The sequence below is a fragment of the Geodermatophilus sp. SYSU D01176 genome, assembly GCF_054050015.1.
The window spans coordinates 1-44,851 of the sequence record NZ_JBJGYN010000042.1 but is presented as its reverse complement, the minus strand read 5'-3'; the positions used below and the strand labels follow the sequence as shown (position 1 = coordinate 44,851).

41 protein-coding genes and 1 pseudogene are annotated in these 44,851 nt (G+C 74.5%); 27 read left to right on the top strand and 15 right to left on the bottom strand.

The features are described 5' to 3' along the window. Positions 1-42: 42 nt before the first annotated feature. The 4 genes from glpK (ACI78Z_RS19260) to ACI78Z_RS19245 all read right to left on the bottom strand — a co-directional run bounded on the left by glpK (ACI78Z_RS19260) (position 43) and on the right by ACI78Z_RS19245 (position 4,740). Positions 43-1,560 carry a glycerol kinase GlpK gene (glpK, locus tag ACI78Z_RS19260; RefSeq protein ID WP_457038153.1) on the bottom strand — a complete coding sequence of 506 codons (1,518 nt, stop codon included), beginning with the start codon at positions 1,558-1,560 and terminating at the stop codon, positions 43-45. A 51-nt stretch (positions 1,561-1,611) separates the two neighbouring features. Continuing rightward, positions 1,612-2,334 carry an MIP/aquaporin family protein gene (locus tag ACI78Z_RS19255; protein ID WP_457038152.1) on the bottom strand — a complete coding sequence of 241 codons (723 nt, stop codon included), beginning with the start codon at positions 2,332-2,334 and terminating at the stop codon, positions 1,612-1,614. A gap of 148 nt (positions 2,335-2,482) precedes the next feature. After that, positions 2,483-3,991 (bottom strand): glycerol kinase GlpK, encoded by a 1,509-nt coding sequence (gene glpK, locus ACI78Z_RS19250; protein ID WP_457038151.1) that lies wholly within the window; start codon positions 3,989-3,991, stop codon positions 2,483-2,485. Continuing rightward, complete coding sequence (locus tag ACI78Z_RS19245) at positions 3,988-4,740, bottom strand: IclR family transcriptional regulator (protein ID WP_457038150.1); 753 nt, start codon at positions 4,738-4,740, stop codon at positions 3,988-3,990. Before ACI78Z_RS19245 ends, glpK (ACI78Z_RS19250) begins: the two co-directional genes overlap by 4 nt. A 112-nt stretch (positions 4,741-4,852) precedes the next feature. Here ACI78Z_RS19245 and ACI78Z_RS19240 point away from each other — a divergent pair, with 112 nt between their 5' ends. Both ACI78Z_RS19240 and ACI78Z_RS19235 read left to right on the top strand, forming a co-directional pair. Next, on the top strand, positions 4,853-6,580 hold the full coding sequence (locus ACI78Z_RS19240; RefSeq protein WP_457038149.1) for a glycerol-3-phosphate dehydrogenase/oxidase: 1,728 nt from the start codon (positions 4,853-4,855) through the stop codon (positions 6,578-6,580). Between the two features lie 134 nt (positions 6,581-6,714). Continuing rightward, entirely contained in the window at positions 6,715-7,830 is a 1,116-nt protein-coding gene (locus tag ACI78Z_RS19235) for a M20 family metallopeptidase (RefSeq protein WP_457038148.1), read from the top strand. A gap of 43 nt (positions 7,831-7,873) precedes the next feature. Here ACI78Z_RS19235 and ACI78Z_RS19230 read toward each other — a convergent pair whose 3' ends face one another. Beyond that, positions 7,874-8,764, bottom strand: a complete 891-nt coding sequence (locus ACI78Z_RS19230) for a diguanylate cyclase domain-containing protein (protein ID WP_457038147.1) — start codon at positions 8,762-8,764, stop codon at positions 7,874-7,876. Positions 8,765-8,898: 134 nt separating this feature from the next. Between ACI78Z_RS19230 and ACI78Z_RS19225 the strand changes: the two genes are divergently transcribed. Further along, positions 8,899-9,834, top strand: a complete 936-nt coding sequence (locus ACI78Z_RS19225; protein ID WP_457038146.1) for a hydroxymethylglutaryl-CoA lyase — start codon at positions 8,899-8,901, stop codon at positions 9,832-9,834. A gap of 28 nt (positions 9,835-9,862) precedes the next feature. Further along, on the top strand, positions 9,863-10,378 hold the full coding sequence (locus ACI78Z_RS19220) for a flavin reductase family protein (protein WP_457038145.1): 516 nt from the start codon (positions 9,863-9,865) through the stop codon (positions 10,376-10,378). A 10-nt stretch (positions 10,379-10,388) separates the two neighbouring features. Here ACI78Z_RS19220 and ACI78Z_RS19215 read toward each other — a convergent pair whose 3' ends face one another. Further along, complete coding sequence (locus ACI78Z_RS19215) at positions 10,389-12,677, bottom strand: SpoIIE family protein phosphatase (RefSeq protein ID WP_457038144.1); 2,289 nt, start codon at positions 12,675-12,677, stop codon at positions 10,389-10,391. Between the two features lie 146 nt (positions 12,678-12,823). Between ACI78Z_RS19215 and ACI78Z_RS19210 the strand changes: the two genes are divergently transcribed. Further along, the gene (locus tag ACI78Z_RS19210; protein WP_457038143.1) at positions 12,824-13,558 is read left to right on the top strand and encodes a hypothetical protein; all 735 of its coding nucleotides are present in this window, start codon (positions 12,824-12,826) and stop codon (positions 13,556-13,558) included. Positions 13,559-13,675: 117 nt separating this feature from the next. On the opposite strand, the gene ACI78Z_RS19205 is transcribed toward ACI78Z_RS19210, so the two are convergent. The 4 genes and pseudogenes from ACI78Z_RS19205 to ACI78Z_RS19190 form a co-directional block, all read right to left on the bottom strand. Then, entirely contained in the window at positions 13,676-14,101 is a 426-nt protein-coding gene (locus ACI78Z_RS19205; RefSeq protein WP_457038142.1) for a hypothetical protein, read from the bottom strand. After that, a complete protein-coding gene (locus ACI78Z_RS19200; RefSeq protein ID WP_457038141.1) occupies positions 14,094-14,459 on the bottom strand; it encodes a hypothetical protein in 366 nt (121 codons plus the stop codon). Before ACI78Z_RS19200 ends, ACI78Z_RS19205 begins: the two co-directional genes overlap by 8 nt. Before the next feature lie 67 nt (positions 14,460-14,526). Then, positions 14,527-15,138 (bottom strand): aldo/keto reductase, encoded by a 612-nt coding sequence (locus ACI78Z_RS19195; protein ID WP_457038140.1) that lies wholly within the window; start codon positions 15,136-15,138, stop codon positions 14,527-14,529. An 88-nt stretch (positions 15,139-15,226) separates the two neighbouring features. Continuing rightward, positions 15,227-15,460 (bottom strand): annotated as a pseudogene (locus ACI78Z_RS19190) (aldo/keto reductase); the annotation flags it as partial. A 185-nt stretch (positions 15,461-15,645) separates the two neighbouring features. Between ACI78Z_RS19190 and ACI78Z_RS19185 the strand changes: the two are divergent. The 6 genes from ACI78Z_RS19185 (at position 15,646) to ngg (ending at position 23,188) form a co-directional block, all read left to right on the top strand. Continuing rightward, a complete protein-coding gene (locus tag ACI78Z_RS19185) occupies positions 15,646-16,596 on the top strand; it encodes a siderophore ABC transporter substrate-binding protein (protein WP_457038139.1) in 951 nt (316 codons plus the stop codon). Positions 16,597-16,600: 4 nt separating this feature from the next. After that, positions 16,601-17,626 carry an ABC transporter permease gene (locus ACI78Z_RS19180; RefSeq protein WP_457038138.1) on the top strand — a complete coding sequence of 342 codons (1,026 nt, stop codon included), beginning with the start codon at positions 16,601-16,603 and terminating at the stop codon, positions 17,624-17,626. Next, positions 17,626-18,606, top strand: coding sequence for an iron chelate uptake ABC transporter family permease subunit (locus ACI78Z_RS19175; RefSeq protein ID WP_457038137.1), 981 nt, complete (start codon positions 17,626-17,628; stop codon positions 18,604-18,606). The genes ACI78Z_RS19180 and ACI78Z_RS19175 overlap by 1 nt, the downstream gene beginning before the upstream one ends. Further along, positions 18,603-19,361 carry an iron ABC transporter ATP-binding protein gene (locus tag ACI78Z_RS19170; protein ID WP_457038136.1) on the top strand — a complete coding sequence of 253 codons (759 nt, stop codon included), beginning with the start codon at positions 18,603-18,605 and terminating at the stop codon, positions 19,359-19,361. Before ACI78Z_RS19175 ends, ACI78Z_RS19170 begins: the two co-directional genes overlap by 4 nt. Positions 19,362-19,652: 291 nt before the next feature. After that, positions 19,653-21,434, top strand: a complete 1,782-nt coding sequence (locus tag ACI78Z_RS19165; RefSeq protein ID WP_457038135.1) for an N-acetylglutaminylglutamine amidotransferase — start codon at positions 19,653-19,655, stop codon at positions 21,432-21,434. Beyond that, entirely contained in the window at positions 21,431-23,188 is a 1,758-nt protein-coding gene (gene ngg, locus ACI78Z_RS19160; protein ID WP_457038134.1) for an N-acetylglutaminylglutamine synthetase, read from the top strand. The genes ACI78Z_RS19165 and ngg overlap by 4 nt, the downstream gene beginning before the upstream one ends. A gap of 18 nt (positions 23,189-23,206) precedes the next feature. On the opposite strand, the gene ACI78Z_RS19155 is transcribed toward ngg, so the two are convergent. Next, positions 23,207-23,494: a winged helix-turn-helix domain-containing protein gene (locus ACI78Z_RS19155; protein WP_457038133.1), complete on the bottom strand. Its 288-nt coding sequence runs from the start codon at positions 23,492-23,494 to the stop codon at positions 23,207-23,209. A 171-nt stretch (positions 23,495-23,665) separates the two neighbouring features. Here ACI78Z_RS19155 and ACI78Z_RS19150 point away from each other — a divergent pair, with 171 nt between their 5' ends. The 10 genes from ACI78Z_RS19150 to ACI78Z_RS19105 all read left to right on the top strand — a co-directional run bounded on the left by ACI78Z_RS19150 (position 23,666) and on the right by ACI78Z_RS19105 (position 35,545). Continuing rightward, complete coding sequence (locus ACI78Z_RS19150) at positions 23,666-24,688, top strand: TerC family protein (protein WP_457038132.1); 1,023 nt, start codon at positions 23,666-23,668, stop codon at positions 24,686-24,688. A 40-nt stretch (positions 24,689-24,728) separates the two neighbouring features. Further along, positions 24,729-25,106 carry a fluoride efflux transporter FluC gene (locus ACI78Z_RS19145; RefSeq protein WP_457038131.1) on the top strand — a complete coding sequence of 126 codons (378 nt, stop codon included), beginning with the start codon at positions 24,729-24,731 and terminating at the stop codon, positions 25,104-25,106. Then, entirely contained in the window at positions 25,103-25,456 is a 354-nt protein-coding gene (locus ACI78Z_RS19140; protein WP_457038130.1) for a fluoride efflux transporter FluC, read from the top strand. Before ACI78Z_RS19145 ends, ACI78Z_RS19140 begins: the two co-directional genes overlap by 4 nt. Positions 25,457-25,503: 47 nt before the next feature. Beyond that, positions 25,504-26,919 (top strand): alpha,alpha-trehalose-phosphate synthase (UDP-forming), encoded by a 1,416-nt coding sequence (locus tag ACI78Z_RS19135; RefSeq protein WP_457038129.1) that lies wholly within the window; start codon positions 25,504-25,506, stop codon positions 26,917-26,919. Continuing rightward, the gene (otsB, locus tag ACI78Z_RS19130) at positions 26,916-27,683 is read left to right on the top strand and encodes a trehalose-phosphatase (RefSeq protein ID WP_457038128.1); all 768 of its coding nucleotides are present in this window, start codon (positions 26,916-26,918) and stop codon (positions 27,681-27,683) included. The genes ACI78Z_RS19135 and otsB overlap by 4 nt, the downstream gene beginning before the upstream one ends. A gap of 249 nt (positions 27,684-27,932) precedes the next feature. Further along, positions 27,933-29,537, top strand: a complete 1,605-nt coding sequence (locus tag ACI78Z_RS19125; protein WP_457038127.1) for a methyl-accepting chemotaxis protein — start codon at positions 27,933-27,935, stop codon at positions 29,535-29,537. Positions 29,538-29,806: 269 nt separating this feature from the next. Continuing rightward, positions 29,807-31,438, top strand: a complete 1,632-nt coding sequence (locus ACI78Z_RS19120; protein WP_457038126.1) for a methyl-accepting chemotaxis protein — start codon at positions 29,807-29,809, stop codon at positions 31,436-31,438. Positions 31,439-31,565: 127 nt separating this feature from the next. Next, entirely contained in the window at positions 31,566-33,920 is a 2,355-nt protein-coding gene (locus tag ACI78Z_RS19115; RefSeq protein ID WP_457038125.1) for a chemotaxis protein CheW, read from the top strand. Further along, positions 33,917-34,360, top strand: coding sequence for a chemotaxis protein CheW (locus ACI78Z_RS19110; protein WP_457038124.1), 444 nt, complete (start codon positions 33,917-33,919; stop codon positions 34,358-34,360). The genes ACI78Z_RS19115 and ACI78Z_RS19110 overlap by 4 nt, the downstream gene beginning before the upstream one ends. Positions 34,361-34,672: 312 nt before the next feature. Then, positions 34,673-35,545 (top strand): hypothetical protein, encoded by an 873-nt coding sequence (locus ACI78Z_RS19105; RefSeq protein ID WP_457038123.1) that lies wholly within the window; start codon positions 34,673-34,675, stop codon positions 35,543-35,545. A gap of 80 nt (positions 35,546-35,625) precedes the next feature. On the opposite strand, the gene ACI78Z_RS19100 is transcribed toward ACI78Z_RS19105, so the two are convergent. Beyond that, entirely contained in the window at positions 35,626-36,807 is a 1,182-nt protein-coding gene (locus ACI78Z_RS19100) for a glucose-1-phosphate adenylyltransferase family protein (protein ID WP_457038122.1), read from the bottom strand. Positions 36,808-37,172: 365 nt separating this feature from the next. On the opposite strand from ACI78Z_RS19100, the gene ACI78Z_RS19095 reads away from it, so the two are divergent. The 6 genes from ACI78Z_RS19095 to ACI78Z_RS19070 are packed head-to-tail and all read left to right on the top strand — an operon-like array spanning position 37,173 to position 40,916. Next, the gene (locus ACI78Z_RS19095; RefSeq protein ID WP_457038121.1) at positions 37,173-38,321 is read left to right on the top strand and encodes a protein-glutamate methylesterase/protein-glutamine glutaminase; all 1,149 of its coding nucleotides are present in this window, start codon (positions 37,173-37,175) and stop codon (positions 38,319-38,321) included. Next, positions 38,318-39,142: a CheR family methyltransferase gene (locus tag ACI78Z_RS19090; RefSeq protein WP_457038120.1), complete on the top strand. Its 825-nt coding sequence runs from the start codon at positions 38,318-38,320 to the stop codon at positions 39,140-39,142. The genes ACI78Z_RS19095 and ACI78Z_RS19090 overlap by 4 nt, the downstream gene beginning before the upstream one ends. A gap of 1 nt (position 39,143) precedes the next feature. Further along, positions 39,144-39,527, top strand: a complete 384-nt coding sequence (locus ACI78Z_RS19085) for a response regulator (RefSeq protein WP_457038119.1) — start codon at positions 39,144-39,146, stop codon at positions 39,525-39,527. Further along, positions 39,524-40,060 carry a chemotaxis protein CheX gene (locus tag ACI78Z_RS19080; protein ID WP_457038118.1) on the top strand — a complete coding sequence of 179 codons (537 nt, stop codon included), beginning with the start codon at positions 39,524-39,526 and terminating at the stop codon, positions 40,058-40,060. The genes ACI78Z_RS19085 and ACI78Z_RS19080 overlap by 4 nt, the downstream gene beginning before the upstream one ends. Continuing rightward, positions 40,057-40,419 (top strand): response regulator, encoded by a 363-nt coding sequence (locus ACI78Z_RS19075; protein WP_457038117.1) that lies wholly within the window; start codon positions 40,057-40,059, stop codon positions 40,417-40,419. Before ACI78Z_RS19080 ends, ACI78Z_RS19075 begins: the two co-directional genes overlap by 4 nt. Then, complete coding sequence (locus ACI78Z_RS19070; protein ID WP_457038116.1) at positions 40,416-40,916, top strand: hypothetical protein; 501 nt, start codon at positions 40,416-40,418, stop codon at positions 40,914-40,916. The genes ACI78Z_RS19075 and ACI78Z_RS19070 overlap by 4 nt, the downstream gene beginning before the upstream one ends. Positions 40,917-41,057: 141 nt before the next feature. Here ACI78Z_RS19070 and ACI78Z_RS19065 read toward each other — a convergent pair whose 3' ends face one another. From ACI78Z_RS19065 to ACI78Z_RS19055, 3 genes are all read right to left on the bottom strand, one after another. Then, positions 41,058-41,516 (bottom strand): ATP-binding protein, encoded by a 459-nt coding sequence (locus ACI78Z_RS19065; RefSeq protein ID WP_457038115.1) that lies wholly within the window; start codon positions 41,514-41,516, stop codon positions 41,058-41,060. Between the two features lie 120 nt (positions 41,517-41,636). Next, positions 41,637-43,349: a SpoIIE family protein phosphatase gene (locus tag ACI78Z_RS19060; protein WP_457038114.1), complete on the bottom strand. Its 1,713-nt coding sequence runs from the start codon at positions 43,347-43,349 to the stop codon at positions 41,637-41,639. A 221-nt stretch (positions 43,350-43,570) separates the two neighbouring features. Then, complete coding sequence (locus ACI78Z_RS19055; protein ID WP_457038113.1) at positions 43,571-44,497, bottom strand: alpha/beta hydrolase; 927 nt, start codon at positions 44,495-44,497, stop codon at positions 43,571-43,573. Positions 44,498-44,851 lie beyond the last annotated feature (354 nt).

The following is a 44,851-nucleotide window of genomic DNA, read 5'->3' as shown; positions in this document are numbered from 1 at the left end:
GCGGTTTCCGCGGAAACCGCCGGACCCGGCGCTCGATCCCCCTTACCGCACGTCCTCGTCGACCCAGTCGAGGCTCTTGGTCACCGCCTTCTGCCAGTTGCGGTAGTTGCGCTCCCGCTCCTCGGCCGGCATCTGCGGCTCCCAGCGCTTGTCCTCGGCCCACTTGGCGGTCAGCTCGTGGAGGTCGGACCAGAAGCCGACCGCGAGCCCGGCCGCGTAGGCGGCGCCCAGGGCGGTGGTCTCGGCGATCTTCGGCCGGATCACCGGGACGTCGAGCAGGTCGGCCTGGAACTGCATGAGCAGCTCGTTGCCGACCATGCCGCCGTCCACCCGCAGCTCGGTGAGGTCCACGCCGGAGTCGGCGTTCATCGCGTCGAGCACCTCGCGGGTCTGGTACGCCGTCGCCTCGAGCACGGCCCGGGCCAGGTGCCCCTTGTTGACGTACCGGGTGAGCCCGACGATGGCGCCGCGGGCGTCCGAGCGCCAGTGCGGGGCGAACAACCCGGAGAAGGCGGGCACGAAGTACGCGCCGCCGTTGTCCTCCACGGTGCGGGCGACGTCCTCGATCTCCGGGGCGCTCGCGATCATCCCGAGGTTGTCCCGGACCCACTGCACCAGCGACCCGGTGACCGCGATGGACCCCTCCAGCGCGTACACCGGCTTGCCGTCGCCGAGCTGGTAGCACAGCGTCGTGAGCAGGCCGTTCTGCGACGGGACGGCCTCCTCGCCGGTGTTGAGCAGCATGAAGTTGCCGGTGCCGTAGGTGTTCTTGGCCATGCCCTTGGTGAAGCAGACCTGGCCGAAGGTCGCCGCCTGCTGGTCGCCGAGCGAGCCGGCGATCGGCACCCCGGCGAGGAAGCCGGCCTTGCGCCCCCGGCCGTACTCCTCGGAGTTGGACCGGATCTCCGGGAGCATGGACATCGGGATGCCCATCTCCTCGGCGATGGCGGCGTCCCAGGCCAGCGAGCGGTAGTCCATGAGCATCGTGCGCGAGGCGTTGGAGACGTCGGTGAGGTGCAGCCCGCCGTCGGCCCCGCCGGTCATGTTCCAGATCAGCCAGGAGTCGATGGTGCCCATGAGCAGGTCACCCCGCTCGGCCCGTTCCCGGGCACCCTCGACGTTGTCCAGGATCCAGCGCACCTTGGGCCCGGAGAAGTAGGTCGCCAGGGGCAGGCCGACCTTGTCCTTGTACCGGTCGGCCCCGCCGCCGAGGGCGCCGAGCTGCTCGACGATCGCCGAGGTGCGGGTGTCCTGCCAGACGATCGCGTTGTAGACCGGCTGGCCGGTGTTCCGGTCCCAGACGACGGCGGTCTCCCGCTGGTTGGTGATGCCCACGGCGACCACGTCGGAGGTGCCGACGTTGCCCCGGGCGAGCGCCTGGCCCACCACCTCGCGGGTGTTGGCCCAGATCTCGTTGGCGTCGTGCTCGACCCACCCGGCGCGCGGGAAGATCTGCTGGTGCTCCTTCTGCCCGACCGAGACCACGGCCCCTTCGTGGTCGAAGATCATGCAGCGGGTGCTCGTGGTCCCCTGGTCGATGGCTGCCACGTACTGGCTCACGGGTGGTTCCTCTCGCGTCGTTGCGGTGGTTGACCTGTCGGCGGTCCGGGGTCAGACGGGGACGTGCGACATCAGGCCGCCCAGGACGGCGCCGATCAGCGGACCCACGATCGGCACCCAGGCGTAGCCCCAGTTGCTGTCCCCCTTGCTACGGATCGGCAGCACGGCGTGGGCGATGCGCGGGCCGAGGTCGCGAGCGGGGTTGATGGCGTAGCCGGTCGGCCCGCCGAGCGAGGCGCCGATGCCGACGACGAGCAGCGCCACCGCCAGCGGGCCGAGCTCACCGGGCGTGTCGCCGAAGCGCAGGATGATGTAGACGAGCACGAACGTGCCGATGACCTCGGTGATCACGTTCCACAGGGGGCTCGGGATCGCCGGGCCGGTGGAGAAGGTGCCGAGGACCGGCTCGGTCGCCTCGTCGTAGTGCTTGCGGTAGGCCAGCCACGCGACGACGGCGCCGAGGAAGGCGCCGACCAGTTGGCCTGTGACGTAGACCAGCGACGACGCCAGGGTGATCGGCACGCCGGGCGCGTACTCGTCGGCGCCGCTCACCGCCAGGCCGAGGGTGACCGCCGGGTTGATGTGCGCCCCGGAGCTGGCGCCGGCGAAGACGCCGGCGAAGACGGCGATCCCCCAGCCGAAGTTGATGAGGAGCCAGCCTCCCCCGTTGCCCAGGGTGCCGGGCAGGACGACGTTCGCGACCACCCCGACGCCGAGGAGTATCAGGATCCCCGTCCCGACGACCTCGCTGCCGAAGACTGTCCACAAGCTCATGCGGTGCTCCTCATCGCCGGTGATGCGTGGGCCCCAGGGCGGCACCGGGAGCGGTGCCGCCCGGACGACGGCCGGGGCGGTGACGCTATTCACACAGGTCGAGGGCGGACAACGGGTCCTGTACGACGATGTCGTACACCCTCGCCGGTCAGCGGCGCGCGCCCCAGGCGATGCTGAGCTGCACCGCGCGTTCCCACTCCGGGTAGGCGGCGTCCAGGGCGGCGACCCGGCGCCCGTCGGGGACCCACTGCGCCGAGCGGTGCCAGTTGCGCCGCAGCGCCTCGGTGTCCGACCAGACCCCGACGGCCAGCCCCGCGGCGTAGGCGGCGCCCAGGGACACCGTCTCCCCCACCATCGGGCGCACCACCGGGCTGCCGAGGACGTCGGCCAGGAACTGCATCAGCAGGTTGTTGGTGGTCATCCCACCGTCCACCCGCAGCACCTCGAGCGGCAGTCCGGAGTCGGCGTCCATGGCCCGGACGACGTCCCGCGTCTGCCACCCCGTCGCCTCCAGCACCGCGCGCGCCAGGTGCCCCTTGGTCACGTAGCCGGTCAGGCCGGCGACCAGCCCGCGCGCCCGGCCCTCCCAGTGCGGCGCGAGGAGCCCGGAGAAGGCCGGGACGATGTAGCAGCCGCCGTTGTCGGCGACGGTGCGGGCGAGGGTCTCCACCTCGGCCGCCGAGCCGATCAGCCCGAGGCTGTCCCGCAGCCACTGCACCAGGGCGCCGGTGACGGCGATCGAGCCCTCCAGCGCGTAGTGCACCGGCTCGCCGGTCAGCTGGTAGGCGACCGTGCTGATGAGCCCGTGCCGGGAGCGGACCAGGTCCTTCCCGGTGTTCTGAAGCAGGAAGCTGCCGGTGCCGTAGGTGCACTTGGCCTCGCCGGGGGCGAAGCAGGTCTGCCCGAACAGCGCCGCCTGCTGGTCGCCGAGGGCGCCGCCGATGGGCAGCGGCACGGGCAGCGCGCTGGCGGTGCCGAGGACGCCGACGGACGGGCGGATCTCCGGGAGCATCGCGGCGGGCACACCGAAGAAGTCCAGGAGGTCGGGGTCCCAGGAGCAGGTGTGCACGTCCATGAGCAGCGTGCGGCTGGCGTTGGTCACGTCCGTGACGTGCACCCCGCCGTCCGGCCCTCCGGTGAGGTTCCAGACCAGCCAGCTCTCCATCGTCCCGAACAGCAGCTCGCCGCGCTCGGCCCGCGCCCGCGCGCCGGGGACGGCGTCGAGCACCCAGCACAGCCGTGGCCCGGCGAAGTAGCCGGCGAGCTCCAGCCCGGTGCGCTCGCGCACGAGCGCGGCGTCCGGCCGCGCGGTCAGCTCCTCGACCAGTGGCCCGGTGCGGGTGTCCTGCCAGACCAGCGCCCGCACCAGCGGCCGCCCGGTGGCGCGCTCCCAGACCACCGTGGTCTCCCGCTGGTTGGCGATGCCCAGCGCCACCACCTGCCCGGGCGAGCCGGCCACGTCGCGGAGCGCCTGGGCGGCGGTGAGCTGGGTGTTGGCCCAGATCTCCTCCGGGTCGTGCTCGACCCAGCCCGGCCGGGGGAAGTGCTGGCGGTGCTCCCGCTGGCGGACGGCGACCAGCCGCCCGGCGCGGTCGAACACGATGGCCCGGGTCGAGGTGGTCCCCTGGTCGACCGCGAGCACGTACCGCTCGGTCATGCCAGCAGCTCCCGGGAGACGGCGGCGGCCGCCTCGACGACCATGGTCCGCAGGGCCGGCCGCGCCGCCTCGGCGAACAGCTCCTCGACCGGTCCGCTGACGCCCAGCGCCCCGACCACCATCCCGCCGGGCCCGTGCACCGGGGCGGCGACCCCGCCCACGCCCAGCCGGTACTCGCCGCGCTGCTCGGCCCAGCCCCGGGCGCGCGCGGTCTGCAGCTCGGCCAGCAGCGCGGCCGGCTCGACGACGGTGCGGGGGGTGAGCGCCTCGAGCGGCGCGTCGGTCAGCGCCCGGGCCAGCGCCGGGCGGGAGGCCAGCAGGACCTTGCCCACCGCGGTGGCGTGCGCGGGCAGCACGGAACCGACCTCCAGCTCCTGCGGCGAGTCGTCGGGCCGGAAGACGTGGTGGACGACGACGACCTGCAGGCCCGCCGGCGTTCCCAGCCGGACGGCGAACCCGCTGCGGGCGGCCAGCGAGTCCGCCCAGTTCGACGCGCGGGAGCGCAGCTCGTTGGCGTCCAGGTAGTGCGAGCCCAGGCCGAGCAGGCCGGCGCCGAGCGCGTACCGGCCGGTGCGCTGGTCCTGCTCGACGAAGCCCACGGCCAGCAGGGTGCGCAGCAGCCCGTGGGTCGTCGTCTTGGGCAGCCCGACGGCGGACGCGAGCTCGGTGACCCCCATCTGGCCGCCTGACTCCACGATCGCCTGCAGCAGGGTGGCGGCGCGCTGGATCGACTGCACGGTGCCGGGCACGGCCGGTCACCCTAGGCCCTCGGCGTACGACGATGTCGAACGCGCGACGTCGACCCGCCCCCGACCTGCGGCCTACCGTGGACGACGAGCAGTCCCCGCCTGAGGAGTAGGCATGCCCGTAGTCCCCGCACTCGGTCCCCAGCAGCGCGCCCGAGCCTGGGCGGAGCTGGCCGAGCAGCCGTTCGAGGTCCTCGTCGTCGGAGGCGGGGTGACCGGTGCCGGTGTCGCGCTCGACGCGGCGACCCGCGGCCTGCGGACGGCGCTCGTCGAGGCCCGCGACTTCGCCAGCGGCACGTCCTCGCGGTCCTCCAAGCTCTTCCACGGCGGGCTGCGCTACCTGGAGTCCTTCGACTTCGGCCTCGTCCGCGAGGCCCTGCACGAGCGCGACCTGAGCGTCACCCGGCTCGCCCCGCACCTGGTCAAGCCGGTGCCCTTCCTCTACCCGCTCACCCGTCACTGGGAGCGGCCCTACGTGACCGCGGGGCTCACCCTGTACGACGGGCTGGCCCGCGTCGGCGCGCTGTCGACCCCCGTGCCGCCGCACCGGCACTACACCCGCACCGGCGCCCGCAGGCTGTTCCCCGCGCTCAAGCCCGACGCCCTCGTCGGCGCGATCCGGTACTACGACGCGCAGGCCGACGACGCCCGGCACACCCTCAGCGTGGCGCGCACCGCCGCCGCCTACGGCGCCACCGTCCTCAACTCCGCCGAGGTGGTCGCGTTCCACCACGCCGGCGGCCGGGTCACCGGGGTGCGGGTGCGCGACGTGGAGAGCGGCGCCGAGGTCGACGTGCAGGCCGAGGTCGTGGTGAACGCCACCGGCGTGTGGACCGACGACATCCAGACCCTCGTCGGCGGGCGCGGCCGGTTCCACGTGCGGGCCAGCAAGGGCGTGCACATCGTCGTCCCCCGGGACCGGATCAACGGCGAGACCGGGCTGATCCTGCGCACCGAGAAGTCGGTGCTGTTCGTGATCCCGTGGGGCAGCCACTGGATCGTCGGGACGACCGACACCGACTGGACGCTGGACAAGGCCCACCCGGCGGCGTCGCGGGCCGACATCGACTACATCCTCGAGCACGTCAACCAGGTGCTGACCGTGGCACTCACCCACGACGACATCACCGGGGTCTACGCCGGGCTGCGGCCGCTGCTGGCCGGGGAGTCGGAGCTGACCAGCCAGCTCTCCCGCGAGCACGCGGTGGCCCGGCCGATGCCCGGCGTCGTCGCCGTGGCCGGCGGCAAGTACACCACCTACCGGCCGATGGCCGCCGACGCGGTGGACGCCGTCGCCGAGGACGTCACCCGCGCGGTGCCGCCGAGCGTCACCGGGAACATCCCGCTGGTCGGCGCCGAGGGCTACCACGCGATGGTCAACCAGCTGCACGGGCTCAGCGAGCGCTGGGGCATCCCGCACTTCCGCGCCGAGCACCTGCTCAACCGGTACGGCTCGGAGACCCCCGAGGTGCTGGGGCTGGCCGCCGACGACCGCTCGCTGCTGGAGCCGGTGCCCGGTGCCGAGGAGTACCTGATGGTCGAGATGGTGTGGGGGGCCTCGCACGAGGGGGCGCTGCACCTGGACGACCTGCTGGCCCGGCGCACCCGCATCTCGATCGAGACCCCGCACCGGGGCGTGGAGTCCGCCGAGCCGGTCGCCCGCGCGGTGGCCGGTGTCCTCGGCTGGGACGAGGCGCGGATCGCGAACGAGGTCGACAGCTACCGGGCCCGGGTCGAGGCCGAGCGCCGCTCGCAGGAGGCCGCCGACGACCGGGCCGCCGACGCGGTGCGGATCGCCGCTCCCGACACCCGGGCCGTCGCCGTGGGCCGCGCGCTCGTCTGACATCGTCGGCCCACCGGCCGACACCGCGGTGACACCGCGGTCCTCCGGACCGCAGATGCGACCAGGTGCCGTCCCCGACGGCCGTGGAGCCGCTGGCCGTGCGCAGGTCCGGGCGGTCCGGGCAGGATCGGGGCATGACGGCGACCGACCTCGACCCGGTGGCGCTCGTGCGGGACCTGGTGCGCCGGACGACGGTGTCCGGGGACGCCGCCGCCCAGCGCGACCTGCTCGGCACGCTGACCGACGTCCTGCGGGGTGCGGCCCCGCACCTGCAGGTGACCGAGGGCCGCGACCGGGACCACCCCTGGTCCCTGCTGCGGACCCCCGCCGACCCCGGCCGGCCGGTCCTGCTGCTCACCTGCCACGTCGACACCGTCCCGGCGGCCGAGCCGGCCGCGTGGCGGCGCGACCCCTTCGGTGGTGACCTCGAGGAGGGGCGGGTGTGGGGGCGCGGGGGCAGCGACATGAAGGCCGGCGTCGTCGCCTCCGCGGCCGCCCTGGCCGCCGCCGACCCGGAGGTCCCCGTGGCGCTGCTGCTCACCAGCGACGAGGAGATCGGCTCGAAGGGCGCCGCCGCCGCGGCCGCGGCGGTCGCCGAGCTGCCGGTGGGCGCGGTGATCGTCCCGGAGGCGACCGGCAACCAGGTCGTCCTCGGCCACAAGGGCGCGCTGTGGCTCGCCGTCCGCACCGCCGGCCGGGCGGCCCACGGCAGCACGCCGGAGCGCGGGCACAACGCCGTCCTGGACCTGGTCGCCGTCCTGGGCCGGGCCGGCGGCGCGCTGCCGCTGCGCAGCGACCCGTTCCTCGGCACCGAGACCTGGAACCCCGGCGTCGTCGCGGGCGGCACCGTGCCCAACGTCGTCCCCGACCGGGCCGAGGCGGTCGTCGACATGCGCACCGTGGCCGCCGGCGAGGAGCTGCTCACCTGGTGGCGGGCCCAGCCGGAGGTGGCCGACGTCGAGGTGCGGGTCGACCTGCCGCCGGTCGGCACCCCCGCCGACGACCCGTGGGTGGCCTCGCTGCCCGCGGGCGTCCTGCCCACACCGGCGACCTACTTCACCGACGCCTCGGTGCTGGTGCAGGTCGTCGGGGGCGCCCCCATCGTGGTGTGGGGGCCGGGCACACCGGCGGTGATGCACGCCGTGGACGAGTACGTGGAGGTCGCCGAGGTGGAGCAGGCCGCCGCCACCTTCTCCGACGTCGTCCGCCGCTGGAACCGCCCTCCTGCGGGGTCCCGCCGCGAGCCCTGACGGCCCCTGCAGGGTCCTTCCCGGGGGGTGGGAGGGTCCTTCTTCAGCCCCGGTGGGCGGCCTTGTCGACGTACATCGCGTCGTCGGCCTCCCGCACCAGCGCCTGGAAGGCCCGCTCGGGGTCCGTGCCGCCCTCCGCCGTGCCGATCCCGATGCTCACCGACAGCTGGATGGTCAGCCCGCCGCTCAGCCGCAGCGGCTCGCTCACCCGCTCGCGCAGCCGGGCCGCGAGGGCCTCCGCGTCGGCCCGGCCGCTGGTCTCGCAGACGATGCTGAACTCGTCCCCGCCGACCCGGGCCGCGGTGTCGCTGGCGCGCAGCACCGAGGTCAGCCGCTCGGCGAAGGCGATCAGCACCTCGTCGCCCACCGGGTGGCCGTGGACGTCGTTGATCAGCTTGAAGCCGTCCAGGTCGACGCCCAGCAGGCTGGTCGGCGTCCGCTCGCGGCGTCCCCGCTCGAGCGCGTGCCGCAGCCGGTCGGTGAACAGCACCCGGTTCGGCAGCCCGGTGAGCGGGTCGTGCAGCGACCGGTGCAGGAGCGAGGCCTCCAGGAGCTTGCGCTCGGTGATGTCCTCGACGATGGCCACCACGTGCGGTGGGTCGCCCTGGGGGGTCCCGCTCACCCAGGACGAGGTCACCTGCACCGGCACCATGCCGCCGTCCGCCCGCACCAGCCGGGTCTCGTGCCGCATCATCCGGCGCCGGTCCAGCAGCTCGGTGAACGCCTCGACCGCGGCCGGGCGGTCCTCGGGGTGGACGAGGTCGAGCATCGAGCGCCCGTAGAGCTCGTCGGGGGTGAGCGCGAGCATCGACGCCAGTGCCGGGTTCGCGTCGACGATGAGACCGGCGGTCGTGGCGAGTGCGATGCCCATGGGCGCGTTGGCGAACGCGCTCCCGCGATCCGCCGGGGGAAGCGTCCCCGCCGCGTTCGTCACATCCCACCTCCGTGCCGGACATCCTGCGCCGACAGACCCTGTTGCTGCAGCTCCTGGGCTCGGGAGTGTCCGAGTCGTTCCACGTGGAACCCGACGCCGGGGCAATATGGCACGTGATCCACCGAGGAGGGCCCGTGAACGAGTTCGACCTGGTACTGCCTGCGTCCGTGGACGTCCGCGAGGTCGGCATGCGCGACGGTCTGCAGCTCGAGGCGCCGGTACCGCTGGAGGGGAAGCTGGCGATGCTGGAGGCGCTCGTGGCCACCGGCGTGCGCCGGATCGAGGTGACGTCCTTCGTCTCCCCCAAGGCGGTCCCCGCGCTGGCCGACGCCGACCGACTCGCCGCCGAGCTGCACGCCTTCGACGGCGTGCACTTCTCCGCCCTGGTGGCCAACGCCCGCGGCGCGACCCGCGCGGTGGACGCCGGGGTCGCCCACCTCGAGTACGTCGTCTCCGCCTCCGACGGGCACAGCCGCGCCAACGCCGGGCGCTCCACCGCCGAGGCCGTCGCGGCGGTCGGGGACATCGCCGCCCTGGCCCACGACGCCGGTGGCTCGCTGGAGGTCGTGATCGCGACCGCGTGGGACTGCCCGTTCGACGGCCGCACGCCGATCCCGCGGACCGTGGACGTCGCCCGGGCCGCGGTCACGGCCGGCGCCGACCGGCTGTGCCTGGGCGACACGATCGGCACCACCACGCCGCTGCGGGTGGTGCAGCTGCTCGACGCCGTCCGCCGGGCCTGCCCGGGCGTCGACGTGGGCGTGCACTTCCACGACACCCGCGGCACCGGCCAGGCCAACGCGCTCGCCGCCGTCCAGGCGGGGGTGACCCAGCTGGACTCCTCCGTCGGCGGCCTGGGTGGCTGCCCGTTCGCGCCCGGCGCGAGCGGCAACATCGCCACCGAGGAGCTGGTCTACATGCTGGAAGAGTCCGGCGTGCGCACGGGACTGGACCTCGACGCCGTGCTCGCCGCCGCGCGGGTCACCGAGGAGGTCGTGGGCCGCCCGCTGCCCAGCTCGCTGTACCGGGCGGGCGGGCGCTCGGTGCCCCGGCCCACGGGCGTCGGGTGACCCCGGCCGCCGTGGTTGGCTGGAGTGCATGAGCGAGCCGTCGTCCGGGGGGAGGACGGTGGACGCCCACACCATGCGCGACGTCCTCGGTCACTTCGCCTCCGGCGTCACCGTGGTCACCGCCCAGGGCGACGAGGGGCCGATCGGCTTCACCTGCCAGTCGTTCAGCTCGCTGTCGCTCGACCCGCCGCTGGTGGCCATCGCGCCCGCCCGCACGTCGCGCACCTGGCCGCGGCTGCGCGCGCTCGGCCGCTTCTGCGTCAACGTGCTCGCCGAGGACCAGTCCGACCTGTCGGCCCGGTTCGCCCGCTCGAGCACCGACAAGTTCGCCGGGGTGTCCTGGTGGCCCAGCCGGCTGGGGCAGCCGGTGCTCGAGCACGTCGTCGCCTGGATCGACTGCGAGCTGTGGGCGGAGTACGACGGCGGCGACCACACCCTCGTCGCCGCACGCGTGCTGGACCTCGGCGCCGACCCCGGACGGCGGCCGCTGCTGTTCCACCGCGGCGCCTACGGCCTGCTGGAGACCCCCGCCGCGGAGGGGTAGCGGCGAAGGGTCAGCGGAACCGGACGGCGATCAGCGCGACGTCGTCCCGCCCGTCCAGGGAGCCCGCGACCGCGGCGTCGCAGAGCCCACGCGGACCGGCGGCGGCCGGGGCGGCGGCCACCCGGTCCACCAGCTCGGCGATGCCCTCGTCGAGGTCGGTGCCGGGGCGTTCGATGAGCCCGTCGGTGTAGGCCAGCAGCGTGGCACCGCGCGGCACGTCCATCGCGGTGGACCGCCGGGGCAGGCTGCCGTCGACGCCGATCAGCAGGCCGGTGACCCCGTCCAGCAGCTCGACCGCGCCGTCGGCCGTGCGCAGCAGCGGCGGCGGGTGGCCGGCGCTGGCCAGGTGCAGCCGCCACGGCGCGCCGTCCTCCGCGGGGGGCACCGCCCGGACGTAGACCATCGTCGCCATCGAGGCCACGCCGAGCCCCTGCACCAGCCGGTCCACCCGCGCGAGGACGGCGGCGGGGTCGGGGTCGGGGGCCTCCCAGGCGCACGCCCGGATCAGCCCGCGCAGGTGCCCCATCGCGGCGGCGGCGGCGATGTCGTGGCCGACGACGTCGCCGATCACCACGCCGATCGACCCGTCGGGCAGGTGCAGCAGGTCGTAGAAGTCCCCGCCCACGTCGGCCGCCGTCGACGCGCTGACGTAGTGCGCGGCCGACTCCAGGTCGGGGATCACCGGCAGCTCCGGCAGCAGGGACCGCTGCAGGGTGTCGGCGACCGTGTGCTCCTGCTGGTACAGGCGCACGTTGTCCATCGCCAGCGCGGCGCGGCGGGCGAGGTCCTCGGCCAGGTCGACGTCCTCCTGGTCGAAGGGGCGCCCGCTGTCGGTGCGGCCCAGCAGGATGGCCCCCCGCGTCCGGCGGCGGGCGACCATCGGGACGGCGAGCAGCGACCCGACGCCGAGCCGCTCGGCGGCCTCCCGCGCGGCCTCGGTGGCGAACAGACGGTCCAGCTCGGTCTCGGCGCGCTGCACCAGCACCGGGCGGGCGGTCGCGATGCTCCGCCGCGTCGGCGAGTCCTCGGGCAGGTGGACGGCGTGCTGCGTGGCCAGCAGCCGCAGCTCCTCGGCGAAGCCGTCGCGGTGCCGGGAGGCGGTCTGGCGGACGTTCCCGGCGTCGTCGACCAGGGAGATGAACACCCAGTCGGCGAGCAGCGGGACGCACAGCCGGGCCAGCCGGTCGAGGACGTCGGTGAGGTCGAGGGTGGCGATGAGCGTGCTGGTCGCCTCGGCCATCAGCGCGAGGCGGCCCTGCATGCGCTCGGCGTCGGCCCGGGCCCGCTCGGCGTCGGCCTGCGCCCGCTCGGCGGTCGCCCGGGCCAGCTCGGCCTCCTGCCGGGCGGTCTGCTCGGCAGCGAACGCGGCCTCGCGCTCGTGCTCGACGCGCACCCGCTCGGTGACGTCGGTCTGCACGCCGACGAAGCTGACCAGCTGCCCCTCGCCGTCGAAGACCGGGCTGATCGACAGCTGGTTCCAGAAGGCGGTGCCGTCCTTGCGGTGGTTGAGCAGCGTCGTGGTGATCGCCCGCCGCTCGTCGAGCGCGGTGCGGATCTCGGCGACGGTGGCGGGGTCGGTGGCCGGGCCCTGCAGGAAGCGGCAGTTGCGGCCCACCGCCTCCTCGGAGGAGTACCCGGTGATGCGGCTGAAGGACGGGTTGACCCAGACCAGCGGGTCGTCCGGCTCCCGGGGGTCGGTGATGGTGAAGGCGATGTCGGTGGCGACGACGGCCCGCTCGCGCAGGGCCTGCAGCGCGTCGCCGGTCTCGTCGGCCCCTCCGGACTCGACCTCGAGGAAGACGACCAGCGACAGGTGCTCGTCGCCGTCGGGGCGGGACAGCGGGAAGCCGGTGACCCAGAGCAGCTGCTCGGGCTGGTCGCCGTCCTGCTCGGACGCCCCGCGGGGCACCATCCGCACCGCCTCACCGGTGACCGGCTGGCCCTGCGCGACCAGGGACAGCGGGCCGGACGTGCTGGCCAGGGGCTGTCCACCGAGGTCGGTGAGGCCGACGGAGGCGCCCCAGGTGTCGATGTCCACGGGGAGGCGGACGTTGCCGGCCAGCTCGACGGCCGCGCTGTTGGCGTAGGTGACCGCGCCGGCACCGCGGTCGATGAGCAGCACCGCCACCGGGACGTCGGCCAGCACGCCGGGCAGCGCGGTCGAGGCGGTGCCGGTGCCCGCGCGCTGGGAGAGGACGGCGGTGGCCGCACTGACGACGCCGGCCTCCTCGCGGCGGGCGATGCCGTCGAGGCGCTGTACGGGGGAGGAGTCCCGCGGACGGTCCCGCTCGGCCGGCACGGGAACGACAGTAACCAGGCGGACGGCGGCCGGGCCACCACGGGTCACCCGTCTGACCTGCGGTTGGTCCGGGAGGTGTGGGCGGTGGCCCGGCGGGAACCCCTCGTCCGGGGTACGCCGACCCCGCTCGGAGGGAGACGATCGCCATGGGACTGCTCGACCGGCTCTTCGGCCGCCGCCGACCCGCTGCCGACCAGGGGTACGACGGGTACCAGGCCGCACCGCAGTACGGCGGGTACCAGCCGCCGCCGGCTCCCCAGCACGACCGGCCGCAGGGCGGTGCGCTCACCGACCAGCAGGCGATCGAGCGCTACCGGTACCTGCTGCGCACCGCGCCGCCGGACCAGATCGAGGAGGCGCACGCGGAGGCGTTCGCCCAGCTCACGCCGCAGCAGCGCCAGGAGGTGCTGGTCCAGCTCGCCGCCGCGGTGCCCTCCTCTGAGCGGCCGCGCTCGGACGACCCCCGCTCCCTGGCGCGGGCGGCCACCCGCGCGGAGGTGCGCCAGCCGGGGACGCTGGAGCGTGCCTTCGGCGGCGGCTTCGGTGGCGGCCCCGGGTACGGCGGTGGCCACGGGCCCGGGTACGGAGGCGGCTACGGCCGCGGGTACGGCGCGCCCGGCTTCGGCAGCACGCTCGGCGCCAGCCTGCTCGGCACGGTCGGCGGTCTGGTGGTCGGCACGGCGGTCGCCGACGCGCTGTTCGACACCGGCATCGGGGACGGTGGCCTCTTCGGTGGCGGCGACGAGGAGGCCTACGCCCAGGGCTACGAGGACGGCGCCGGCGCGGACGGCGGCGACTACGGCGGTGACCCGGGCGGCGACTTCGGCGGCGGGGACTTCGGTGGCGACCTCGGTGGTGACTTCGGCGGCGGGGAGTTCTGATCGTGAGAGGACCCCGCGTCCCCCCGTCCCTCGTGGGAGGACCCCGTCCTCCCCACCCTTCGCAGGCTCAGGGCGGGGCCCGGGTCGGGGCCGCCGGGAGCCCGCCACGGGTGCACATCACCCGGCCGTCGGGTCCCGCGGGGGTGGACGGCGGGTGGTGCGGCGCAGGAACAGCAGCCCGAGCACCGGCAGCACCAGCGGGATGAACAGGTAGCCGCGGCCGTACGCCGACCACACCGTCTCGTCGGGGAACGCGGCCCGGTCCAGCAGGGACAGCGTGCCCACCACGAGGACGCCGACCAGTTCGATCGTGATCGCGACCAGCGCCGTCCGGCGCCCGCCGCGGGCCAGGGCCACGGTCGCGACGAGGTAGACGGCCGCGGCCAGCGCGGAGAGCAGGTAGGCGACCGGCGCCTCGGCGAAGCGGGTCGACAGCTGGACGGCGGCCCGCGCACCGGCGGCGAGGGCGAAGACGCCGTAGACGGCGACGAGCACCCGCCCCGGCCCGCCCGTGGCCGCCCGCTCCCCCACCGTCTCAGCCACCCGTCGCCTCCCACAGCTCCTGCAGCCGCCAGACCATGACACCCACGGCCCCCGCCGCCACCGCCAGCACGGTGCCCGCCCACCGGGTCGGCTCGGTCCGCGCCCACAGCGCCCCGGCGACCGGCAGCAGCACGATGCCGGCCAGGTAGCCGAGGAACGTCGGGGTGTCGGCCGGACGGTCCCCGCGCACCAGCAGGACGACGGCGAGCACCGCCTGCACCAGCAGCAGGACCTCCAGCAGCGCTGCGCCCCACAGGTGCAGCAGGCCGATCCGCCGCCGGGCGAGGGTCGAGGCGATCCCGGCCAGCGCGAGGAGCCCGGCGGTGACGGTCACCGCGACCACCAGCGCGGTGTTCACCGAGCGGACCCCGGGGCGGTCGTGGCAGGCACGGGCGCCATCCTCCCCCGGGGACGGTGCCCCTCCGTCAGCGGTGGACGGTGGACGTGTCCGGGTAGCGGTCCCCCGCCGTGGCGCCGGCCGGGGCGGCCTCGTCCAGCCGCCGCAGGTCGGCGTCGGTCAGCCGGACGTCGGCGGCCGCGGCGTTCTCCTCCAGGTAGGCCACCCGCTTGGTGCCGGGGATCGGGACGACGGTCGGGTGGCCGTCGCGGTCGCTCTGCGCCATGACCCACGCCAGTGCGAGCTGGGTCACCGTGACGCCCTTCTCGTCGGCGATCTCGCGCACCCGGTCGACCAGTTCCAGGTTCCTCGCGAAGGCCTCGCCCTGGAAGCGCGGGTTGCGCCGGCGGAAGTCGTCGGGCGCGAGGTCGTCGAGGTTGCGGATCTGCCCGGAGAGGAAGCCGCGGCCGATCGGCGAGTAGCCGACGAAGCCGATGCCGAGCTCGGCGCAGGTGGCCAGCACGCCGTCGTCCTCGGGGTCGCGGGTCCACAGCGAGTACTCGGTCTGCACCGCCGTCACCGGCTGCACCGCGTGCGCTCGGCGGATGGTCTCCGGCGCGGCCTCGGAGATCCCGACGTGGCGGAGCTTCCCCGCCTCGACCAGCTCGCGCAGCGTGCCCCAGGTGTCCTCGACCGGCACGGTGGTGTCGACCCGGTGCTGGTAGTAGGAGGTCGATGACGTCGACGCCCAGGCGCTGCAGCGAGGCGTCGCACGCCCGGTGCACGTAGTCCGGCCGGCCGTTGATGCCGCGGAAGGAGCCGTCCTCACCGCGCTCGTTGCCGAACTCGGTGGCCAGCACCACCTCGTCGCGCCGGCCGGCGATCGCCCGGCCGACCAGGCGCTCGTTGGTGAACGGGCCGTACATGTCGGCGGTGTCGAGGAAGGTGACGCCGAGGTCCAGCGCCCGCTGGACGGTGCGCTCGGCCTCCGCCTGGTCACCGGTGCCGTAGAACTCGCTCATCCCCATGCAGCCCAGGCCCTGGGCGGAGACGGTCAGCCGTCCCAGTGTGCGGTTCTCCATGGCCCTCCCGTGCCCCTGCCCCCGCTGCTCGACAACCGGTACCCGGGGGGGCAGTTGGCACACGCAACGGGTCGTGTGGGAGGTTAGGTGCGCCTCAGTTAGCCAAGCCTCACCTCAGGAGCGCCATGCGCACGCAGGCCCGCCCGTCGGCCGCCCTCTCCCTCACCGTGGCCACCGCCCTGGCCGTCAGCGCCTGCGGCGGGAGCGCGGAGGCGACCGGTGCGGCCGCCTCGGAGGCCGGCGAGGTCACCGTGTCGCACGCGCAGGGTGAGACCGCCGTCCCGGCCGACCCGCAGACCGTCGTCGTGTTCGACGTCGGCGTCCTGTCGACGCTGGACAGCCTCGGCGTCGAGGTGGCCGGCGTGCCGGAGGCGACCTACCCGGAGTCGCTGGCGCAGTACGCCGGGGACGAGTACGCGAAGGTCGGCTCGCTGTTCGAGCCGGACTACGAGGCCGTCAACGCCCTCGAGCCGGACCTGGTCATCGTCGGCGGGCGCTCGGCCGCGGTGTACCCGGAGCTGGCCGAGATCGCCCCCACCATCGACCTGACCGTGGACAGCCAGGACTTCCTGGCCTCCCTCGCCGAGCGCACCACCACCCTCGGCGAGGTCTTCGGCGAGGAGGCCGCCGTCGCCGAGCGACTGGCCGCTGTCGAGGAGCGGGCCGCCGCGGTGCAGGCGGCCGCGGAGGGCGCCGGCGACGCGCTGTTCGTGATGACCAGCGGCGGTGAGCTCAGCGCCTACGGCCCCGAGACCCGCTTCGGCCTGGTCTACGACGAGCTGGGGCTGACCCCCGCCGACGAGGGGCTGACCGCGGCCGACCACGGCGACGCCATCTCCTTCGAGTACCTCGCCGAGAACGACCCCGACATCCTCCTGGTGCTGGACCGCGACGCCGCGATCGGCGAGTCCGGCACGGCCGCGCAGCAGGTGCTCGACAACGAGCTGGTCCGCGGGACGACGGCCTGGCAGAACGACGACGTCCACTACCTGGACTCGACCGTCTGGTACATCGCGCCGAACGGCCTGCCGTCGGTCGAGCAGATGGTCGACGAGGTCGCTGCCGCGGTCGAGTGAGCCGGTGACGACCACGCAGAACGGACCGCGCGGCGCCGCACCCACCCCAGTGCGGCGCCGCCGCGGTGTGCAGCGCCGGCACGTCGCCGCCGCGCTCGCGGCCCTGGTGCTCGCTGCGTCCGCATCCCTGTTCGTCGGGGTCAGCGACCTGGCGCCGGCGGACCTGCTCGACCCCGACGCCGCGCAGGCGCGGGTGCTGTGGACCAGCCGGGTGCCCCGGCTGCTGGCGATCCTGCTGGCCGGCTCGGCGATGGCCGTGGCCGGGCTGGTGATGATGCACCTGACCCGCAACCGCTTCGTCTCCCCGCAGACCGCCGGGACGACGGAGTGGGTCGGGCTGGGCATCGTCGTCGCCACGCTGTGGTCCGGCGGCACGTCGGTGCTCGGCAAGATGACGATCGGCGTGGTGTTCGCCCTGGTCGGCACGGCGTTCTTCGTCTGGCTGCTGCAGCGGATGGTGCTCACCGACGTCGTGGTCGTCCCGCTGGTCGGCATCCTGCTCGGCGGCGTGGTGAGCGCGGCGACGACCTTCCTGGCCTACCGCTTCGACCTGCTGCAGTCGATGGACGTGTGGATGAACGGGGACTTCTCCGGCGTCCTGGCCGGCCGCTACGAGCTGCTCTGGCTGGTGCTGGCCGCCACCGTGGTCGCCTACCTGTGGGCCGATCGGTTCTCCGTCGCCGGCATGGGCGAGGGCTTCGCGATCAACCTCGGCGTCGCCTACACCCACGTGGTCATGGTCGGGCTGGCGATCTCCTCGGTCGTCACCGCGATCGTGGTGGTCAGCGTCGGCTCGATCCCCTTCCTCGGTCTCGTCGTCCCCAACCTGGTGACCCTGGCCATGGGCGACAACCTGCGCCGGGTGCTGCCGGTGACCGCGCTGACCGGAGCGGCGTTCGTGCTCCTCTGCGACGTCCTGGCCCGCACCATCCGGTACCCGTACGAGGTGCCCGTCGGGATGGTCGGAGGGGTCATCGGGGGCGTGCTGTTCGTCTGGCTGCTGCTGCGCGCCCGGACGCGGGCGATCTGATGACCGCCGTCCTGACCGCGCCGCAGCGCGCCACCCGCCGCCGGCGCACGCTGGCCGTCCTCGGCGTCCTCACCCTCGCGGTCGTCGCGGCGTTCCTCACCGTCGACGTCACCGGCTCCTGGGACTACGCCCTGCAGCAGCGCAGCCGCCGGCTGGCCGCGATGGCCGTCGTCGCCGTGGCGGTCGCGGTCTCCACCGTGCTGTTCCAGACGGTGACGAACAACCGGATCCTGACCCCGGAGATCATGGGGTTCGACCGGCTGTTCGTGCTGATCCAGACTGCCGGCGTCTTCCTCCTCGGCGCCGCCACCGTCACCACGGCGGACCCGCGGCTGCGCTTCGCGGTCGAGGTGGTCGTCCTGCTCGGCTTCGGGACGCTGCTGTACCGGTCGCTGTTCGGCCGCACCGAGCGTGACGTCCACGTGCTCGTGCTGCTCGGCGTGGTGCTCGGCTCGACCTTCACCAGCCTCACCCTGCTGGTGTCCCGGCTCATCGACCCCAACGAGTTCCTCACCCTGCAGGACCTGCTGTTCGCCAGCTTCACCTCCGTCGACCGCCAGATGCTGGCCCTGTCCGCGGTCCTCGTCGCGCTGGTCACCGCCGGCGTCTGGCGGCTGCTCCCCCGGCTGGACGTCGTCGCGCTCGGCCGGGACACCGCCGTCGGCCTGGGCGTCGAGCACCGCCGGGTGGTCAACCGGGCGCTGCTGGCCGTCGCCGTCCTCGTCGCCGTCGCCACCGCGCTGGTCGGGCCGATCACCTTCCTCGGCCTGCTGGTGGCCAACCTGGCCCGCCAGCTGCTGGGCACCCACCGGCACGCCTGGGTGCTGCCCGGGGCCGCCCTGCTGGCGCTGCTCGCGCTCGCCGGCGGGCAGTTGGTCCTCGAGCGGGTCTTCGGCTTCAACTCCAGCCTCAGCATCGTCGTCAACTTCGTGGGCGGGATCGTGTTCATCGCCCTCCTGATCCGGGAGCCCCGCCAGTGATCGAGGTCGAGTCCGTCTCCAAGGCCTACGGCGGCGTCCGCGTGCTGGACGACGTCTCGCTGACCATCCCGACCGGCGGCATCACCTCGCTGATCGGCGCCAACGGTGCGGGCAAGTCCACGCTGCTGTCGGTCGCCGCGCGGCTGCTGCCGGCCGACAGGGGGCGGGTGCGGGTCGACGGGATGGACGTCGCGACGACGCCGGGCGCGGTGCTGGCGAAGCGGCTGGCGGTGCTGCGCCAGGAGAACGCGACGTCGGTGCGGCTGACCGTGCGGGAGCTGGTCGCCTTCGGCCGCTTCCCGCACTGCGGCGGGCGGCTGACCGCCGAGGACCGCCGCCTGGTCGACGAGGCGCTGGCCCGGTTCGAGCTGGGCCCGCTGGCCGACCGGCACCTCGACCAGCTCTCCGGTGGGCAGCGCCGGCGCGCCTACGTGGCGATGGTGATGTGCCAGGGCACCGACCACGTGCTGCTCGACGAGCCGCTGAACAACCTCGACATGCGGCACGCCGTCCAGATGATGCGGGTGCTGCGCGGCATGGCCGACGAGCTCGGCCGCACCGTCGTCCTCGTCGTCCACGACGTCAACGTCGCCTCCTGCTACTCCGACCGGATCGTCGCGATGCGGGAGGGCCAGCTGGTCGCCGAGGGCCCCACCGCCGAGCTGATGACCCCGGAACTGCTGCGCAAGGTCTTCGACGTCGAGGTGGAGGTGCACGAGCTGGCCGGACGGCGGATCGGCGTCCCCTGGTCCTGACCCTCCCGCCGGACCGCCGTCCTCGCCGGAGCAGCGGATCCGGAACCGCCTGACGAGGTCGATGTCGCGGGGGCGGCGACGGCGAAGACGACGCGCACGCAGGGCGGCCCTGGTGGCAGCCGAGGAGGTCGGGGGCGGTTCCCGCGGAAACCACCCCCACCGACGCGGCGTTTTCCGCGGAAACCGCCGCGTCCGCCCCGCCCGTTCCACGTGGAACACGGCCGGGTTGCATCGGTGTGACGTGGCCCCGGGCGGTCGCGGAGGCCTGTCGGGTGGGGTTGGATCACCTCCATGTGCGGCCTCTCCGGCGAGATCCGGTTCGACGGCTCCCTGGCCGACACCACCGCCGTGGCGCGGATGGTCGAGTGCCTGGTCCCCCGCGGGCCGGACGGCCAGGGCGCCTGGAGCAACGGGCGGGTGGCCTTCGGGCACCGCCGGCTGTCGGTCATCGACCTGTCGCCGGCGGGCAGCCAGCCGATGGTGGACAACGAGCTCGGGCTGACCGCGGTCTTCAACGGCTGCATCTACGACTACCAGGAGCTGCGCGCCGAGCTCGAGGGCCACGGCTACCGCTTCTTCTCCACCTCCGACACCGAGGTGATCCTCAAGGGCTACCACCACTGGGGCACCGACGTCGTCTCCCACCTGCACGGCATGTTCGCGTTCGTCATCACCGAGCGCGACACCGGCCGCGTGGTGCTCGCCCGCGACCGGCTCGGCATCAAACCGCTGTACCTGGCCGAGACGCCGGGCCGGCTGCGGTTCGCCTCCTCGCTGCCGGCCCTGGTGCAGGCCGGGGACGTCGACACCTCCATCGACCCGGTCGCGCTGCACCACTACCTCACCTGGCACGCCGTCGTCCCCGCGCCGCGGACCATCCTCACCGGCGTCCGCAAGCTGCCCCCCGCCACGGTCCGGGTCATCGAGGCCGACGGCACCTCCCGCGAGCACCGGTACTGGGAGGCGCGCTACGAGCGGGACCCTGCGCACGCGACCTGGTCGGCCCGCGACTGGGAGGACGCCATCGAGGAGGCGCTGCGGGTCGCCGTCCGCCGGCGCCTGGTCGCCGACATCCCGGTCGGCGTGCTGCTCTCCGGCGGGCTGGACTCCAGCCTGATCGTCGGCCTGCTCGCGCAGGAGGGGCAGACCGGCCTGGCGACCTACTCGATCGGCTTCGAGGCCGTCGGCGGCCGCGAGGGTGACGAGTTCGTCTACTCCGACGTGATCGCCGAGCGCTTCGCCACCGACCACCACCGCATCCGGGTCGCCTCCGACGAGCTGGCCGCCGCCCTCGGCCACGCGATCAACGCGATGGCCGAGCCGATGGTCAGCCACGACGTCGTCGCCTTCGACCTGCTGTCCGAGCGGGTCAGCCAGTCGATCCGGGTGGTGCAGTCCGGGCAGGGTGCCGACGAGGTCTTCGCCGGCTACCACTGGTACCCGCCGCTGGCCGGCGTCGGCCGGGAGCAGGCGGTCGAGCGGTACGCGGCGGCCTTCTTCGACCGCGACGCCGCCGACATGGCCCGGCTGGTCGCCGACCGCTACACCGTCGACGGCGACCCGAGCCTGGAGTTCGTCCGCCGGCACATGTCCGCGCCGCACGCCGAGACCGCCGTGGACGCCGCACTGCGCCTGGACAGCGAGGTCATGCTCGTCGACGACCCGGTCAAGCGGGTGGACAACATGTCCATGGCCTGGGGCCTGGAGGCCCGGGTGCCCTTCCTCGACCACGACCTGGTCGAGCTGGCCGCGATGTGCCCGCCGGAGCTCAAGCTCGCGGACGGCGGCAAGGGCGTGCTCAAGGCGATCGGCCGGCGGATCATCCCCCCGGAGGTCATCGACCGGCCCAAGGGCTACTTCCCGGTCCCGGCGATCACCCACCTCGAGGGCAAGGTGCTCGACCTGGTGCGCGACGCGCTGTCCAACGACGCTGCGCGGGAGCGCGGGCTGTTCCGGCCCGAGTACGTCGAGCGGCTGCTGGCCGACCCCAACGGTGAGCTCACCCCGCTGCGCGGCAACAAGCTGTGGCAGCTCGGCCTGCTCGAGCTCTGGCTGCAGACCCACGGGGTGTGACCGTGCCCCACGTTGCCGGGCACCGCCGCCGCGCGGCCGCCGCGACCCCGTCGTTCACCAGCCGGTCGTGGCAGGAGCCCTCCGAGCACCAGCGGCAGGGGATGGAGTCCGACGTCGTCCTGGACCTCGCCTGGGGCCGGTTGGTGTTCGGGCAGACCTTCGCCGACCTGCGCGGCATCGTCGACGCGCTGCGCGCCGAGGAGAGCGACCGCCGCGACATCTGCATCTACCCGCGCGACCCGCACGTGCTGGTGGGGCTGGCGCCCGACGAGCTGTTCATCGACCCCAGCTACACCTACCGGCTCGACCTGCACCGGTACCGGCCGCGGCACGAGCTGATCCGCGGCGTCTTCGTGCGCACTGTGACCTCGCTGGCCGAGATGGGGCAGATCAACGAGATCTACACCCGCAACGGCATGGTCACCGGCGACCCGGCGACCATGTGGGCCAACCACCGCACCCGCACGTTCACCTACCTGGTCGCCGAGGACCAGCGCACCGGGCGGGTCGTCGGCACGGTGACCGGGGTCGACCACGTGCTGGCCTTCGACGACCCCGAGAACGGGGCCAGCCTGTGGTGCCTGGCCGTGCACGCCCAGGACGCCCCGCCCGGGACCGGCGAGGCGCTGGTCCGGGTGCTGGCCGAGCGCTACGTGGGGCGGGGACGGGCGTACCTGGACCTCTCGGTCCTGCACGACAACAGCGGCGCGATCGCGCTGTACCGCAAGCTCGGTTTCCAGCGGACGCCGGCCGTCTGCGTCAAGCGGAAGACCCCGATCAACAGCTCGCTGTTCGCCGCCCGCCCGGAGGGGCTGGAGGACCTGAACCCCTACGCGCGGATCATCGCCGAGGAGGCGCTCACGCGGGGTGTGCGCGTCGAGGTGACCGACGCCGCGTGGGGTGAGATGCGGCTGTCGCTGGGTGGCCGCAGGGTGCTCACCCGCGAGTCGCTGTCGGAGTACACCAGCGCGGTCGCGATGAGCCGCTGCGACGACAAGCGGGTCACCCGGCGGATCATGGAGCGGGCCGGTGTCCGCGTGCCCCGGGGTGCGACCGCCGCCGACGGCGACCTCGAGGACGCCCGCGCGCTCCTGGCCGAGTGCGGCGAGGTGGTGGTCAAGCCCGCCCGCGGGGAGCAGGGTCGGGGCATCACCGTCGGCGTGACCACGGCCGAGGCGCTCGAGCGGGCGGTCGACGCGGCACTGCACTTCTGCCCCGACGTGCTGGTCGAGGAGCTCGTCGCCGGCGACGACCTGCGGGTGGTCGTCATCGACCACGAGGTGGTGGCCGCCGCGGTGCGCCGTCCGGCCGAGGTGGTGGGTGACGGCCGCAGCGAGGTCACCGAACTGGTGCGCACCACCAGCCGCCGGCGGGAGCGGGCGACCGGCGGGGAGTCGCGCATCCCGCTGGACGACACGACCGCCGAGGTGGTCGCCGAGTCCGGGTTCTCGATGGACGACGTCCCGCCCGCCGGCGAGCGGATCCGGGTCCGGCGGACGGCGAACCTGCACACCGGCGGCACCATCGAGGACGTCACCGAGCGGCTGCACCCGGCGATCGCGCAGGCCGCCGTGCGGGCCAGCCGGGCGATCGGCATCCCGGTGACCGGGCTGGACTTCCTGGTGCCCGACGTCGAGGGCCCCGACCACGTGTTCATCGAGGCCAACGAGCGGCCGGGGCTGGCCAACCACGAGCCGCAGCCGACCGTGCAGCGCTTCGTCGACCTGCTCTTCCCGGAGACCCGCCGGCGCTGAAGGAGGACCCTTCCTCCCCTACCGGGTGAAGACGGCGAGCAGCTCGTCGACCTCGCGGTCGGCCTCGCTGGGGTGGCGGAAGGGCCGGTGCGGCACCACCTCGTAGTGGGTGCGCCGTCCCCGGCGGGTGCGGGTCAGGTACCCGGCGTCCTCCAGGTCGCGCAGGACCGCCAGGACGGCGCGGGAGCTGATCCGCACCCGGGCGGCGACCTCCTCGACGCGGGCGTCCGGGTCGGCGGCGACGGCGAGCAGCACGTGCCCGTGGTTGGTGAGGAACGTCCACGTCGGACGGCGGTCGTCGGTCACTGGTCCCCCTTCCCGGTGGCGCTGACAGGTGAAGCCTGCTTCACTTGTTCACGGAGGGGAGTATCCCGCAGCGCTCCTGCCGTCACTACGGCCCCGACGGGTGGGTCCGGTGGAGCGGGCGTCCGGACGGCGCCGGGAGAGACCTCCGGTTCGACGACCGGAGGTCTGTTCGTGGACGTCTCGTTCTCTCTCTGGCTGTGGGTGCTCGGCCTCATCGTCGGCATGCTCGCCGTTGATCTGTTCGCCCACCGCCGCGCCCACGTCATCGGGGTGCGGGAAGCCGCAGGCTGGTCGGCGCTGTGGGTGCTCATCGGCATCGGGTTCGGCGCCTGGGTGTGGTGGGCGCACGGCGCCGAGTTCGGTCAGCAGTACTTCGCCGGGTACCTCATCGAGAAGTCGCTGGCCGTGGACAACGTCTTCGTGTGGGCCATCGTCTTCACCTTCTTCGCCGTGCCCCGCGAGTACCAGCACCGGGTGCTGTTCCTCGGCGTCCTGGGGGCCCTGGTGCTGCGGGGGCTGTTCATCGCCGGCGGCTCGGCGCTCATCGCGAGCTTCGGCTGGGTGCTCTACCTGTTCGCGGCGTTCCTGCTGTGGACCGGCTACCGGATGCTGCGCCAGCGCGACGAGCACATCGACCCCTCGCGGTCGCGGGCGTTGCGGCTGTTCCGCCGGTTCGTCCCGATGACCGACGCCTACCACGGGCAGCGGTTCCTGGTCCGCAGGGACGGCGTCCTGCTGGCCACTCCCCTGCTGGCCGTGCTGGTGCTGGTCGAGGTCACCGACGTCGTCTTCGCCGTCGACTCCATCCCGGCCATCTTCGCCGTCACCGAGGAGCCGTTCCTCGTCTTCACCGCCAACGCCTTCGCCATCCTGGGCCTGCGGGCCATGTACTTCCTGCTCGCCGACCTCATCCACCGCTTCGTGTACCTCAAGGTCGGCCTGGCGCTGGTGCTCATGTGGGTCGGCGTCAAGATGCTGCTCAAGATCGACGTCTACTACATCCCCACGACGGTCAGCCTCGCCGTGATCGCCACGATCCTCGCCGTCTCGGTCTGGCTGTCCCTGCGCGCCACCCGCGGCCAGGCCCGCCGGGCGCTCCAGGCCCCGGCCGACCCGCCGTTCCGCGTGGCGACCGAGGCGGAGACGGCGGCGCTCGAGCCGGTCTGGCGGCGGCCGCGCGACCCGGCCCGCTGACCTCCGCGACCATGGACCGCCGGGGAGGACGGGAGGACGAGTGGCATACCTGCTCGCGGCGCTGGGCGGCGCCCTGGGGGCGCTGGCCCGCTGGGGCGTGGCGACGGCGCTGCCGCACTCCCCCGGCGGCTGGCCCTGGGCCACGCTGCTGGTCAACCTGACCGGCTGCCTGCTGTTCGGCGCGCTGGCCGTCGTCCTGACCGCCCGCGCCCACGAGCCGGCCTGGGCCCGGCCGTTCCTGGCCGTCGGCGTGCTGGGCGGTTACACCACCTACTCGGCGTTCGCGGTCGAGACCGTCGCGCTGGTGGAGGCGGGTGCGCCCGTGCTCGCCGCGGGCTACGTGCTGGCCTCCGTCCTGGGCGGCGTGCTCGCCGTGGCCGCCGGGGCCCGGGCGGTGCAGGCCGCCGTCGACCCGTGACGCCGCTGCTCGTGGTGGCCGGCGCGCTGGTCGGCGCTCCCCTGCGCCTGCTGGTCACCCGGCTGGCCGCGCGTGGCGGGGGTGACCCGGCGCGCGGCACGCTGGTCGTCAACGTCGCCGGCAGCGCCCTGCTCGGCCTGCTGCTGGGCGCCGCCGCCACCCCTCCGGCGGTCGTCGCCCTGGTGGGCACCGGTTTCTGCGGCACGCTCACCACCTTCTCGACCTTCGGCGGCGACGTGCTGCGGATGGTCGAGCAGCAACAGCTCGTCCGTGGCCTGACCTACGTGGCCGCCTCCGTCGTCCTGGGGGTGGGCGCCGCGACGCTGGGGTACCTGCTGGCCTCCGGGTGAGGCCGGGGCTGCCGTGAGCACCGCGGCTCAGTAGGGTCGGGGGCGGTATGGCTGACACATCAGCAGGACGCGAGCGGGCGGACAGCCCGGTGGTCGTGGTGGCCAACCGGCTCCCGGTCGACCAGGTCACCGATCCCGACGGCAGCACCCGCTGGCAGCGGAGCCCCGGCGGTCTGGTGACCGCCCTGGAGCCGTTCGTCGCCGGGCAGGGCGGCGCCTGGGTGGGCTGGTCGGGCGCGGCCGGGGAGGCCCCCGAGCCCTTCGAGTCCGGTGGGATGTCGCTCATCCCGATACCGCTCTCCGAGGAGGAGGTCGACCGCTACTACGAGGGCATGTCGAACGCCTCGCTGTGGCCGCTGTACCACGACGTGATCGAGAAGCCCGAGTACCACCGGACCTGGTGGGACACCTACGTCCAGGTCAACAAGCGCTTCACCGAGCGGGCCGCCGAGGTCGCCGCCGAGGGAGCGATCGTGTGGGTGCACGACTACCAGCTGCAGCTCGTGCCGGCGATGCTCCGCCAGCGGCGCCCCGACCTCACGATCGGCTTCTTCCTGCACATCCCGTTCCCGCCCTACGAGCTGTTCACACAGCTGCCGTGGCGCTCGGCGATCGTCGAGGGCCTGCTCGGGGCGGACCTGGTCGGGTTCCAGCGGCCCGCCGCCGCGGCCAACTTCGTGCAGCTGGCCCGCCGGCTGCACGACCTGCCCGCCCGCGGCTCCACGATCGAGTACGACGGCCGCACGGTCACCGCCCGGGCCTTCCCGATCTCCATCGACGTGAAGTCCTTCGAGGAGCTGGCCGGCTCCCCGGAGGTGGTCAAGCGGGCGGAGGAGATCCGGGCCGAGCTCGGCAACCCGGACAAGATCATCCTGGGCGTGGACCGGCTGGACTACACCAAGGGCATCGGCGTCCGGCTCAACGCCTTCCAGGAGTTGCTGGAGGACGGCGTCATCGAGGCGCCCGGCACGGTGATGGTGCAGGTCGCCACGCCCAGCCGCGAGCGCGTCGAGCACTACGTGCACATGCGGGAGACGATCGAGCAGCAGGTCGGCCACATCAACGGCGTCTTCGGCACCCTCGGTGGCCCGGCGGTGCACTACATCAACCAGTCGGTGCCCCGCGAGGAGCTCGCCGCGCTCTACCGGGCCGCCGACGTCATGCTCGTCACCCCCTACCGCGACGGCATGAACCTGGTCGCCAAGGAGTACGTCGCGGCCCGCAGCGACCTCGGCGGCGGGCTGGTGCTGTCGGAGTTCGCCGGCGCCGCCGCCGAGCTCAGGCAGGCCTTCCTGGTCAACCCGCACGACATCGCCGGGGTCAAGAACCAGCTGGTGCGGGCGCTGCGCGCCGAACCGGCCGAGTTGGCGAGGCGGATGCGGGCCATGCGCCGGCACCTGGCCAAGAACGACCTCGAGCACTGGGCGACCTCCTTCTTCGACGCGCTGCAGGCCAAGGCGTGACCACGGCGCCGCGCCCCTCCCCCGCGGCCCTCCCGGCCGAGCTGGCCGAGGCGGTGGCGGCGCTGGCGTGGCGGCGGCCGCTGCTGGTGGCCAGCGACTACGACGGCGTCCTCGCTCCCCTGGTGGGTGACCCGTCGGCCGCCGTCCCGCTGCCCGGGGTGGCGCAGGTGCTGGCCCGGCTGGCCGCGCACGACGGCGTGGTGGTGGCCCTGGTGAGCGGCCGGGGCGTGGCCGACCTGCGGGCGGTGAGCGGGTTCCAGGGGCCCTATCGCTGGATCGGCAGCCACGGTGCGGAGTACGACGGGCCGTTGACCGGACAACTCGCGGCGCGGCGGGACGCGCTGGCCGAGCGGCTCGCCCCGCTCGTCGCCGCGGTGCCCGGGGCGCGGCTGGAGGTCAAGCCCGCCAGCGTGGCGGTGCACGTGCGGCAGGTGACCGATCGCTCCGCGGCCGCCGCGTTGCTGAAGCAGGCCGATGCGCTCGCGGATCCGTCACTGACGAAGAAGCCGGGCAAGGAGGTCCTCGAGCTCGCCGTCACCGACGCCGACAAGGGCAGCGCCCTGCTCCGCCTCCGCGACGACCTCGGTGCGGCGGCGACGGTCTACCTCGGCGACGACCGCACCGACGAGGACGCCTTCCGCGTCCTCTCCCCCGGTGACCTCACCGTCAAGGTGGGTGAGGGCGAGACCGTGGCGCGGTACCGCGTCGCCGACCCGGCGGCCGTCACCGCCCTGCTGGACACCCTGGCCGACGCCCTGGGTTGACGGTCCTGCGCTGCCGGTCGCGGCGCTCGCGCGCTCCTGCGGGTGTGCGTCTGTCGACGAGGGGACACGGCGGGAGCGCTCACCGACAAATCTCGGCCACCCGCGCGCGACACGTCGCGGATGTGGTCGGGGACACTCCCCGGACGCTCGACGATCGCCGGACACACCGCTGCCCGGCGACGACGGTTCCGCTCCCCGAGACGCCGTGTGTGCTCCCCCGCCCGGCCATTCCTCCCAGGAGCAACGACCATGTCCCTCTCCACTCCCCCGGTCGCCGGACGTTCCGGTGGCTGGTTCGCCGATCGGCCGTTGGCCGTGAAGTTCGGCATCCTCGTCGGGATCGTCGTCCTCGCCTTCGGCGGGCTGATCGGCACGATGCTGAACGGGAACGCCGGTGTCCGGGCCGCGCAGGAGCGACTGGCCACGCTCACCCACGCGCAGTCGCTCGTGCTGCAGCTGGACACCCGCGCCAGCGAGCTCAAGGTCGACGGCTTCAAGGCCATCGTCCGGCCGGACCCGCAGGCCCAGCTCGCCGAGCTCGCCGACGACATCGCCACGCCGGAGGAGCTGCTGGCCGAGCTGTCGGAGATCCCGCTCACCGGGCAGCGCGCGCAGGAGGTGGCCGCGCTGGACAGCACCTACCGCGAGTACATGGACGCGATCGAGCTGTTCGTCCAGGGCGCGGTGGCCGACCAGGCCGGCGCCCGGGTCCGGTGGGAGGAGATCCAGGCGGCCAACGACCTCACCGACGGTGCGGTGGGCACGGCCAAGGACGCCCTGACCGCGGCGAGCGCGGAGGCCGAGCTGCAGCTCGCCGACTCGATCGCCCGGTCCCAGACCATCGCGCTCGCGGTGGCGGCCCTCGGCGTGGCCGGCATCGGCGCCGTCAGCTGGCTCACCATGCGGTCGATCACCCGGCCGGTCGCACGGGTCAAGGCCTCGCTCGACGCGCTGGCCGGCGGGGACCTGACCGTGGCCAGCGGGGTCCGGTCCCGCGACGAGGTGGGTGAGATGGCGGCCTCCCTGGACCTGGCGCAGTCCTCGCTCAGGGACGTGCTGGCCGGCGTCGTCTCGTCGGCCGATGCGGTGGCGGCGTCGTCGGAGGAGCTGTCGGCGTCCTCGGCGCAGATCTCGGCGTCGGCGGAGGAGACCTCCGCGCAGTCGGGGGTCGTCGCGAGCGCCGCGGACGAGGTCAGCCGGAACGTGCAGACGGTGGCCGCGGGTGCGGAGCAGATGGGCGCCAGCATCCGGGAGATCGCGTCGAACGCCGCGGAGGCGTCGGATGTGGCGGCCCGGGCGGTGACGGCGGCGGAGACGACGACGGCGACCGTGGCGAAGCTGGGCGAGTCCTCCGCGGAGATCGGCAACGTGGTGAAGGTGATCACGAGCATCGCCGAGCAGACGAACCTGCTGGCGCTCAACGCCACCATCGAGGCGGCCCGCGCGGGGGAGGCCGGCAAGGGCTTCGCCGTCGTCGCCAACGAGGTGAAGGAGCTGGCGCAGGAGACGGCGAAGGCGACCGAGGACATCGCGCGGCGCGTGCAGTCCATCCAGGGCGACACGAGCGCGGCGGTGGCCGCGATCGGGGAGATCAGCGCGATCGTGGCGCAGATCGCCGACCGGCAGACCACCATCGCCTCGGCGGTGGAGGAGCAGACCGCCACCACCAACGAGATGTCCCGGTCGGTCACCGAGGCGGCGCAGGGCTCGGGTCAGATCGCCGCCAACATCACCGGAGTCTCGGCCGCGGCGGAGTCGACCACCCAGGCGCTGACCCAGACCCGCACCGCGGTCGACGAGCTGTCCCGGATGGCCGCCGACCTGCGCAGCAGCGTCGCCCGCTTCACCTACTGAGCACCACGACCGGAGGGGCGGGGACCGGTTTCCGGTCACCGCCCCTCCGTCGTGTCCCCGCATTCCCCGGAATGGCGTCGGACGCTTTGTCGACAACGGAGCGTGAGGTCGTCGACCTTTCTCCGGGCGTGCCGGGACACGCGGTGAGAACGGCAACACCTCGGATCTGAACTCCCTAACTTCTCCCCCGACCACCGCGCTCCGGTCCGCGGCGGACAGGGCGCACCGGCCTCGAATCGGCACCGGCGACACGAAGGAGGAACAGCAGGATGAGCACCAGCACGAGCGGACGGGGCGCCCGCCGCATCGGGGTCCGCGGGGCGATCCTGGCCGTCGGTGCCGCAGGGATGGCGGCCGCGGTCGCCGTGGGCGGCTTCGCCCTCAGCGGCCTCGGCGGCGCCGGCGACTCCCTGGACGAGATCGGTCGCCTGACGGACGCCCTCACCGGGGTCCAGGAGGTCCAGACGTCGAACGCGGACGTCACCGGATGGCAGACCGCCTACGCCTGGGACGCCCGCCGCATCGGCGGTGCCGCCGCGGTCCAGGCCGACAACGCCAACCGCGCCGGCTTCCTCGACAGCGCCGACCGGCTGCGCGGCCAGCTCGAGGCCATCCCCACCGACGTCCTCACCGACACCGAGAACGCCACGTTCGAGCAGATCGAGCAGCAGTGGGACGCCTACTTCGCCGTGGACGACCAGGTCGTCCTGCGGTACGCCGAGAACACGCCGGCCGGCGTCGAGGCGGGCGACGCCCTCGTGCTGGGCGACGGCTACGAGGTGTACTACCAGGTGCTCCAGCTGACCGCGGAGCTGCGCGAGTCCCTGCAGGGCCGGGTCCAGGCAGCGGGCGCCGCTGCCGACGAGCAGCAGGCGCAGACGCAGTGGACCATGGTCGCCGTCGTCGTCCTGGGCGCCCTCCTGGCCTTCGGTCTGGCGCTCGCCGTGGCACGGCGCATCGTGCGGCCGCTCAAGGCCGTGGCGTCCGTGGCCGGCGCACTGGCCGCAGGGGACCTGACCCGCACCACCGGGGTGGCCCGGGACGACGAGGTCGGCCGCACGGCCGCAGCCCTGGACGCGGCGCTCGCCGAGCTGCGGGGTGTGCTGTCCTCGGTGGCCGCGTCGGCGGATGCGGTGGCGGCGTCCTCGGAGGAGCTGTCGGCGTCGTCCGCGCAGATCTCGGCGTCGGCCGAGGAGACCTCCGCGCAGTCCGGCGTGGTGGCCGGCGCGGCGGAGGAGGTCAGCCGCAACGTGCAGACGGTGGCCGCGGGTGCGGAGCAGATGGGCGCCAGCATCCGGGAGATCGCGTCGAACGCGGCCGAGGCGTCGGATGTGGCGGCCCGGGCGGTGACGGCGGCGGAGACGACGACGGCGACCGTGGCGAAGCTGGGCGAGTCCTCCGCGGAGATCGGCAACGTGGTCAAGGTGATCACGAGCATCGCCGAGCAGACGAACCTGCTGGCCCTGAACGCGACGATCGAGGCGGCCCGCGCGGGGGAGGCCGGCAAGGGCTTCGCCGTCGTCGCCAACGAGGTGAAGGAGCTGGCGCAGGAGACGGCGAAGGCGACCGAGGACATCGCCCGCCGGGTCGAGGCCATCCAGAAGGACACCGGCGCGGCCGTCGGCGCGATCGAGGAGATCAGCGCGATCGTGGCGCAGATCGCCGACCGGCAGACCACCATCGCCAGCGCGGTGGAGGAGCAGACCGCCACCACCAACGAGATGTCCCGGTCGGTCACCGAGGCGGCCAGCAGGTCGGGTCAGATCGCGGCGAACATCGGTGGGGTCTCTGATGCGGCTGAGGCCACGACGCAGGCGCTGACCCAGACCCGCACCGCGGTCGACGAGCTGTCCCGGATGGCCGCCGACCTGCGCAGCAGCGTCGCCCGCTTCACCTACTGAGCACCGCCCGCCGGCCGGGACCCCCGGCCGGCGGGCCCGGTCGCCCGTTGGGCTTGACCTGCGCACGCCCCCGCCGATCACCAACGAGAGCGCGCACACCGCTCCCGGTACGAGAGAGAAGAGCAACGTGGACGGTCTGGACGACATCGTCGAGGAGTTCCTGGTCGAGAGCCACGAGAACCTCGACCAGCTGGACACCGACCTGGTCGCCCTCGAGCAGGAGCCGGACTCGCGCGAGCGCCTCTCGAGCATCTTCCGCACGATCCACACCATCAAGGGGACCAGCGGCTTCCTGGCCTTCCAGCGCCTGGAGGAGGTCACCCACGTCGGGGAGAACATGCTCTCCCGGCTGCGGGACGGCGAGCTGGAGCTGAACCCGCAGCGGACCAGCGTGCTGCTGCGGATGGTCGACACGGTCCGTGCCCTGCTCGCGTCCATCGAGGCCACCGGCGGCGAGGGCTCGGTCGACGTCGCCGCCGTCGTCGCCGCCATCAGCGCGGCCATGGAGGACGCCCCCGCGCCGGCCGCGGTCGTCGCCGAGGCCGCCGTGGCCGCCGTGGCCCCCGCGGTGCAGACGCCGGTGCCGCCCGCCGAGCACGCGCCCGTGGCTGAGGTGCCGGCCCCCGTGGCCGAGGCGCCGGCGCCCTCGGTGGTCCCCGCCCCGCGCCCCGCGCCGGTCGTCGAGGCCGCCCCCGAGCCCGAGGCCACCCAGGACGGCGACGCCGCCCCCGCCGCCGACAGCGGCACCAACCAGGCCCGCCGGGCGGTCGCCGACAGCACCATCCGCGTGGACGTCGACCTGCTCGACGAGCTGATGCTGCTGGTGGGGGAGCTGGTGCTCACCCGCAACCAGATCGTCCAGTACGTCGGGCGCTCCAACGACACCGACCTGGTGCGTGCCTCGCAGCGGCTGAACCTCATCGCCAGCGAGCTGCAGGAGGGCGTCATGAAGACCCGCATGCAGCCGATCGACCACATCTGGTCGAAGCTGCCGCGCGTCGTCCGCGACCTCGGTCTGCAGCTGCGGAAGAACATCCGCCTGGAGATGGAGGGCCGCGACACCGAGCTGGACAAGACCCTGCTCGAGGCGGTCAAGGACCCGCTGACCCACCTGGTCCGCAACTCCGTCGACCACGGCATCGAGGACGCCGACGCTCGCGTGCGGGTCGGCAAGCCGGCCGAGGGCGTGCTCACCCTGCGGGCGCGGCACGAGAGCGGTCAGGTCGTCGTCGAGGTCGCCGACGACGGCGCCGGCATCGACTCCGCCCGGGTCGGCGCCAAGGCCGTCGAGCGCGGGCTGCTCACCCAGGAGGCCGTCAACCGGATGAGCCCGCAGGACGTGCTGCAGCTCATCTTCCTGCCCGGCTTCTCCACCGCCGCGAAGGTCACCAACGTCTCCGGCCGCGGCGTCGGCATGGACGTCGTCAAGACCAACATCGAGTCCATCGGCGGCACCATCGAGGTCGAGTCGGTCGCTGGCAAGGGCACCTGCACCCGGCTGCGCATCCCGCTGACCCTGGCGATCGTCCCGGCGCTGACCGTCGAGTGCGCCGGCGACCGCTACGCCATCCCGCAGATCAGCCTGCAGGAGCTCGTCTCGCTCGACGCCGAGAAGGCCGCCAACGCCGTCGAGGAGGTCGGCGGTGCGCCGGTCTACCGGCTGCGCGGCGAGCTGCTCCCGCTGGTCCGGCTCACCGACGTCCTCGGGCTCACCTCCGACCGGCACGACGGGCACGTGGTCATCGCCGTCCTGCGGTCGGAGGGCCGCCGCTTCGGCCTGGTCGTCGACCGGGTCATCAACACCGAGGAGATCGTCGTCAAGGCCGTCGGCGGCCAGCTCAAGGCGATCGGTCTCTACTCGGGCGCGACCGTCCTCGGCGACGGCACGGTGGCGCTGATCCTCGACGTGCAGGCCCTGGCCCGCCGGGCGCTGCGCACCGAGACCAGCGAGCGCCAGGAGTCCCGCGAGGCGGCGCTGCAGACCGCGGCGACCGACGCCGAGCGGCAGCGGATGCTGCTGGCCGCCATCGGCGGGGGCCGCCGGGTCGCCATCCCGCTGGACACCGTCACCCGCCTCGAGCAGGTGCGCACCGAGTCGGTCGAGAAGGTCGGCAACCGGGAGGTCGTGCAGTACCGCGGCGCGATCCTGCCGATCGTCCGGCTGGACCGGCACCTGGGTGCCTACGGCGAGAGCGACCGCGAGGTCCTCGAGGTGATCGTCTACTCCGACCGCGGGCGCAGCGTGGCCATCGTGGTCGAGGAGATCCTCGACATCGTCGACGGCGAGGCCGCGGTCCGCAGCGACATCGACGACATGGGTCTGCTGGGCTCCGCCGTCCTCGGCGACAAGGTGACCGAGCTGCTCGATGTCCGGGCCGCGATCCTCGCCGCCGACCCGGCGTTCTACTCGACGCACCCCGCCGCCCTCGCTCCCGGAACGCCGAGCGGCGTCCCGGCGTCCCTCCTGGAGGTCTCCCTGTGACGACTGCCGCGGCCCCCGCCATCGGCGGCCAGCTGGCCACCTTCTGGCTCGACGGCGACCTCTACGGCGTCGAGGTGGCGCACGTGCAGGAGGTGCTCAAGAGCCAGGGGCTGACCCGGGTGCCGCTGGCGCCCACCGCCGTCGCCGGGCTGATCAACCTGCGCGGCCAGGTGGTGACCGCGATCGAGCTGCGCGAGCGGCTCGGCCGGCCGCCGCGGCCCGAGGGCACCGACGCGGTCGTCATCGTCGTCCGGCTGCACGGCGAGGCGGTCAGCCTCCTGGTCGACGCCATCGCCGACGTGGTGGACGTCGACCCGGCGGACTTCGAGGCGCCGCCGGACACGCTCGACGGTGCGGGCCGCGACCTGATCCGCGGCGCGTTCAAGCTCGACCGGCAGCTGCTGCTGGCGCTGGACGTGCAGAAGGCCGTCAGCGCGTAGCCGCCCCGGCGGTTTCCGCGGAAATCGCCGCACGTCCCGGGCGCGGCCGGACCTTCCCCGGCGGCCACGCTCTCCCCCCGACCCCCGGTCGGGCGGCCCCTCTCTCCGGAGGGCCGCCCGGCCGGGGGTCGCGGCGTTCCGGAGCCCACCGCTGCCTACGCAGCGTGATCGGCCGGGCACCGCGGGGAGTGGCGCACGACGACCCACCGGTCGGGCGTCCGGCCATCGGGTGACGCTCACGTGGCGCGGCGTGTTGATCACCATCAGTCTGGACGGACCTCACCTCGGGGGACGTCGACTGGGAGGCCTGCCGTGCCCTACTCGCTGGTCAGTGCCGCCACGCTCGGCTTCGACCTGGTCCGCCTGCCGGCCGGCCGCGCCGTCGCCGACGCCCTGCTCGCCGGGCTCGCCGCCGATGCCGCGGCGCTGGAGCAGCTGGCCGCGGTGCACCCTGCGGCGGGCCGCGACCGCGAGCAGCGCACCACCCTCGCCGTCCGCGCGCGCAGGGCCCGCGAGCTCGCCGCCGCCGTCCCGCACCTGCGCACCGCCGCCGACGGCGTCGACCGGGCCGCCGTCCTGGTCGCCCAGCTCGAGCGCAGCACGATCGGGGACGCCGCCGCCGTCGAGCGGGTGCTCCGCGAGGACGTCCTCGGCCCCGAGCACCCCGCCGCGGCGCTGGTCGACGAGCCGGTCCGGGACGCCGCCGCCGACGTCCTCGCCGACGCCGCCGTGGGCTCCTGGGCCGCCGGGGTGCTGCCGCCGCTGGTCCGCCGGCAGCTGATCGGCCCGTTCCTGCTGGCCACCGCGACCGGCGTGCCCACCACCCCGGAGCTCGACCTCGGCCCGGCCACCGGCGAGCTCTCCGAGCTGCTGACCGGCCTGCGCACGCTGGACGACGCCGGCCGGGCCCGCTGGATGGCCGCCGTCGACGACGCCCGCGCCGGGCGCCGTCCCTGGGCGACCGCGATGCACGAGGCGTCGTGGGGCGCGCACGTCTCCGGCCGCACCCGCACGCTGGCCACCGCGCAGCTGCTCGCCGTCCGGGCCTTCCTCGACGCCGGCTTCGACACCTCGGCCGCCGCCGCAGGCGCCTGGAACGCCGTCGCCGGCTGCGTGCAGGGCATCGTCATGGCCGACCTGCTCGGCGCCGACGCCCTCGCCGTGTTGCTCGCCCCGCGCGGCTGAACCACGTCGCGGGGGAGTTCGACGCTCCGCCGGCGGGATGACGCCCGCAGAGCGTCGAACCCGCCCGCAGAGCAGCCGTCCTAGTCCTTCTCGGGGTCGGGGAAGCGGGCGCCGGCGGGGAGCTCGGTGCCGGCCTCGACCTCCGCGCGGCGACCGACCAGCGTGACCTCGCCGTCCCCGCCGACCGCGGCCCGCTCGCCGACGACCACGCCGTCGTCGAGCACCGTCCGGGTCACCGTGGCGCCGGCCCGCACCCGGGCGCCGGGCAGCAGCACCGAGTCGACGACGGTCGCCCCGGCCTCGACGACCACGCCGGGGGAGAGCACCGAGCCGATCACCCGCCCGCCCACGCGGGTGCCGCCGGAGACGAGGCTGTCCTCCACCTCCGCGCCGCGCAGCACCCGGGCGGCGCTGCGGCGGCCGCCGCGGGTGTGCACCGCCCAGGCCGGGTCGTCGAGGTCCAGCGGCGGCTCGGGGGAGCGGAACTCGTGGTGGGCCTGCCAGTAGGACTCCACGGTGCCCACGTCGCGCCAGTACCCGTCGAACGGGTGCGCGCGGGCCAGGCCGTCGCGGGTCTGCGCCGGCAGCAGGTGGGTGCCGAGGTCCTCGAGGCCCTCCTCGCCGTGCTCGGCGGCCAGGGCCTCCAGCCGGTCCAGCGTCGGGCCGGGGGAGAAGACGAACACCTCGTTGGTCGCGGTGGTCGTGCGCGGCTCGTCGGGCTTGTAGGCGTAGTCGCTGACCGTCCCGCCCTCGCCGACCTCGACGATGCCGTAGCGCGACGCGTCGTCCGCGGCGACCTCGGTGGTGACCATGGTGACCTCCGCGCCGGAGCCGAGGTGGCCGTCTGCGACCTCGCGGTAGTCCAGCTTGTAGACCGCGTCCGCGCTGACCACGACGAGCGCGTCGGGGGCGAAGTCGCGGACCAGCGGGGCGTAGCGCCACAGCGAGTTCGCCGTCCCCGAGACCCAGCCGGCGCGCTCGGTGCCCTGGTACGGCGGCAGCACCAGCAGGCCGCCGTCGGTGCGGTCGAGGTCCCACGGCCGGCCGTTGGCGAGGTGCTGCGACAGCGACGTCGGGTGGTACTGCACCGACACCCAGACGTCGGCCAGGTGCGAGTGCTGGCAGTTGCTCAGCGGGAAGTCGATCAGCCGGTACACCCCGGCGAAGGGGACGGCGGGCTTCGCGCGCTGCCCGGTCAGCAGCTCCAGGCGGCCGCCGGCGCCACCGGCCAGGACGAGGACGAGGACCCGGGGGAGAGGCATGCGCCCCGGCTACCCGCCGGGACGCCGTTCACCCTCGACAGCGCTCTCTACGGCTCTCTCGCGCAGATGCCAGAGAGCCGTAGACGCCGCTCGACGCGCTGACCGGCCGTTCTCCGGGGACGTGTCGACAAAGGACGAGAAATGGTCGGTGATCGTTTCCGGAAATGTGATGCGGAGATTCCCGGGATCGGCTCAAGGAGTGCGTCGGGCCCGCCGACAACACCCGTGACAGGCACCGACAGCGGACGGACGCCGGACCTCCGGTGGACCGCCGGCTGGACCCCGTTCCCGGCCTCCGGGCGGGTGCCGACCCACCACGCCAGGTCGCCCCTGGCCGGCACCCCGCACGGGGAGACGGAGGACGCATGGACCCGATCCGGGTGTTGGTCGTCGACGACTCGGTGGTCGTCCGCAAGATCGTCACCGACGTCCTCTCCGAGGACCCGGCGATCGAGGTCGTCGGCACCGCCGTGAACGGGCGCATCGCCGTCGCCAAGCTCGAGGCGCTCAAGCCCGACCTGGTGACGATGGACATCGAGATGCCGGAGATGAACGGCATCGAGGCGGTCCGCGCCATCCGCGCCATCCGCGCCGGTGCCGGGGGTGGCGGGGCGGGACGTGGGCACAGCCGCGTGCCGATCATCATGTTCAGCACGCTCACCGAGCGGGGCGCCTCGGCGACCCTCGACGCCCTCTCCGCCGGTGCCAACGACTACGTGACCAAGCCGGCCAACGTCGGCAGCGTCGCACAGTCGATGGAGAGCGTGCGCCAGCAGCTGACCCCGAAGATCAAGGCCCTCACCGGGCGCCCGACGACCCCGGCTCCGGCCCGGGCCGCCGCGCCCGCCCCGGCGGCGGTCCGCCCGCCGGCGCCCCGCGTCGGGCCGGTCAAGCAGCCCGCCGTCCTGGTCATCGGCTCGTCCACCGGCGGCCCCGAGGCCCTGGCGAAGGTGCTGCCGGTCCTGCCGGCGTCCCTGCCCGTGCCGATCCTGCTCGTGCAGCACATGCCGCCGGTGTTCACCCGGCAGTTCGCCCAGCGGCTGGACCGGCTGTGCGCCCTGCGCGTCGTCGAGGCCGTCGACGGCACCCCGCTGGTCCCCGGCACGGTGCACCTGGCGCCCGGCGACCACCACCTGACCATCCGCAAGACCCCCCGCGGCCTGCAGACCGCGCTGGACCAGTCCCCTCCCGAGAACTTCTGCCGGCCGGCCGTGGACCCGCTGTTCCGCTCGGCGGTCGAGGCCTTCGACGGCGCCGTCCTGGGCGTGGTGCTGACCGGCATGGGCGCCGACGGGCGCACCGGCGCGGGCCGCATCCGCGAGGGCGGGGGCGCCGTCGTCGTCCAGGACCAGGCCACGTCGGTGGTCTGGGGGATGCCCGGCGCGGTCGCCACGGCCGGCTTCGCCGACGAGGTGCTGCCGCTGGACCGGGTCGCCGAGGCGATCACCCGCCGGTTCCCCGGCCCCCGCGCCGGCGCCGCCCCCGTCCCTGCCACCGCCGGAGGACGACGGTGACCCTTCCCACGACCAGCTTCGACTGGGTCCGCCAGCTGGTGCACCGGGAGAGCGCGATCGTGCTCTCCCCGGGCAAGGAGTACCTGGTCGAGGCGCGGCTGCTGCCGATCGCCCGCTCCATGGGGCTGCCCGACGTCGGCCAGCTGGTGGACTCGGTGCGCACCCGGCCCAGCCCGGAGTCGACCCGCAGGATCGTCGAGGCGCTCACCACCAACGAGACCTCGTGGTTCCGGGACGGCGACCCGTTCACCGCCCTCACCTCGACGGTGCTGCCGTCGCTGCTGAGTGGCCGCGGCCCCGCCGAGCGGCTGCAGATCTGGTCGGCGGCCTGCTCCAGCGGGCAGGAGCCGTACACCATCGCGATGCTGCTCGAGGACGCGCTGCCCAACGCCTCCACCCGCGTCGCCATCACCGCGACCGACCTCTCCCGGGAGATGGTCGAGCGCACCCGGGCCGGGAGGTTCAGCCAGCTCGAGGTCAACCGGGGGCTGCCCGCGCCGATGCTCGTGCGGCACTTCACCCGCGCCGGCAGCGAGTGGCAGGTCTCCCCGTCGCTGCGCCGGATGGTGACCGCCGGCGAGTGCAACCTCGCCGCGCCCCTGCCGCGGATGGGCCCGTTCGACGTCGTCTACCTGCGCAACGTCCTCATCTACTTCGACCTGCCGACCAAGCAGGCGATCCTCCGCCGGGTGCGTGCCCTCATGCGTCCCGACGGGTGGCTCTTCCTCGGCGCCGCGGAGACGACCCTCGGCGTCGACGACTCCTGGGAGCGGGTCGTCATCGGCCGCAGCTCCGCCTACCGCCCGCTGAAGGGGGCCTGACGTGCGTGCCTTGGTGATCGACGACTCCCGCGCCATGCGGCGGATCGTGAGCGCGGCGCTGGAGGGTTTCGGCTACGAGACCCGTCAGGCCGGCCACGGGCAGGAGGCGCTCGACGTGCTGCAGGAGGGCTACGCGCCCGACCTGTGCACGGTCGACTGCAACATGCCGGTCATGGACGGGCTGCAGTTCGTCTCCGCCGTCCGGGCCAACCCGGCCTGGCGCGGCATCACGCTGATGATGGTGACCTCGGAGAGCGAGCAGGGCCAGATCGTCCGGGCGCTGGCCGCCGGCGCGCACGAGTACGTGATCAAGCCGTTCACCCCCGACGCGCTCCGCGACAAGCTGGCGCTGCTCGGCATGCTCCCCGAGGAGGTCCCCCTGTGACGCTCGCCCCCGATGCGACCGGGCGCCAGGTCATCCCCGAGCTGATCGACGCGGCCACCGTCGAGGCGATCGCCCACGAGGCCTGGATCGCCCTCGTCGGCGAGGACGAGGTGCTCGTCCCGTTCGCCGGCGACCTGCCGGCCGACACGCTGTCGGCGTGGGTCGACGTCGTCGGCCCGTGGACCGGCAGCGTCGTCCTCACCACCGGCCGGCAGACCGCCGCCGAGCTGACCCGGGCGCTGCTCGGCGAGGCCGCCCCGGAGCTCCTCGACCACGAGGACGTCGCCGACGCGTTCGGTGAGATCGCCAACGTCGTCGGCGGCAACGTCAAGGCCGCCCTCCCCGGCCCGTCGACGCTCGGCCTCCCCGAGGTCGGCGAGGCACCCGCCGTCCGCAACCCGGACGACGTCTGCCGCCTCGACGTCCTGTGGCGCGGCCAGACCCTGGCCGTGTCCGTGCAGGGCGCCCTCCCGCCCCTGCCCGTCCCGCACCCCCCGCACGCGAACCCGCACCAGAACGGAGCGTCCCTGTGAAGATCCTCGTCGCCGACGACAGCCGCGTGATGCGGCAGATCGTCATCCGCACCCTGCGCCAGGCCGGCTACGACGACCACGACATCGTCGAGGCCGAGGACGGCCGCGACGCCTACGACAAGGTCCGGGCCGAGAACCCGGACCTCGTCCTGTCCGACTGGAACATGCCGAACATGTCCGGGCTGGAGTGCCTGCAGGCGCTGCGCTCCGCGGGCTCGGCCGTGCTGTTCGGGTTCGTCACCTCGGAGGGGTCGGCGGACATGCGGGAGAAGGCCGCCGACGCCGGCGCGCTGTTCCTGATCGCGAAGCCGTTCACCGAGGAGACCTTCCGCGAGAACCTGGACGGGGTGATCGCATGACCATGCCGCTCACCGTCGTCCTGCCGGACACCAAGGCCGTCAAGGACATGCTCAGCGGACTGGTCGGCAAGCCCGTCGGCGTGACGCCGGGCGCACCGGTCACCCCGACGCCGAAGTCGCCGGTGGCGGTGGCCGTGTACGTCGACCCGGCCATGAAGGTCAACGCGCTGTGCGTCATGGACCTCGGCGCGTCGGCCTACACCGGCGCCGCGCTCGCGCTGCTGCCCCCCGGTGGCGCGCAGGACGCCGTCGAGGAGGACGGCGAGCTGACCACGATGCTCACCGAGGCGCTGCACGAGGTCGTCAACGTGCTCTCGGCGCTGTTCAACGTCCCGGGTGCCCCGCACTCCAGGCTGTACGAGCTGTACGCCCCCGGGGACGACCTGCCCGGTGACATCGCGGGCTCGCTGGCGGCCTTCAACCGCCTCGACCTCGCGATCGACGTCCCCGGCTACGGCAAGGGCGGGCTCTCCCTGGTCATCCCCTCCGGGGCCTGACCTGATCGCCTTTCGCGCGCGAAAGGCACCACACGCCCCGGGACGGCGCCGGAGACCGCCACCCCCGCCGTCCCGGGCGCACGACACGACGGCCCCGGGGCACTCCGCCCCGGGGCCGTCGCGCGTGTTGCACGTGGAACCTCAGTGCATGGCGGGCTGGCGGTCGTCGGTGCTCGTGGGCAGGCAGGCCCAGACGTGCTTGCAGCCCTCGTCGACGTACCAGCCGTGGGCCACCGACAGCCGGGCCACCAGGTAGAGCCCCAGACCGCCCTGCGCGGGATCGCGGTCCACCGCCGGGCTGGGCATCGTGTCGGGGTCGCGGTCGCTGACGTCCAGCAGCCAGCCGCCGCTGCCGGCGATCACCGTGGCCACGACGGGGGAGAGCCCGTGCCGCAGCGCGTTGGACGCCAGCTCGTCGAACGCCAGGATCAGCCGCTCGGCCGCCGTGTCGTCGTCGTCCCTCGGGAAGCCGACGCCGTCGAGCCGGGCACGCAGCACGGCACGGGCCGCGGGCAGCTCGGCGACGGCCTGCAGGTCCCAGCGCCACACCTCACCCCGGCCGTCCGGTAGCGGGCGCAACGGCCACGCGAGTCGACCCACTGCCCTCTCCCCGTCCGTCGCGGTCTCCGACGGAGTTCGGGGTGCCCACCCGGGCGCGGGCTCAACCGTGCCGAGGGCGTTTCCGGCCCCGCGGAGTGACGGGACTCTCGTCGGCGCCGGTCAGCCGCGCGGGTGCACGCAGATGGCCACCAGCGCGACGTCGTCCCCCGGCGTGGCGGGCAGCATCCGGGCGAGCAGCTCGTCGGCCAGCGACTCCAGCGGCCGGCCGGCCAGCGCGGCCAGGTGGCGGCGCAGCCGGCCCACCCCCGTGTCGACGTCGCAGTCGCGGCGCTCCACCAGCCCGTCGGTGTAGAGCAGCACCACGGCGCCCGGTCGCAGCGGCACCGTCGACTCCCGCCGCACCGCCGTCGCGTCCACGCCGAGCAGCAGGTCGCCGAGGCTGTCGGCGAGCACGGTCACCGTGCCGTCGGCGTCGGCCACCAGCGGCGGCGGGTGCCCGGCGCTGGCCCAGCGCAGCAGCCGCCCGCCGCCCTCGAGCCGCGCGATCGCGGCCGTGGCCAGCGTGCCGGTGTGCATCGCGGCCATCGCGGCGTCCAGGCCGCGCAGCACCTCGGCCGGCCCGGCGCCGCTGTAGTGGGCGATGCCGCGCAGCAGCCCGCGCAGTTGCCCCATCTCGGCGGCCGCGGCGGTGTCGTGCCCCGCGACGTCCCCGATCACCACGACCGGGTCGCCGCCGGGGTGCAGGAAGGCGTCGTACCAGTCGCCGCCGACGCGGGCGGCCTCCGCCGCGGGCACGTAGCGGGTCGCGACCTGCGCCCCCGCGATGGTCGGCAGCTCGGTGAGCAGGCTGCGCTGCAGCCCCTCGGCGAGCTTGGCCGTCTGGCTCTGCCGGTGCACCCGGTCGACGGCGCGCCCGGCCTGCGCGGCGACCTCCCGGGCGGTGCGCAGGTCGTCGTCGTCGAGCGTGCGGCCCGGGTCGAGGTAGAGGGTGAGGACACCCACCGCGCGGCCGTCGGCGGTCAGCGGCAGGACGACGGCGGTGCCCGGGCCCAGCGCCGCCAGCAGGTCGCGGGCCGGGCCGGGCGGCATCAGCGCGAGGACGGCGGCCAGCGGCTCCTGCGCCTCGCTGCCCGACCGCAGCGCGCGGGCGACGGGGGAGGCCGCCGGGAGCGTGTCCAGGCGCACGTCGGCGTAGGAGTCGAGCACCGGCCGGCGGGCGGGGTCGGCGTGCCAGGAGCCGACGTCGCGCGCCCGGCCCTCGCGGTCGACGACGGTGACCACGCAACCGTCGGTGAGCGCGGGCACTACCAGCCGCGCCAGGCTGCCGAGCGCCGACTCGCTGTCCAGGGCACCGGAGAGCTCCCCGGTCACCGCGGCCAGCAGCCCCGTCCGGGCGCCGGCCCGCTCGGCGGCGCGGCGGGCGGTCTCGGCGGCGCGGCGGGCGGTCTCGGCGGCGCGGCGGGCCGTCTCGGCCTCGTCCTGCGCGAGCCGGCGCGCGGTCACGTCGACGAAGGCGAAGGCCGCGCCGTCGGCCACCGGCCAGGCGTGCAGCGCCGACCAGCCCGCGCCGCCGCCGGGCTCGGGGATCTCGAGGGAGACCGGCGCGCCTGCGGTCCGGGCCTCCCAGCAGGCGGCGGTGACCGCGCCCGCGGCGCCGGCGGAGAAGACCTCGCCCACCGGCCGGCCGAGGACGTCGGCGGCGGGGCGGCCGACCAGGTCCTCGCCCTCGGGGTTGAGCAGCACGACCCGCCCGGCGGGGTCCAGGCAGCCCAGCGCGGCGGGCATCGTCGCCAGCACGCCGTCGGCGAGGCAGGCGGTCGGTCGGACGGGCTGTGGCCGCGGCAGCGGTCCGGGGGTCACCACGCTGCTCACCCCTCCCGGCGGGCTGGCCCCGGCCCCGCCCTCGGAGCCCGCCTCCCCGTCGCCCCGCTGGCGGAGAGGGCGCCCGGATCGTGGCAGTGCGCGGGCGTGCTGCCAAGGCGCAGCGGCGTGGCGGCATCGTCGTCCCCGGGGTGCCCCGCGCCGCGCACGGCTCCAGCGTCGGGCCGCGGCCGCCCGGGCGGCAGAGCCCGACTGCCCCGTGCCGTGGGCTGTCAGCTGCGGGTGGCAGCCGCCCGGACGGCGGCGGCGATCGCCTCGACCCCGTGGTCGGCCCACACGATCGAGTAGTGGTTGGTGTCGGGCACCTCGCGGGCGGTGATGCCGCTGGGCTCCAGGCCCAGCTGCGCCAACCGCACCTCGTCGTAGAGCCCCGGCATCTGGTCGAGCAGCCCGCGGGTTGCCCACAGCAGGGTGGCGGGCACCGGCAGATCGGTGGTGGCCTCGAGCACCCGCTCGTTGAGCAGCACGTCCCCGCCGTCCACCCGCACCGCCTCCCGCACGCAGGCGCTGCGCAGCGCCGGCGGCTCGCCGACCAGGTCGCGCGCCAGGTAGGCCGCCACCGAGGGGACGTCGACCCACGGCCCGACCGCGGGGTGCTGCGTCCAGAACGCCCGCACGGCCGCGAGGTCGGGGAAGGTCATGGACAGCCGGGCCAGCGACGGGCCGAGCACCGCGGAGAGGATGGCGTCGACGTCGGCGCCCGGCGGCGTCGGGAACGACAGGCCGCCGTCGACCATCACCAGGCCGTGCACGCGGTCGCGGGCCACCCCCGCGGTCGCCAGCGCCGCGACGTAGGCCCCCATCGAGTGCCCGACGAGGACGGTGGCCTCGGCTCCCGTGTCGCCGTCGGCCCCGAGGGAGTCGAGGAGGGCGGTGACGTCGGCGGCGTGCCGCTCCAGCCCGTACGGGCCGGGCAGGACGGCCGAGGCGGCCCGGCCGCGCAGGTCCGGGGCGACCACCTCGAACTCCCCGGCCAGTGCGCCGGCCACCCGCGCCCAGGTCATCGCGTTGGCGGTGATGCCGTGCACCAGGACGGCGATGGGGGAGCCCGGCGCGTCGGCGGGCCAGTGCAGCGCGGCGAGCTCACCGCCCTCCACCGGGACGGAGATCAGCTCGGGGTCACGGGCGGGGTCGGTCACGGTCCCCAGACTGCCCGGACGGCGTTGCCGCCGCAGCCGGACCACGCCTCCTCCCGTCGAGGTCGCCCGTCCAGGTGCTCGGGAGGAGGGTCGGTCCCGACAGGGTCGGGCGGTGAGTGCAGGTGCACTCACCGCCCGAGCGTCCCGGGGACACCTGTCGGCCGGGGCCACCCATCGCCGCCACGGTGGACCGGTGGGCGGGTGCTCGCGGGAACCGCCCCGCGGCCGCAGGGAGGGACCACCCCGGGGGGGGGGGGGGGGGGGGGGGGGGGGGGGGGGGGGGGGGGGGGGGGGGGGGGGGGGGTGGGTCCGGTGGCGGGGGGGGGGGGGTGGGGGGGGGCGGGGTTTGCAGTG

Excerpts from the sequence above, each read along its gene's own strand:
- ACI78Z_RS19210 (WP_457038143.1), top strand. The coding sequence starts at position 12,824 with ATGGGACTGCTCGACCGGCTCTTCGGCCGCCGCCGACCCGCTGCCGAC.
- ACI78Z_RS19240 (WP_457038149.1), top strand. The coding sequence starts at position 4,853 with ATGCCCGTAGTCCCCGCACTCGGTCCCCAGCAGCGCGCCCGAGCCTGG.
- ACI78Z_RS19185 (WP_457038139.1), top strand. The coding sequence starts at position 15,646 with ATGCGCACGCAGGCCCGCCCGTCGGCCGCCCTCTCCCTCACCGTGGCC.
- ACI78Z_RS19095 (WP_457038121.1), top strand. The coding sequence starts at position 37,173 with ATGGACCCGATCCGGGTGTTGGTCGTCGACGACTCGGTGGTCGTCCGC.
- ACI78Z_RS19135 (WP_457038129.1), top strand. The coding sequence starts at position 25,504 with ATGGCTGACACATCAGCAGGACGCGAGCGGGCGGACAGCCCGGTGGTC.
- ACI78Z_RS19220 (WP_457038145.1), top strand. The coding sequence starts at position 9,863 with ATGAGCGAGCCGTCGTCCGGGGGGAGGACGGTGGACGCCCACACCATG.
- ACI78Z_RS19255 (WP_457038152.1), bottom strand. The coding sequence starts at position 2,334 with ATGAGCTTGTGGACAGTCTTCGGCAGCGAGGTCGTCGGGACGGGGATC.
- ACI78Z_RS19165 (WP_457038135.1), top strand. The coding sequence starts at position 19,653 with ATGTGCGGCCTCTCCGGCGAGATCCGGTTCGACGGCTCCCTGGCCGAC.
- ACI78Z_RS19175 (WP_457038137.1), top strand. The coding sequence starts at position 17,626 with ATGACCGCCGTCCTGACCGCGCCGCAGCGCGCCACCCGCCGCCGGCGC.
- ACI78Z_RS19120 (WP_457038126.1), top strand. The coding sequence starts at position 29,807 with ATGAGCACCAGCACGAGCGGACGGGGCGCCCGCCGCATCGGGGTCCGC.
- ACI78Z_RS19100 (WP_457038122.1), bottom strand. The coding sequence starts at position 36,807 with ATGCCTCTCCCCCGGGTCCTCGTCCTCGTCCTGGCCGGTGGCGCCGGC.
- ACI78Z_RS19235 (WP_457038148.1), top strand. The coding sequence starts at position 6,715 with ATGACGGCGACCGACCTCGACCCGGTGGCGCTCGTGCGGGACCTGGTG.
- ACI78Z_RS19070 (WP_457038116.1), top strand. The coding sequence starts at position 40,416 with ATGACCATGCCGCTCACCGTCGTCCTGCCGGACACCAAGGCCGTCAAG.
- ACI78Z_RS19125 (WP_457038127.1), top strand. The coding sequence starts at position 27,933 with ATGTCCCTCTCCACTCCCCCGGTCGCCGGACGTTCCGGTGGCTGGTTC.
- glpK (WP_457038151.1), bottom strand. The coding sequence starts at position 3,991 with ATGACCGAGCGGTACGTGCTCGCGGTCGACCAGGGGACCACCTCGACC.